General features: G+C 67.6%; 59 protein-coding genes and 1 riboswitch (2 of these 60 cut by a window edge). Of the genes, 21 read left to right on the top strand and 38 right to left on the bottom strand.

Translation table 11 applies throughout. From position 1 onward, the window contains the following. Both CAP40_RS18835 and CAP40_RS18830 read left to right on the top strand, forming a co-directional pair. Positions 1–289: the 3' portion of a hypothetical protein gene (locus CAP40_RS18835; RefSeq protein ID WP_144034436.1), read on the top strand. It extends 59 nt beyond the left edge of the window; only the last 289 of its 348 coding nucleotides appear in the window; its start codon lies off the left edge, out of view; it ends in the stop codon at positions 287–289. Between the two features lie 47 nt (positions 290–336). Then, positions 337–669 (top strand): PilZ domain-containing protein, encoded by a 333-nt coding sequence (locus tag CAP40_RS18830; protein WP_086131100.1) that lies wholly within the window; start codon positions 337–339, stop codon positions 667–669. Positions 670–679: 10 nt separating this feature from the next. On the opposite strand, the gene CAP40_RS18825 is transcribed toward CAP40_RS18830, so the two are convergent. From CAP40_RS18825 to CAP40_RS18810, 4 genes are all read right to left on the bottom strand, one after another. Next, positions 680–1681 (bottom strand): pectinesterase family protein, encoded by a 1002-nt coding sequence (locus tag CAP40_RS18825; RefSeq protein ID WP_179188369.1) that lies wholly within the window; start codon positions 1679–1681, stop codon positions 680–682. Then, the gene (locus tag CAP40_RS18820; protein WP_144034435.1) at positions 1678–2253 is read right to left on the bottom strand and encodes a hypothetical protein; all 576 of its coding nucleotides are present in this window, start codon (positions 2251–2253) and stop codon (positions 1678–1680) included. Before CAP40_RS18820 ends, CAP40_RS18825 begins: the two co-directional genes overlap by 4 nt. A 95-nt stretch (positions 2254–2348) precedes the next feature. Next, a complete protein-coding gene (locus tag CAP40_RS18815; RefSeq protein ID WP_086131097.1) occupies positions 2349–2951 on the bottom strand; it encodes a TIGR02466 family protein in 603 nt (200 codons plus the stop codon). 63 nt (positions 2952–3014) lie between these two features. After that, positions 3015–4547: an aminoacyl--tRNA ligase-related protein gene (locus CAP40_RS18810; RefSeq protein WP_086131096.1), complete on the bottom strand. Its 1533-nt coding sequence runs from the start codon at positions 4545–4547 to the stop codon at positions 3015–3017. Positions 4548–4614: 67 nt separating this feature from the next. On the opposite strand from CAP40_RS18810, the gene CAP40_RS18805 reads away from it, so the two are divergent. Together CAP40_RS18805 and CAP40_RS18800 are read left to right on the top strand one after the other, a co-directional pair. Further along, on the top strand, positions 4615–5280 hold the full coding sequence (locus tag CAP40_RS18805) for a hypothetical protein (protein WP_144034434.1): 666 nt from the start codon (positions 4615–4617) through the stop codon (positions 5278–5280). Positions 5281–5349: 69 nt separating this feature from the next. Next, on the top strand, positions 5350–6228 hold the full coding sequence (locus CAP40_RS18800) for a DMT family transporter (RefSeq protein ID WP_373384962.1): 879 nt from the start codon (positions 5350–5352) through the stop codon (positions 6226–6228). A gap of 35 nt (positions 6229–6263) precedes the next feature. Here the strand turns inward: CAP40_RS18800 and CAP40_RS18795 are convergent, their stop codons facing one another. Together CAP40_RS18795 and CAP40_RS18790 are read right to left on the bottom strand one after the other, a co-directional pair. Then, on the bottom strand, positions 6264–6845 hold the full coding sequence (locus CAP40_RS18795) for a DUF938 domain-containing protein (protein WP_086131094.1): 582 nt from the start codon (positions 6843–6845) through the stop codon (positions 6264–6266). After that, positions 6842–7360 carry a CcdC protein domain-containing protein gene (locus CAP40_RS18790; RefSeq protein WP_086131093.1) on the bottom strand — a complete coding sequence of 173 codons (519 nt, stop codon included), beginning with the start codon at positions 7358–7360 and terminating at the stop codon, positions 6842–6844. Before CAP40_RS18790 ends, CAP40_RS18795 begins: the two co-directional genes overlap by 4 nt. Before the next feature lie 132 nt (positions 7361–7492). Here CAP40_RS18790 and CAP40_RS18785 point away from each other — a divergent pair, with 132 nt between their 5' ends. After that, positions 7493–7966, top strand: coding sequence for an isoprenylcysteine carboxylmethyltransferase family protein (locus CAP40_RS18785; protein WP_086131092.1), 474 nt, complete (start codon positions 7493–7495; stop codon positions 7964–7966). A gap of 12 nt (positions 7967–7978) precedes the next feature. On the opposite strand, the gene CAP40_RS18780 is transcribed toward CAP40_RS18785, so the two are convergent. The 8 genes from CAP40_RS18780 to CAP40_RS18745 form a co-directional block, all read right to left on the bottom strand. Beyond that, complete coding sequence (locus CAP40_RS18780) at positions 7979–8305, bottom strand: phage tail protein (RefSeq protein WP_086131186.1); 327 nt, start codon at positions 8303–8305, stop codon at positions 7979–7981. A gap of 175 nt (positions 8306–8480) precedes the next feature. Next, positions 8481–10055, bottom strand: a complete 1575-nt coding sequence (gene gcvPB / locus CAP40_RS18775) for an aminomethyl-transferring glycine dehydrogenase subunit GcvPB (RefSeq protein ID WP_086131091.1) — start codon at positions 10053–10055, stop codon at positions 8481–8483. Continuing rightward, entirely contained in the window at positions 10052–11410 is a 1359-nt protein-coding gene (gene gcvPA / locus CAP40_RS18770; protein WP_086131090.1) for an aminomethyl-transferring glycine dehydrogenase subunit GcvPA, read from the bottom strand. Before gcvPA ends, gcvPB begins: the two co-directional genes overlap by 4 nt. A 10-nt stretch (positions 11411–11420) precedes the next feature. Then, positions 11421–11906 carry a hypothetical protein gene (locus tag CAP40_RS18765; protein ID WP_086131089.1) on the bottom strand — a complete coding sequence of 162 codons (486 nt, stop codon included), beginning with the start codon at positions 11904–11906 and terminating at the stop codon, positions 11421–11423. Next, positions 11903–12334: a hypothetical protein gene (locus CAP40_RS18760; protein WP_086131088.1), complete on the bottom strand. Its 432-nt coding sequence runs from the start codon at positions 12332–12334 to the stop codon at positions 11903–11905. Before CAP40_RS18760 ends, CAP40_RS18765 begins: the two co-directional genes overlap by 4 nt. A 5-nt stretch (positions 12335–12339) precedes the next feature. Beyond that, positions 12340–12711 carry a glycine cleavage system protein GcvH gene (gene gcvH, locus CAP40_RS18755; protein ID WP_086131087.1) on the bottom strand — a complete coding sequence of 124 codons (372 nt, stop codon included), beginning with the start codon at positions 12709–12711 and terminating at the stop codon, positions 12340–12342. Next, a complete protein-coding gene (gene gcvT, locus CAP40_RS18750) occupies positions 12711–13847 on the bottom strand; it encodes a glycine cleavage system aminomethyltransferase GcvT (RefSeq protein WP_256924390.1) in 1137 nt (378 codons plus the stop codon). The genes gcvH and gcvT overlap by 1 nt, the downstream gene beginning before the upstream one ends. Positions 13848–14033: 186 nt before the next feature. Then, a riboswitch (glycine riboswitch) is annotated at positions 14034–14122 on the bottom strand. 193 nt (positions 14123–14315) lie between these two features. Then, a complete protein-coding gene (locus CAP40_RS18745) occupies positions 14316–14963 on the bottom strand; it encodes a hypothetical protein (RefSeq protein WP_179188368.1) in 648 nt (215 codons plus the stop codon). 108 nt (positions 14964–15071) lie between these two features. Here CAP40_RS18745 and ispH point away from each other — a divergent pair, with 108 nt between their 5' ends. The 3 genes from ispH to rnhA all read left to right on the top strand — a co-directional run bounded on the left by ispH (position 15072) and on the right by rnhA (position 17518). Further along, complete coding sequence (gene ispH / locus CAP40_RS18740; RefSeq protein WP_086131085.1) at positions 15072–16025, top strand: 4-hydroxy-3-methylbut-2-enyl diphosphate reductase; 954 nt, start codon at positions 15072–15074, stop codon at positions 16023–16025. An 87-nt stretch (positions 16026–16112) separates the two neighbouring features. After that, positions 16113–17081, top strand: a complete 969-nt coding sequence (thrB, locus tag CAP40_RS18735; RefSeq protein WP_086131084.1) for a homoserine kinase — start codon at positions 16113–16115, stop codon at positions 17079–17081. After that, complete coding sequence (gene rnhA, locus CAP40_RS18730; protein ID WP_086131083.1) at positions 17081–17518, top strand: ribonuclease HI; 438 nt, start codon at positions 17081–17083, stop codon at positions 17516–17518. Before thrB ends, rnhA begins: the two co-directional genes overlap by 1 nt. Before the next feature lie 161 nt (positions 17519–17679). Here rnhA and CAP40_RS18725 read toward each other — a convergent pair whose 3' ends face one another. The 13 genes from CAP40_RS18725 to CAP40_RS18665 form a co-directional block, all read right to left on the bottom strand. Beyond that, the gene (locus tag CAP40_RS18725) at positions 17680–20715 is read right to left on the bottom strand and encodes a TonB-dependent siderophore receptor (RefSeq protein ID WP_086131082.1); all 3036 of its coding nucleotides are present in this window, start codon (positions 20713–20715) and stop codon (positions 17680–17682) included. Positions 20716–20945: 230 nt separating this feature from the next. Then, on the bottom strand, positions 20946–22157 hold the full coding sequence (locus CAP40_RS18720) for a serine hydrolase (protein WP_086131081.1): 1212 nt from the start codon (positions 22155–22157) through the stop codon (positions 20946–20948). A 10-nt stretch (positions 22158–22167) separates the two neighbouring features. After that, entirely contained in the window at positions 22168–23319 is a 1152-nt protein-coding gene (locus CAP40_RS18715; RefSeq protein ID WP_179188367.1) for a serine hydrolase, read from the bottom strand. Further along, positions 23319–23873: a GNAT family N-acetyltransferase gene (locus CAP40_RS18710; protein WP_256924373.1), complete on the bottom strand. Its 555-nt coding sequence runs from the start codon at positions 23871–23873 to the stop codon at positions 23319–23321. The genes CAP40_RS18715 and CAP40_RS18710 overlap by 1 nt, the downstream gene beginning before the upstream one ends. Beyond that, a complete protein-coding gene (locus CAP40_RS18705) occupies positions 23870–24871 on the bottom strand; it encodes a polysaccharide deacetylase family protein (RefSeq protein WP_179188366.1) in 1002 nt (333 codons plus the stop codon). The genes CAP40_RS18710 and CAP40_RS18705 overlap by 4 nt, the downstream gene beginning before the upstream one ends. Before the next feature lie 101 nt (positions 24872–24972). Next, positions 24973–25644, bottom strand: coding sequence for a hypothetical protein (locus CAP40_RS18700; RefSeq protein ID WP_086131077.1), 672 nt, complete (start codon positions 25642–25644; stop codon positions 24973–24975). A gap of 22 nt (positions 25645–25666) precedes the next feature. After that, positions 25667–26125, bottom strand: a complete 459-nt coding sequence (locus tag CAP40_RS18695; RefSeq protein ID WP_086131076.1) for a hypothetical protein — start codon at positions 26123–26125, stop codon at positions 25667–25669. An 84-nt stretch (positions 26126–26209) separates the two neighbouring features. Continuing rightward, the gene (locus tag CAP40_RS18690) at positions 26210–26593 is read right to left on the bottom strand and encodes a hypothetical protein (RefSeq protein WP_086131075.1); all 384 of its coding nucleotides are present in this window, start codon (positions 26591–26593) and stop codon (positions 26210–26212) included. 56 nt (positions 26594–26649) lie between these two features. Beyond that, a complete protein-coding gene (locus tag CAP40_RS18685; protein ID WP_086131074.1) occupies positions 26650–27987 on the bottom strand; it encodes a HAMP domain-containing sensor histidine kinase in 1338 nt (445 codons plus the stop codon). Continuing rightward, positions 27984–28658 carry a response regulator transcription factor gene (locus tag CAP40_RS18680; RefSeq protein ID WP_086131073.1) on the bottom strand — a complete coding sequence of 225 codons (675 nt, stop codon included), beginning with the start codon at positions 28656–28658 and terminating at the stop codon, positions 27984–27986. Before CAP40_RS18680 ends, CAP40_RS18685 begins: the two co-directional genes overlap by 4 nt. A 164-nt stretch (positions 28659–28822) precedes the next feature. Further along, entirely contained in the window at positions 28823–29431 is a 609-nt protein-coding gene (locus CAP40_RS18675) for an outer membrane protein (protein WP_086131072.1), read from the bottom strand. A 116-nt stretch (positions 29432–29547) separates the two neighbouring features. Further along, positions 29548–30246, bottom strand: coding sequence for a response regulator transcription factor (locus CAP40_RS18670; protein WP_218822178.1), 699 nt, complete (start codon positions 30244–30246; stop codon positions 29548–29550). A gap of 419 nt (positions 30247–30665) precedes the next feature. Further along, positions 30666–31118 (bottom strand): MarR family winged helix-turn-helix transcriptional regulator, encoded by a 453-nt coding sequence (locus CAP40_RS18665; protein ID WP_256924371.1) that lies wholly within the window; start codon positions 31116–31118, stop codon positions 30666–30668. Positions 31119–31260: 142 nt separating this feature from the next. On the opposite strand from CAP40_RS18665, the gene CAP40_RS18660 reads away from it, so the two are divergent. After that, positions 31261–32031 carry an alpha/beta hydrolase gene (locus CAP40_RS18660; protein ID WP_086131071.1) on the top strand — a complete coding sequence of 257 codons (771 nt, stop codon included), beginning with the start codon at positions 31261–31263 and terminating at the stop codon, positions 32029–32031. A 61-nt stretch (positions 32032–32092) separates the two neighbouring features. Here CAP40_RS18660 and CAP40_RS18655 read toward each other — a convergent pair whose 3' ends face one another. Then, positions 32093–32446, bottom strand: a complete 354-nt coding sequence (locus CAP40_RS18655) for a hypothetical protein (protein WP_086131070.1) — start codon at positions 32444–32446, stop codon at positions 32093–32095. 40 nt (positions 32447–32486) lie between these two features. Then, positions 32487–32897, bottom strand: a complete 411-nt coding sequence (locus CAP40_RS18650; protein ID WP_086131069.1) for a thioesterase family protein — start codon at positions 32895–32897, stop codon at positions 32487–32489. Between the two features lie 217 nt (positions 32898–33114). Between CAP40_RS18650 and CAP40_RS18645 the strand changes: the two genes are divergently transcribed. Beyond that, positions 33115–34290, top strand: coding sequence for a glycoside hydrolase family 105 protein (locus CAP40_RS18645; RefSeq protein WP_086131068.1), 1176 nt, complete (start codon positions 33115–33117; stop codon positions 34288–34290). 9 nt (positions 34291–34299) lie between these two features. Further along, positions 34300–35241 (top strand): DUF4861 family protein, encoded by a 942-nt coding sequence (locus tag CAP40_RS18640; protein ID WP_086131067.1) that lies wholly within the window; start codon positions 34300–34302, stop codon positions 35239–35241. Between the two features lie 382 nt (positions 35242–35623). Here the strand turns inward: CAP40_RS18640 and CAP40_RS18635 are convergent, their stop codons facing one another. The 4 genes from CAP40_RS18635 to CAP40_RS18620 form a co-directional block, all read right to left on the bottom strand. Continuing rightward, the gene (locus CAP40_RS18635) at positions 35624–36739 is read right to left on the bottom strand and encodes an alginate lyase family protein (RefSeq protein WP_179188365.1); all 1116 of its coding nucleotides are present in this window, start codon (positions 36737–36739) and stop codon (positions 35624–35626) included. 182 nt (positions 36740–36921) lie between these two features. Further along, positions 36922–39828, bottom strand: coding sequence for a TonB-dependent receptor (locus tag CAP40_RS18630; protein ID WP_086131065.1), 2907 nt, complete (start codon positions 39826–39828; stop codon positions 36922–36924). Positions 39829–39944: 116 nt separating this feature from the next. Beyond that, complete coding sequence (locus CAP40_RS18625) at positions 39945–41822, bottom strand: hypothetical protein (RefSeq protein WP_218822177.1); 1878 nt, start codon at positions 41820–41822, stop codon at positions 39945–39947. Positions 41823–42033: 211 nt separating this feature from the next. Next, positions 42034–42804, bottom strand: coding sequence for a FadR/GntR family transcriptional regulator (locus CAP40_RS18620; protein ID WP_086131063.1), 771 nt, complete (start codon positions 42802–42804; stop codon positions 42034–42036). An 88-nt stretch (positions 42805–42892) separates the two neighbouring features. Between CAP40_RS18620 and manD the strand changes: the two genes are divergently transcribed. Then, positions 42893–44104, top strand: coding sequence for a D-mannonate dehydratase ManD (gene manD / locus CAP40_RS18615; RefSeq protein WP_086131062.1), 1212 nt, complete (start codon positions 42893–42895; stop codon positions 44102–44104). A gap of 133 nt (positions 44105–44237) precedes the next feature. Here manD and CAP40_RS18610 read toward each other — a convergent pair whose 3' ends face one another. From CAP40_RS18610 to CAP40_RS18600, 3 genes are read right to left on the bottom strand one after another with little or no spacing between them, the layout of a single operon-like run. Further along, positions 44238–44411, bottom strand: a complete 174-nt coding sequence (locus tag CAP40_RS18610; protein WP_086131061.1) for a DUF1508 domain-containing protein — start codon at positions 44409–44411, stop codon at positions 44238–44240. Positions 44412–44445: 34 nt separating this feature from the next. Then, complete coding sequence (locus tag CAP40_RS18605; RefSeq protein WP_086131060.1) at positions 44446–45525, bottom strand: FAD-binding oxidoreductase; 1080 nt, start codon at positions 45523–45525, stop codon at positions 44446–44448. After that, entirely contained in the window at positions 45525–46469 is a 945-nt protein-coding gene (locus tag CAP40_RS18600; RefSeq protein WP_086131059.1) for an alpha/beta fold hydrolase, read from the bottom strand. Before CAP40_RS18600 ends, CAP40_RS18605 begins: the two co-directional genes overlap by 1 nt. 49 nt (positions 46470–46518) lie before the next feature. Here CAP40_RS18600 and CAP40_RS18595 point away from each other — a divergent pair, with 49 nt between their 5' ends. The 9 genes from CAP40_RS18595 (at position 46519) to CAP40_RS18555 (ending at position 54931) form a co-directional block, all read left to right on the top strand. Next, positions 46519–46992, top strand: coding sequence for a prepilin peptidase (locus tag CAP40_RS18595; RefSeq protein WP_086131058.1), 474 nt, complete (start codon positions 46519–46521; stop codon positions 46990–46992). A 60-nt stretch (positions 46993–47052) separates the two neighbouring features. Continuing rightward, positions 47053–48084 (top strand): Flp pilus assembly protein CpaB, encoded by a 1032-nt coding sequence (gene cpaB, locus CAP40_RS18590; protein ID WP_086131057.1) that lies wholly within the window; start codon positions 47053–47055, stop codon positions 48082–48084. Between the two features lies 1 nt (position 48085). Then, complete coding sequence (locus tag CAP40_RS18585; protein WP_086131056.1) at positions 48086–49810, top strand: type II and III secretion system protein family protein; 1725 nt, start codon at positions 48086–48088, stop codon at positions 49808–49810. A gap of 28 nt (positions 49811–49838) precedes the next feature. Next, on the top strand, positions 49839–50462 hold the full coding sequence (locus CAP40_RS18580) for a CpaD family pilus assembly lipoprotein (RefSeq protein WP_256924368.1): 624 nt from the start codon (positions 49839–49841) through the stop codon (positions 50460–50462). Beyond that, complete coding sequence (locus tag CAP40_RS18575; RefSeq protein WP_086131054.1) at positions 50459–51751, top strand: pilus assembly protein CpaE; 1293 nt, start codon at positions 50459–50461, stop codon at positions 51749–51751. Before CAP40_RS18580 ends, CAP40_RS18575 begins: the two co-directional genes overlap by 4 nt. 51 nt (positions 51752–51802) lie before the next feature. Further along, positions 51803–52783, top strand: a complete 981-nt coding sequence (locus CAP40_RS18570) for a type II secretion system F family protein (protein WP_086131053.1) — start codon at positions 51803–51805, stop codon at positions 52781–52783. A 4-nt stretch (positions 52784–52787) separates the two neighbouring features. Beyond that, on the top strand, positions 52788–53792 hold the full coding sequence (locus CAP40_RS18565) for a type II secretion system F family protein (RefSeq protein WP_086131052.1): 1005 nt from the start codon (positions 52788–52790) through the stop codon (positions 53790–53792). A 66-nt stretch (positions 53793–53858) separates the two neighbouring features. Then, positions 53859–54404, top strand: coding sequence for a hypothetical protein (locus CAP40_RS18560; protein WP_086131051.1), 546 nt, complete (start codon positions 53859–53861; stop codon positions 54402–54404). A gap of 11 nt (positions 54405–54415) precedes the next feature. Further along, positions 54416–54931 carry a hypothetical protein gene (locus CAP40_RS18555; RefSeq protein ID WP_086131050.1) on the top strand — a complete coding sequence of 172 codons (516 nt, stop codon included), beginning with the start codon at positions 54416–54418 and terminating at the stop codon, positions 54929–54931. Here the strand turns inward: CAP40_RS18555 and CAP40_RS18550 are convergent. Then, positions 54928–55437, bottom strand: a complete 510-nt coding sequence (locus tag CAP40_RS18550; RefSeq protein WP_086131049.1) for a hypothetical protein — start codon at positions 55435–55437, stop codon at positions 54928–54930. The two genes, CAP40_RS18555 and CAP40_RS18550, sit on opposite strands and share 4 nt — an antisense overlap. Continuing rightward, on the bottom strand, positions 55437–55639 hold the end of the coding sequence (gene ppdK / locus CAP40_RS18545) for a pyruvate, phosphate dikinase (RefSeq protein ID WP_086131048.1). The gene runs 2461 nt beyond the window's last position; only the last 203 of its 2664 coding nucleotides appear in the window; the start codon falls outside the window, past its right edge; the stop codon is at positions 55437–55439. The genes CAP40_RS18550 and ppdK overlap by 1 nt, the downstream gene beginning before the upstream one ends.

The raw sequence follows: 55639 nt of genomic DNA, 5'->3' as shown, positions 1-55639 counted from the left end.
CGTTCATGGCCGGCTGTTCGCCTCGAACGGCAATCCGGCGGCGCGCATCTGGGTGGTGGGCACGAAGCGCATTCTCGGCATCGACGCCGACGAGGATCTGTCGCTCGACCAATTGCCGGCCAATGTCCGCAGGCTCTGGTTGCCGACCGGCAATCTGTTCAACGCCAGCGTCTATGGCGACTTCCGGGTCTGCGCCCGGAAGCCGCAACGGCCCGGCGTGATGCAAAGAGTGATCGTCACCCGCGCCAGCCGCCTCCACCTCGGGCGCTACGACGTAGGACGGCCTTAAGTGCTTGTTAAACCGTCCGCGGCAGGGTTGCGCCGGGGCGGAGAGAGATGGCGACCAAATTCTCGCAATATCGGACCGTGACACCCGCGCTCGTCGAACAGCGTGCGGCGACGCGTCACCGTATCCTCGTCACCCGCGCCACCGTGACGAAGCGCGGCAACAAGCCGGTCGAGGCGATGCTCCACGATCTCTCGGTCTATGGCTGCCGCCTCGCCTGCGCGGCCCCGCATGGCGCGGGCGACAAGGTATGGCTCAGCCTGCGCGACGATCTGCCCGTGCCTGCGACCATCGTCTGGAACGACGGGGCCCATATCGGCTGCCGGTTCGACGATCCGATCGAGCGGAGCCTGGTGCGGCAGCTGACCCTGGTGATCCGCTGATCCTGCGTGGCTAGAACCCGATCACATTGGCCCGGGTGAAGCGCTTCGCCGCTTCCGCCGTCAGCAAGCGGCGATCAGTTCCGGCCGGCCCCGCGCCCGGCCCGGCATTCCCGAATTCGCATAGCCGCGCCTCGGGCGGGGTCAGGCGGCGCTGCTCGCCATCGGGGCCCTTGTACCCCATCCAGGTCCAGCCTTCGCGGCGGATATGGGCGTCCATCCAGCATTGGAGGAACGCCGCCTGGCCAGTGAGCGCCATGTCGCCGCCGGCGCGCCAGGGGCGGCCGAGCCAGGTCGAGCCATCCGGCACGCCGGCCTCGCGGCGCAGGCGGCAGCGCGAGAAGACCAGGCCGAATTCCTGCGCGGCGGGCGTGCTGGGTGCCGCGACATAGCCGAAGCCATCGGCGTTCGGGACGTAGCGCGTGACGATCTCGCAGCGCTCGAACCAGGCCGCCGCGCCGCCGAAGATGAAGTCCACCCCGCCGACGATACGGGTATCGGTGATCAGGCTGCGGGCCTGGAGGTAGAAGCTGTCCTGATAGCCGAGCAGCACGCAGCGATCGACGATCATGTGGTCCGCCTCCCGGCGCACCGCCAGCGCCACTGCCTGCGCACCATTGCCGGCGCCGTCCCGGCGCGCGCCGATATAGTCGAAGCTGTTGCGGATGGTGAGGCCGCGCAGCGTCACGTTCGGCGCGGCGATGGTGAGTGTCCCCGATCCGCCGGTGCCCCAGCTGCCGCCACCAGGCTTCGCCGTGCCTGCCGCGGTGCCATATTGGAGGACCGTGCCGGGGCTGCCCTGAAGGGTGATGCCGGGCGCGCGCACCGTCAGCTTCTCGGTGAAAATGCCGGGCCGGAGCAGGATGCGGAAAGGGCGCCCCGCCCTCTCCGCCTGCGCCAGCGCGGCACCGAGCGTGCCGGTGACGGGATCGACCACCGCATCCCATTGTTCGTCGGCCCGGGCCGAAAACGGCAGCGTCAACGCACTGGCGAGCAGGGTGCGCCGCGCGATCATCCGCCGTGGATTCTCCGCGCATCCTTGTGCCCAGCCGGAACCGGGCATCCCGTGGCACCGGCCAGCGGCCGGATGCTGTCGAAAAGCCGGGCAAGGGCCATCGGATATTGGCTGCGCCGTCGATCGCTCTGATAGAAGCTCAAATAGGCTGCGAAGGGTTGCCCCCGAAATACGAAGAACCGCGCGATGGTCTGCTCGCCCGGCTCGTTGGCGTTGTCGGTCCACCGCGCCTCGACGGCCCTGGTGATGCCCGTAGCCGATGCATGGGCAACGCTACGCGTCGAGGAAAATGCGTTGGCCCGGCGCCGCAGTTCCATCAACGCCTCGATCGATTTGGCCTCGCCGGATCGCCGGCCGATCGCGAGAATCGCAAATCCCCTTGGCAGGGTCTGCAGCGAACGCGCGCGTTCTCCAGGCGGCGCGGAAATGAGCAAGGGAATGGGATTGCCCGCCACAAGCTTCCATCCCGCCGGCACCTGGAAGCTGTAGCAGCTGTCCTTGTCGACGAGCTTGCCGGTTGCCGAGACATCATAGCCCTGCGCCGAGGCGGTGGCCCCGAACAGGCTCAGCACGATAGCGAGAAGTTCCATGACTGCGCTCCCGGAAACGCCCCGTTCAGCGCTCCGGAATATACCCGCGGCTGCCCCGCGTCACCAGCGGACGGCGGTCATCCCCAGCGATAATTGAAGCTGATGCTGATCCGCTGCGCCTTGCCCGATCCGGGCGGGACCTCGTGGCGCAGCCAGCTTTCCCAGAGCAGCACCGTGCCGGGCTCGGGCACGATCTCGACAAAGCCCCGCAATGCCTCGGGCGCGTCTTCGAGGCGCGGGGGCGCGGCCATCATCATGGCGTGGCGCGGATCCTCCAGCTTCAGGCCCCGCGCGCCCGGGGGCAGCGCCACGTAGAGCGTGCCCGAGACGGCGCTGTGCGGATGGATGTGCGCGCCATGCCCGCCCTTGCCGTCGAGCACGTTCACCCAGAGGCTGTCGAGCTTGAGCTTCCGGCCCCCGAGGTCGAAGGCGCAGGCCTTGGCGAACTTCGCGACATGCTTGTCGAGCAGGCGCTTGAGATCGGCGAAATTGGGGTCGCGGATCGGCAGGTCGTCAAGCGAGGCGTAGCTGGTGTAGCCGCGATACTCATGCTCGCGGCACCAGCGGCGGCCGGCCATGTCGTCCTCGGCGAGCTGGAGGCAGGATTCCTCCAGCGCGGCCAGGAGATCGGGGTCGCCGAGCGGCTGCTCGTACAGCAAGGTGGAGAAAAGCGTGCGCATGCCCCCTACTGCGTCACCCCGCCACAAGGCCCGGCAGCGGAATTCGGCCAGACGTGACGGAGCTCAGTACGCACGCGCCACCAGGATGCGCTCGACCGCCGGCGCGCCGGTGAAGATGCAGGTGCCCGTGGCGGGCGCCGCATCGTTCGGCACGTTGCGGAAGGTGAGCTTCAGCGCCTTCAGCCGTTCGACCACCTTGTCGAGCTCGGCGCCGCTCGGTCGGGCCCATTCGACCTCGACCCAGCCGGGGAACTTGCCCGCGCCCTCGAAATAGCGCTCCAGCCCGGCAAAGTCGGCGACGTCGCGGACGATGTTCGCATCGGTGCGCGCCTTGGCTTCTTCGTACAGCGCCTTCTGCACCGCCTCGAGCCGGCCGACGGCCTCGGCGAGGAACGCGTCGCGCGCGACAATGGCCGAATTGAGCTTGCCGTCCTCCTTGTACAGGTCGGTGCGGACGGTGACCGAGACGTTGCCGCCGGCCATGTCGCGCCCGCCCACCTCGACGACCAGCGGCGCGCCCTTCTTGATCCAGCCCCAGCGCTTGGTGACCGCCTTGGCGGCGCGCAGGTCGAGCAGCGCGCGGACGGGCTCGCCGAACGCATATTGCCTGGCCAGTTCCTGCTGGATGGCCTTGCAATAGTCGACCAGCGCGGCGTCTTCGTCATTGTCGCGCAGCATCGGCACGATCACCACCTGCCAGGGCGCGACGCGGGGCGGCACGCGCAGGCCGTCATCGTCGCCATGCGTCATGATCAGGCCACCGATCATGCGGGTCGACATGCCCCAGCTCGTCGTCTGGGCCAGCTCGAGCTGGCCCTCCGAATTCTGGAACTTGATGTCCTGCGCGCTCGAGAAGGTGGTGCCGAGGAAGTGCGAGGTGCCCGCCTGGAGCGCCTTGCCGTCCTGCATCATCGCCTCGATCGAATAGGTCGAGACCGCGCCGGGGAAGCGCTCATTCTCGGGCTTCTCGCCGGCGATCACCGGCATCGCCACGCATTCCTCGGCGAAGCTGCGATAGACTTCGAGCATCTTCATCGTCTCTTCGCGCGCTTCCGCCACGCTGGCATGGGCGGTGTGCCCTTCCTGCCAGAGGAACTCGGCGGTGCGCAGGAACATGCGGGTGCGCATCTCCCAGCGGACGACGTTCGCCCATTGGTTGATCAGCACGGGCAGGTCGCGCCACGACTGGACCCAGCGGCTGAACGCGGCGCCGATCACCGTCTCCGACGTGGGGCGCACGACCAGCGGCTCCTCCAGCTTCGCCTCGGGATCGGGGATCATCTTGCCGTCCTTGTGGATCAGCCGGTGATGGGTGACGACCGCCATCTCCTTGGCGAAGCCGTCGACATGCTCGGCCTCCTTCTCGAAATAGGAGAGCGGGATGAACAGCGGGAAATAGCAATTCTCGTGGCCGGTGGCCTTGATGCGATCGTCGAGCAGGCGCTGGATCCGCTCCCAGATGCCATAGCCCCACGGCCGGATGACCATGCAGCCCCGCACGCCGCTCTCCTCGGCCATGTCGGCCTCGGTGATGACGGTCTGGTACCATTCGGCGAAATTGGCTTCGCGGGTGACGTTGAGCGCATGCTTGATCATGCCGGGCGGATAGCGACAAAGCTTGCATCGGCAAAGAGGAGTCGCGCGTGATTGTGGGGAGCAGGTGGTGAGCGGACGGTGGCGGACCCTGGCACTGGTGCTGGTGACACTCGGCGTGCTGGCCTGGGCGCTCACGCAGTTCCGCCCGGCCGGGCCGCAGAACCCGCTGACCAACCCGGCATCGGTCGAGCGCGAGCTGCTCGCCGACGCGCCGGGCGGGGCGCTGAGCCGGACGATCAAACGGAGCTTCCCCGAGGATTTCGACGCGCTGAAGGCTGCGGTGGTCGCCCGCGCCCGCGACGGCGGCGGGCCCGCCGAGGTGCAGGAGACAGCGGGTGCGTTCCTAAGCGCGGCGACGCGCAGGCACAGCGCAGGACTCATCCAGGCGCCGGCACCGGCACTGCGCGCCTATCTCACCGCCGAGATCGCGCTGGTCGAGCAACTCGCGGCGACGTCGCCGGAGCGCTGCGCCGCCTATTTCAACGATCGCCCCGACGAAGCCAGCTGGTATGCCCCGGATCTGCGCGCGCTGTACCTCCGACAGAATATCGCACTGTGGGAAGCCGCCGCAGCGGCCCGCGATCATCCCGCGGGGCGGACGCTCGCAGTGGTCGAGCCCAATCCCAACCCGCTTTCCTGCCGCGATGGCCTGGCCGCGCTCCAATCGACCGCGGCAATGCCCGACGCCGCATTCGAGCAAACCTATCCGCTGATGCTCAGCATCGTTCGCTGACGCTTGCCCCCACCGCCCCGCTGCCGCAAAGGCCATGGGGTGCAGGGCGATCGGATTTTGAAGGGCATCTTGCTGCGATTGTTCGCGGTCGCCTGCCTTGCCACCATGTCGGCGCTGATCAAGCTGGCCGAGATGCGCGGCGCCGGGCTGGTCGAGACGATGTTCCATCGCCAGCTCTGGGCGGTGCCGCTGGTGACCACCTGGGTGGCGGCGGGCCCCGGCCTGGGATCGATCCGGACGCAACGCTTCGGCGCGCACGTCTCGCGCACCGCCGTGGGGCTGACCGGCATGGTCTTCACCTTCGGCGCGGTGCTGCTGCTGCCGCTGGCCGAGGCAGTGACTTTCCAGTTCACCGTGCCGATCTTCGCGACGATCCTGGGTGCGCTGCTGCTCAAGGAGCCGACCGGCTGGCATCGCTGGGGCGCGGTGATCGCGGGATTCGTCGGCGTGCTGATCGTCGCGCAGCCGGGAAGCGCCCACATCCCGGCGTTCGGGGCGATGGTGGGGCTGCTCGCCGCGCTGTTCGTGGCGATCGTGGCGATCCTGCTGCGCCAGATCGGCAAGACCGAAGCGACGGGGACGACGGTGTTCTGGTTCTCGGTCCTCTCCGTGCCGGTGCTGGCGATCCCCTACGCCTTCTCGTTCAAGGCGCATGATCCGGTAACCTGGGCGATGCTGGTGGGGATCGGGCTGATCGGCGGCGTCGGCCAGCTCGCGCTGACCGGATCGGTGAAACATGCCCCGGTGAGCGCGGTGGTGCCGATGGACTATTCGAGCCTGATCTGGGGCACGCTCTATGGCTGGGCGATCTTCGGCATGTGGCCCAGCCCCTGGACCTGGCTCGGCGCGCCGGTGATCATCGCCAGCGGGCTCTACATCGTGTGGCGGGAGCGGCGGCGCGGGATCCCGGATCCGGCCGTGACCAGCGCGGAAATGGAGCCGGTTTGATCCTGCCGCTCCCCTCCCTGGAAGGGAGGGGAGTCTCAGGCTCGCCGATACACCAGCATCAGATTGTTCGCCGGCATCTCGACCAGCCGCTCCAGCGACAGGCCGTGCGGCACGGCCGCCGCGGTCACGGCTTCCACGAAGCGCAGTCCGAAGCGGGAATCCCTGTCCTTCAGCCACAGCTCGAACTGTTCGTTCGACGGCGCCGTCTCCACCCCTTCGCGACGATAGGGGCCGTAGAGGATCAGCGGCGCTCCCGGGGCCAGCGCGGCGCCCGCCCCTGCGATCAGCCCGAGCGTCGCTTCCCAGGGGCTGATATGGACCATGTTGACGCACAGGATGGCGTCCGCCGCCGGGAAAGCGCCCGTCGCCGCATCGATCTCCAGCGGCGCACGGACATTGGCCAGCCCGGCGCACCAGTCCGCGATCGAGGCCAGCGCATCGGCATCGGGATCGCTCGGCTGCCAGACCAGGCCGGGAAAGCGCCCGGCGAAGAAGGCGCAATGCTCGCCGCTGCCGCTCGCGATCTCGAGCACATGGCCGCGCGCGGGCAGTTCCTCCGCCAGCACCGCGGCGATCGGATCGCGGTTCCGCTCGGTGGCCGGGGCGTGGCGCCTCACCCGCCGCGCGCCTGCTCGAGCAGGCGGCGGGCGCGCAGGAACATTTCCACCCGCTGCACCGTCAGCATGCCGAGCGCGAAGGCGATCAGCACGTCGGTCATCGCCATCACGTCGAAATGCATGCCCGGGATGCCGAGCGACTCGGCGTTGCGGGCAAGCGAGCGGACGAGGACCAGCGCAAGGATGAACGCCATCGCGGCGAGCGAGCCCCTTTGCGAAATCTCGTGCGTCTCGGGATTCACCTGGATGTGCATCATCCGGCCGCGCTGCCAGCCGAGCGCGGCCCCGGCGAGGAGGGCGGCAGCCGCCGCGGCCCAGGTCATCGGCGCCGGCGGGATGTTCCAGAAGGTGAAAGCGGTGATCGCCAGATAGAGCGCGGGCACGATCCACAGCCGCTCGATGCGCAACGGCCGCTCGCGCGTGAGCCGGCGGAAGCGCAGCGCGAGCACGACGAGGATGATCGCGATCGGAATGAGCTGGTAGAGCGGATTGGGATGGAAGGGCTGCGTGTGCATCGATCGAGACCCCCGTAAACTTGCAAGTGATCTATATAAGTAATACAGTTCCTATGCCAGCCGAACTGGCTGGCAAAGGCAAGAGGATTGCGCATGCGGCCACGCCGGTCCATCAGGGCGCCCGGAGGGTTCATGGACGTCGATCACGATAGCGCGGGGGTGAAGTTCGCACCGCCGGCCGCTTTCCTTGGCACGCTGGTGGTGGGGCTGGCACTGGGCAAGCTTCTGGGCAGCCCCGACCTGCCGCTCGCCCATTCGACCGAGCGCGGCCTGGGCTCGCTGGCGACCCTGCTCGGCGTGGGAATCATGCTTTCCGCCCTGGGGCTGTTCCGCGCCGCGGGCACCGATCCCAAGCCATGGAAGCGCTCGACCGCGCTCGTCACCGACGGCGTCTATCGCTGGTCGCGCAACCCGATGTATTTCGGCATGGCGCTGGCCTATGCCGGCGTGGCGATCTGGATGGACAGCCTGGTCGCCCTGCTGCTGCTCATCCCGCTGGTCATCGTGATCCAGCGCGAAGTGATCGAGCGCGAGGAAAGCTATCTCGCGCGCAAGTTCGGCGAGCGCTATCTCAGCTACAAGTCCGCGGTGCGCCGCTGGATTTGAGCGCCCCGACGCTCAGGGGTGCCGGGGATAGTCGCCGCGCATCGCGATGCAGTAGCGCAGCTGCTTCTGCTGGTCGGTCGCCGCGGCGGGGATCGCCTTGCGCAGATCGGGCAGGGCGAAGTTCGTCTTGCCGTCGCCACCATAGCTGTTGCCGAGCAGCGTGTAGAGCACGTCATAGCCGCGAATGGGCAGGAGCCGGCCATCGGCTTCGACCCAGTCCTCGGGGCAGTAGCGGGCGGAGAAGAGCATGATCTCGCCGACAAAGGGGTCGTTGCCCGCATAGGCCGGCATCGGCGCGGCAAGTGTGGCGATGGCAGCGGCGAGCAGCGCGGTCTTCATGTCGGTTTCCCCCTTGTCCGTTTCGGCGCACGCTGCCCCGGCGGTATGCGACAAGGCAAACCGCATTTGCACGGTTCCGGGGCTATTGCGCTGTGACATAAAGAAAAAGGCCGGGGCATCGCGCCCCGGCCTTTCGCTATCCGGCCCTTCCCCCCGGGCAAGAGGATGCCGGGGACTATTCCGCCGCTTCGGCCGCAGCAGGCGCCTTCCACGCCAGCACCGGCTTGCGCGCGGCGAGCGTCTCGTCGAGCCGGCGGCGCGGCGCGAAGTGCGGCGCGGTACGGATCGTCGGGTCGCCGTTCTTGGCGCGGGCGGCCACGCTGCGGAAGGCGCCGATGAACTGGTCGAGCGTCGCCTTCGATTCGGTCTCGGTCGGTTCCACCAGCATCGCGCCGTGGACGACGAGCGGGAAATAGACCGTCATCGGGTGATAGCCTTCGTCGATCAGACCCTTGGCGATATCGATGGTCGACAGGCCCTCGGGCAGCCCCCTGTCGCTGAAGATCGCCTCGTGCATGCACGGACCGTATTTGGCGAAGGGCGCGTCGAGCACGTCCTCCATCGAGCGCAGGACATAGTTCGCGTTGAGCACCGAATCCTCGGCGACCTGGCGCAGGCCGTCCGCGCCGTGGCTGAGGATATAGGTGAGCGCACGCGTGAACATGCCCATCTGGCCGTTGAACGCGGTCATGCGGCCGAAGGTACCGGCATGATGCTCGCCCGCGGTCTCTTCCTCGACGAGGTGGAACCTGTCCCCATCCTTCTCGACGAAGGGCAAAGGCGCATAGGGCGCCAGCGCCGCCGACAGCACGACCGGGCCCGAGCCCGGGCCGCCGCCGCCATGCGGGGTCGAGAAGGTCTTGTGCAGGTTGATGTGCATCGCATCGACGCCGAGGTCGCCCGGACGGACCCGGCCGACGATCGCGTTGAAATTGGCGCCGTCGCAATAGACATAGCCGCCCGCCGCATGCACCGCGTCCGAGATCGCCTTCATGTCGCGCTCGAACAGGCCGCAGGTGTTGGGGTTGGTGATCATCACGCCGGCGATGTCCGGCCCCAGCCGCGCCTTGAGCGCTTCGAGGTCGACGCGGCCGTCCTCGGTGGCGGGAATATCCTCGACCGAGAAGCCAGCGAACGCCGCCGTCGCCGGGTTGGTGCCGTGCGCGCTGGTCGGCACGAGCAGGATCTTGCGGTCCTGCTGGCCCTGCGCGTCGAGCGCCGAGCGGATCGCGAGGATGCCGCACAGCTCGCCATGCGCGCCGGCCTTGGGGCTCATCGCCACCGCCTGCATGCCGGTGAGCGTGATCAGCCAGTGCGCGAGCTGGTCGATGACCTCGAGCGCGCCCTGCACCGTGTCGACCGGCGCGAGCGGATGGATGTCGGCGAAGCCCGGCAGGCGCGCCATGCGCTCGTTGAGGCGCGGATTGTGCTTCATCGTGCACGAACCGAGCGGGAACAGGCCCAGGTCGATAGCGTAATTCTGGCGGCTGAGGCGGGTATAGTGGCGCACCGTCTCGGGCTCGGACAGGCCGGGCAGGCCGATAGATGCCGAACGCTCGAGACCGCCGAGGCGCGACTTCGCCTGGGGCAGTTCGCCGAAGTCGACGCCGGTGGTCTCGGACGAGCCGATCTCGAAGATCAGCGCTTCCTCGAGCATCAGCGCGCGATTGCCGGTGAAGGTCGAAAGATCGCTGGCCTCGCCCGCCTGCGGCGTGGTGGGGCGCCAGCCGGACTGGTTGATCGTGCTCATGCCAGCACCTCCTGGAGCGCGGAGGCAAGCGTCTCGACGTCCTCCTGGGTGGTAGTTTCGGTGACGGCAACGATCAGGCCGTCGGCCAGATCCCCGGCGCCCGGATAAAGGCGGCCGAGCGAGACGCCGGCGAGGATGCCCCGGTCCGCGAGCGTGCGGACGACCGGGCGCGCTTCCTTGGAAAGCTTCAGCGTGAACTCGTTGAAGAAGGTCGGGGTGACCAGCTCGACGCCCGGCACCCGGGCCAGGCGGTCGGCGGCGGCCGAAGCGCCGGCATGGTTGATCGCGGCAAGCTGGCGCAGGCCCTTCTCGCCGAGCAGGGTCATGTGCACCGACATGGCGAGCGCGCACAGCACCGAGCTGGTGCAGATGTTCGACGTCGCCTTCTCGCGGCGGATATGCTGCTCGCGGGTGCTGAGCGTCAGCACGTAGCCGCGCTTGCCCTCGGCATCCACGGTCTCGCCGCAGAGCCGGCCCGGCATCTGGCGGACCAGCTTCTCCGAACAGGCGAACAGGCCGACATAGGGGCCGCCGAACTGCAGGCCGACGCCGAGCGACTGGCCCTCGCCCACCACGATGTCCGCGCCCATTTCGCCCGGCGCCTTGATCGCGCCCAGCGCGACCGGCTCGGTGACGACAGCGACGAGCAACGCCTTCTTCGCATGCGCGGCTTCGGCGAGCTTCGACAGATCGGCGATGCGGCCGAGGATGTCGGGATATTGGACCACGACGCAGCTGGTATCGTCGTCGATCCGGGCGATCAGGTCATCGGTGTCGGGCGTGGCCGACAGGGTGGGCAGCGACGTGACCAGCTGGTCGCCGGTGAACTTGGCCATGGTCTCGGCGACCGAGACATAATGCGGATGCAGGCCGCCCGAGAGGATTGCCTTGCCGCGCTTCGTCACGCGGCGGGCCATGGTGATGGCTTCCCAGCACGCGGTCGAGCCGTCGTACATCGAGGCATTCGCCACGTCGCAGCCGAGCAGCCGCGCGACCTGCGACTGGAACTCGAACATCATCTGCAGCGTGCCCTGCGCGATTTCCGGCTGATAGGGCGTGTAGGCGGTGAGGAACTCGCCGCGCTGGATGAGGTGGTCGACGCTGGCCGGGACGTGGTGGCGATAGGCGCCGGCGCCGAGGAAGAAGGGCGCGGCCCCCGCCGCCAGGTTCTTGGCGGCCAGCTTCGTCATGTGACGTTCGACCGCGAGTTCGCTGGCATGCATCGGCAGGCCCGCGATCGGGCCGTCGAGCACGGCGGCGGCGGGAACGTCGGCAAAGAGATCGTCGATCGACTTGGCGCCGATGACACCGAGCATCGCCTCGCGATCGGGCTGGGTAAGGGGCAGGTAGCGCATCAGAGCCTTCTCAATTGGTGTTCGCGGGCGCGCCTTCGGACGAGGTCCAGGCGCGGATATGGGAGGGGTCGATGCCCCAGCCACGGTCCAGACTGCCCTCGCCGGTGCAGCTGTCCTTGGCTACGACACCGGTGAGGACGACATAGCTGTTCTGGAAAGGCGCGGCCCTGCGGTCGAACGCCTGGTCGCCACCGATCCCGATCGAGCGCGGCGCAATGCCGAGCCTGTCGAGCGCAGCCTTGTGCGCTGCCTTGTCCTCGATACGGGTCGTGCGTGCTAGGCCGGCGAAATAGTCGAAATAGGCCCGCGCACGCGCCTTGTCGGCATAGAGCGCGCAGTCATATCCCGAGCAATTGCCGAGATAGCCCGCAACCCGCACCTGCCCCCCTCTGAGCGCCTCGCATTGCGCGAGATAGCGATCGACCGTCAGCAGCTGCGGCTCCCCGCAGCTGCCGAGCATTGCCGTGGCGGCGAGCAGGGCGGGTCCGCGGATCACGAAGCCGGCAGGATCGCGTCGGGGGTCAGCACGGTCAGCGCCATGCATTTCGGCTTGCCGACCATGAGACAGGCCTTCTGGATGCGGCCGCTCACGACCACGTCCTTCTGAACCATGCTCGACCCGGTGACCAGGCCGGCGCGATTGTCGATCTCGATGCTCGGAACCTTCGGCGCCTCCTTGCCGGCGAGCTGCGCCTTCAGCACGGGACCGAGCTGCTTGAGCGCCGCCTTGTCGGCAAGCAACGAGCAGCCCTCCTCGAAACAGGCATAGAGCCAGCCCTTCACCCGAACCCGCTGCCCGTCCAGCTGGGCAAGCTTCGATGCCACCTCGGCAACCGTCTGCACCGGCATCGGCGACCCGACTTCCTTGGGCACGGGCTGCTGCTGCCCGCACGCGGCGAGCAGCAGGGCGCCGAGAAGGGCCAAGGGCCTCACAGCTTGCTCACATATTCCTGATAGGCGCTGTCGTTCATCAGGCTTTCCAGCTCGCCCGGATCGGCGAGGGTGAGCTTGAAGAACCAGCCTTCGCCCTCGGGGTCTTCGTTGACCAGCGCGGGGTTGTCGGCCAGCTCGGCATTGCCCTCGATCACCGTGCCGGAGACCGGCGCGTAGACGTCGGACGCGGCCTTGACCGACTCCACCACGGCGGCATCGTCGCCCTTCGACACCTGCTTGCCCTCGTCCGGCACTTCGACGAACACGATGTCGCCGAGCTGGCTCTGGGCATATTCGGTGATGCCGACGGTCGCGGTGTCGCCGTCGACGTCGACCCACTCATGATCCTCGGTGAAATAGCGGCTCATCAGGCTCCCTTTCTGACGTAACGATGGGGGACGAAGGGCATCTTCACGACCTCCGCCGAATGGATCTTGCCGCGCTGGGCAAGGGTGATCTTCGTGCCCGGCTCGGCGCTGGCGGCCGGCACATAGGCCATGGCGATCGGCTGCTGCAGCGTCGGCGCGAAGCCGCCCGAAGTGACCTTGCCGACTTCGTTGCCATCGGCATCGAGGACGAGGCCACCCTCCCGGACCGGCTGGCGCCCCTCGACGACCAGGCCGACGCGCTTGAGGATCGGGCCGTTCTCCCGCTCCAGCATGATCCGGGCATGGCCGGGAAAGCCGCCTTCCTCGCGGCGGCGCTTCTTGAGCGCGAAGCCCAGGGCGGCCGCCACCGGCGTGGTCTCGGTATCCAGATCATGGCCGTAGAGCGGCAGATCGGCTTCCAGGCGCAGCGAATCGCGCGCGCCGAGGCCGATCGGCTTCACTTCCGGCTGGGCGGTGATCGCATCGGCCAGCGCCTCGGCACCTTCGACGGGAACCGAGATCTCGAACCCGTCCTCGCCGGTATAGCCCGAGCGGCTGATCCACAGGTCGTGGTCCTGCCAGGCGAAGGGCGCGCCCTGCATGAAGACGAGCGCGGAGACTCCGGGGATCACGCGCTCCAGCGCGGCGGCCGCTTCGGGCCCCTGGAGCGCGAGCAGGGCATGATCCTCCATGTGGTTCATGCCGATTTCGTCGGGCAGGAACTCGCGGAAATGGGCGATGTCGTCCCATTTGCAGGCACCGTTGACGACCATGTAGACTTCGCCGTCCTTCAGGCGAGTCAGCATCAGGTCGTCCAGGATCCCGCCATTCTCCGCCATCAACAGCGAATAGACCGGGTGGGAGAGCTTCGCGGCCTGGATGTCCGCGGGCATCAGCGCCTCGAGCGCGGCCTCGACGCCTTCGCCGGTGAAGGTCAGCTGGCCCATATGGCTGACGTCGAACAGCCCGGCATGCGCGCGCACCCAGAGATGCTCGGCCATGATGCCTTCATATTGGACGGGCATCTCATAGCCGGCGAAGGGAACCATGCGCCCGCCCCGGGCGCGGTGCCACCGGTCGAGCGGAAGCAGGAGAAGCTCTTCGGTGCCGTCCCCGCCTTCGGGATCGCCGCTCATGGGCTGGTCCTGGACTTGCTGGCTCATCGCGGCACTCCGGATTCGAGAGGAATTCGACGAAGCGGCGCGGAATCCTCGCGCACCGTTCCATCGCCCCCTCTGTCACGGAACCTGAGAGCTTTCGCCAGTCGCCTGGCTTACCCCTTCGGTGGGACGTGGCCGGGCCGCGTCCGCTTTCCAGAGTGTCGTGCCCGCGCGGTCCCTGGTGCCTGAGAGATTCCGGGGCGGTTGCTCCTTCGGCGGTGGGTTGCCCCACACTCTCCCGCGCGTGCCTGTCGACGAAGCGCAGCCTTGGCCGTGAGGGTGATTCGAGTCAACGATCAAAACGTCCCGGAACTCCCCTCGCTGGAAGGGAGGAGCAGGGGGTGGGTGGAATGCTCGCAACACGGAAAGGCCCGGCGATACGACGCCGTATCACCAGGCCCCTACCCACTCCTCGATCCCCTCCCTTCCAGGGAGGGGAGGAAGTCATCGCGTGACGTTGTACTTCAGCTGGTCCTCGGTCAGCTGGAAGCCGACCAGCGCCTCGAACGTGGCCGAGAGCACTGCGCCGCGGATCGAGGGATCGGCCAGCGGATCCATCGCCGCCGCCTGCTCGCCGGCCTTGCGCTTCTCGGTCAGGCGCTTGCGGACCTCGTCCGGCAGCGTCGCCGCGGTGCGGTCGACATAAGTGGTGGCGGTGCCGCTGGTCTGGGCACGCAACTGGCCCGGCTCGAAATGCACGGTGACGCGGTTGATCCGCTTGGCGACCACCGAAGTGCCGCCGCGCACCACCGTCACGAAATACGGGAAGCTCACGTCGCGCGGGCCATCGGCGCTCTGGCGGCGGGCCAGCACGTCGAAATTGACCGTGGTGACGACCTGCGGGCCGGCATCGTCGCAAGTCGAAGTGACGTTGGTCATCACCGCGTTGACGTCGATCGCGCTCGACTCGCGGCTGGTCGCCGGGTTGAAGATGGTCATGTCGCCGGTGCCGGCCGGAATCGCGACGTGCGGGCAGGCCGAGCGCACCGCCGTGACGCCGGCACCCCCGCCATTGGCATCGATTTCGCCGGTACGGCTGCATGCGCCGAGCGCGAGCGGGATCAGAGCGAAAACGGCGAGGTTGCGGACCAAGACGGAAACCCTTTCAAACACACGGGACCAGATGGGGTCCAAAACGGCGCGCAGCATAGGAACCGCGTTGAGCCCGCGCAAGCAATCGCGTAGGTGCGAGGCGGAACTATGGCAGACCCTGTAAAACCCGTCCTCGAGCTGCTGATCGCAGCGCCCCGCGGCTTCTGCGCCGGCGTCGACCGTGCCATTCGCATCGTCGAGCTGGCGATCGAGAAATATGGCGCGCCCGTCTATGTGCGCCACGAGATCGTGCACAACAAATATGTGGTCGACAGCCTGAAGGCGAAGGGCGCGATCTTCGTCGAGGAGCTCGACCAGGTGCCCGACGACGTGCCGGTGGTCTTCTCCGCGCACGGCGTGCCCAAGGCGGTGCCGGCCAAGGCGGAGGAGCGCGGCCTCGAATATCTCGACGCCACCTGCCCGCTCGTCTCCAAGGTCCATCGCCAGGCCGAGCGGCTGGTCGCCGCCGGGCGGCACATCTTGTTCATCGGCCATGCCGGCCACCCGGAAGTGATCGGCACCTTCGGCCAGGTGCCCGCGGGATCGATGACGCTGGTGGAGACGCCGGCCGATGCCGAGGCCGTGCGGGTCTCCGACCCCGCCAACCTCGCCTTCCTCACCCAGACCACGCTTTCGGTGGACGATACGGCGGCGACGCTGGCGGTGCTCCAGCGCCGCTTCCCGGACATCCTCGCCCCCGGTCCGAACGACATCTGCTACGCGACCACCAACCGTCAGGGCGCGGTGAAGGCGATCGCCTCGTCGGTCGACCTGGTGCTGATCATCGGCGGCCGGAACTCGTCCAACTCGCTCCGCCTCGTCGAGGTCGCCGAGCGGCAGGGCACCACCGCCCATCTGATCCAGCGCGCGGAGGACGTGGACTGGGAATGGTTCGCCGGGGTGGGCACGGTCGGCGTGAGTGCGGGCGCCTCGGCCCCCGAGCTGCTGGTCCGCGAGCTGGTCGACAAGCTGTCCGAGCGCTTCGAGGTGAGCGAGCGCGAAGTGGAAACGGTACCCGAGAACGTCACCTTCAAGCTGCCGCGCGGACTGGAAGCGGCTTGATGCACGCCCCAAGCACAACTGCGGTTGTGCGCGGGGCGCCGGCAGGAGATGGGTCGCCCCGTCCGCGGGGATGACGAGGGGGGAAATGTGGCAGTCTATACGCAGGTTTCGGCGGAGGCGCTGAGCGCGTTCCTCGACAGGTTCGACGTCGGCGAACTCGTCTCGGCCAAGGGCATCGCCGAGGGCGTGGAGAATTCCAACTATCTGGTGGACACGACGAAGAGCCGCTTCATCCTGACGCTCTACGAGAAGCGCGTCGCCGCCGGCGACCTGCCCTATTTCATGGCGCTGCTCGATCATCTGGCGGGCAAGGGCCTGCCGGTGCCGCCCGCGGTGCCCGATCGCGAGGGCACGCTGATCCACGAACTGGAGGGCCGGCCGGCCTGCCTGATCCAGTTCCTGTCCGGCGTCTCCGTGTCGCACCCGACACCGGCCCAGGCACACGCCGCCGCCGAGGCGATGGGCAGGATGCACGCAGCCGCGGCCGACTTCCCGCTCGACCGGCCGAACTCGATGGGCTTCGACACCTGGCTGCCGCTGTTCGAGCGCTGCGGCCGCAGCCTCGACGAGATCGCGCCCGGCCTCTACGACGATATCGGCTTCGCCCTCGACGACGTCCGCTCCGCATGGTCCGGCGACCATATGGACCGCTGCGCGATCCATGCCGATCTTTTCCCCGACAATGTGCTGATGCTCGGCAATCGAGTGACCGGCCTGATCGACTTCTATTTTGCCTGTACCGATGTCCGCGTCTACGATCTCGCCGTGATGCACGCCGCCTGGTCGTTCGACGCCAGCGGCCGCGCGCACGACAAGCCGGTCGGCGAGGCGCTGATCCAGGGCTATTCGCAAAGCTTTCCGCTCAGCGACCTGGAACAGGTGGAATTCCCGGTGCTGGCGACCGGCGCCTGCATCCGCTTCACCCTGTCGCGGGCCTGGGACTGGCTCAATACGCCCGTGGACGCGCTGGTGACGCGCAAGGATCCGCTCGCTTTCTGGCGGCGCGTGAAAACCTATGACAGCGACCTCGGGAGCCGTCTAAGGACGCTTGCCTGATGGAATTGCAACATGTCGAGATCGCCACCGATGGCGCGTGCAAGGGCAACCCGGGCAAGGGCGGCTGGGGCGTGGTGCTGCGCATGGGCGGCGTCGAGAAGGAACTCTCGGGCGGCGAGAAGCACACCACCAACAACCGCATGGAGCTGATGGCGGCGATCCAGGGGCTGGGCGCGCTCAAGCGCCCCTGCCGCGTCACCCTGTCGACCGACAGCCGCTATGTGATGGACGGCCTGACCAAGTGGATCCATGGCTGGCTGAAGAATGGCTGGAAGACCGCCGACAGGAAGCCGGTGAAGAACGCCGACCTGTGGCAGGAACTGCTCGCCGCCGCCAAGCCGCACCGGGTGGAATGGGTGTGGGTGAAGGGCCATGCCGGCCATCCCGACAATGAGCGTGCCGACAAGCTGGCGAGCGACGCGGCGATCGCGGCCTGACGCCCTGGCGGCGCAGCCCGCGACGTGCCGTGATCGACCAGGCTCCAGCGCCTCTCACGGGACCGGCAGGCGAAAAAGCAGGCGGCCCCGTAGGGCCGCCCGAAGTGATGAGACACTGCGAAGTTGCAATCGACCAGCGCCTCGGGGCCTGGCTGATCGGATCAGAAATCGATCTTCGCCCCGACGCGGAAATAGCGGCCCATGATGTTGGGGCCGGCCCAGGCCGGGTTGTAGCCGAAGAGGCTATAGGCAGCGTTCGGATCGAAGGGCGGCTTGGTGTCGAGCAGGTTGAGGACGTTCAGCGACAGCGAGAAATTGTCGTTGATCCTGTGCTGGAGCGTCAGGTCGACGTTCCAGATGCCCTTCGAGCGGCACTGCACCGGCGTGCCATCGCCATAGGTCACGGCGCCATGCTCGACCGCGCTCGCGCAGTCGAAGGGCGTGGCGCCCATATCGACTTGCGACACGTGATAGCCGGCGGTGTAATAGGCCGTGGCCGTCACGCTGGTGCCGCCGAGCTGGAGCGTGTTCTGCCAGCTGGCGCGCCAGCGCGGCGAACCCGAGCATGAGGTGTTGTTGCACGGGCTGAGCGTGTCCTCGTAGCGCTGCGGGGGCTGCGCCACGCCGGTGATCGAGTCGACCAGCGTCAGATGGTTCTTGTCGAGGTACGAGACTTCGAGCGAGCTGATCCAGCGCAGGCCCTCGGCCAGCTTCAGATTCGCGTTGAAGCCGGCGTCGATGCCCTGGACGACCTGGTTGTTCGCATTGGCATAGGACGCCTGGATAGTGCCGATATGCGGCAGCGCATTGGGATTGGCCGCGTCCACCGGGCCGGGCCGGACGATAAAGCCCGGAATGTTCACCACGCCGTTGTTGCGATAATAGGCATCGAGCACCGGCGCCGTGTTGTTCACGCCGACGATCTGGTCCTTCACCTTGATCCGCCAGAAATCGACCGTGAAGCTCAGGCCGCGGATCGGCTCGAAGATCAGGCCGGCGGTGAGGCTTTCCGACTTCTCCGGACGCAGCGCCGGATTGCCGACATTGGTGAGCCCCAGAGAGAATTGCTGAGTCGCATAGGCGTTGTTGCCATGCGCCGCGCAGAAGCTCGCATAGGTCTGGCAGAAGGTGCCGCCGCCACGGGTCACGAAGCCGGTGGTCGGCAGGCCGAAGGCTTCGTTGAAGCTGGGGATGCGGAAGCCCTTCGACCAGGTGCCGCGTATCGCCAGGGCGCGGATCGGCGTGAACTTGGCGCCGACCTTGGGCGAGAAGTTCTTCTGTCCGGTCGAATAGCTGTCGTAACGGCCCGAGAGGTTCAGCTCGATCTTCTCCAGCGCGGTCGCCTGGATTTCGCCAAAGGCGGAGAAGACCTTGCGGCTGCCCGAGGTGCCGACCGCGTTGATGTCGTAATAGCGCTCCCAGGGATGCGCGTCGTTGCCCGGATTGGCGCTCGGCGCTTCGATCGATTCATAGCGATAGGAGATGCCGCCCGCCGCATCCACGCCGCCGCCCGGCAGGTCGAACACGTGCCGCGACAGGTTCGCGGTCGCCTGCCACAGGTCCGAACTCGAAATGGTGCTCGCCTTCGGCATGATATAGTCCCAGACGCTCTGCGGGTTCGCGGACGGGTTCACGAAGTTGAAGGTGCCGCGCGCCAGCACGTCCATGATGCGCTGGGGGATGAGATAGTTGGTCTGGGTGCGGGTGAGCTTCGAATTGGCGGCGACGAAGTTCGCCGAATAGTCGAAGCCCGCGATCTGGCCCGACAGGCCGATCGTGCCGCGCAGCGTGCGCGAAACCGTGTCGTCCGAGCGCTCGCGATCCGAGCGGAACAGGACCTGCGCGGTCTGGCCGGCCGCCGCGAAGGGATTCTGCGGGTTGAGCACGCCGTTGGTGGCGTTGCAGCCCGTGTTCAGCCCGTTGGGCGTGCCCACGCCGCTCGCGCAGACATAGACCGGCAGGATCGCATAATAGGTGCCCACGGTGGTGGGGTCCGGCATGAAATAGTTGAACTGCCTCGGCACGGACGTCGCGTGCGTCGAGGTCTTGTAATAGTTGGCCTGCGCGTAGAACTGATGCGAATCGCCGATATTGGCGGTGAACCGGCTGGACACGCCGAAGCGCTCCGTCTCCGGCAGCAGCATCGCATAATCCGTCGGGTTGCCTTCGCATATGATGCCGTTTGCGGGGGCAGAGCCCAGCTTTGCGATCTGGGCGGCGGTGAGCTGGCGCCGCGCGGCGCGCCCGCAGTCGATCGAGGCGTTGAGATAGGAGAAACGCCCCGCGCCGACCGCCGCGCCCGGAGTCGTCACCGGACGCACCAGCGCGACATTGGGAGTGGCGAACATGCCGTTCACCGAGCCGTCGACATTGATGCCGTTCCAGTTGCCGTTCTTCATGCAGGCGCCGCCGGCGTTGCAGATGCGGCTCCAGTCCGTCGTGTTGAACGGATAGCCACGGTCCCGCGCCCAGAGCGGGTCCTGCTTCATATATTCGCCGCTGATATAGAAATTGAAGCCCTGGTCGTTCAGGTCGCCATAGCCCCAGGTCAGGTCGGCACGCCGCTCGCCCGCATCGCCGCGCTGCGAGATGCCGGCCGAGACGTTGGCGTGCAGGCCCTTGATCTCCTTCTTGGTGATGACGTTGATCACGCCGGCCACCGCGTCGGCGCCATAGGTCGACGAGGCGCCGTCCTTCAGCACGTCGATGCGCTCGATGATCGCGCTGGGAATGGTGTTCAGGTCGACGAAGTTGCGCTGGCCGTCGTCCGCCAGCGGATAGGGCGCCATGCGCAGGCCGTCGAACAACGTCAGCGTGGCCTGCACGGTGAGGCCGCGCAGCGAGATCGCGCTGGCGCCCGCCGCGAAATTGCCGCTCGCATTCCAGCCCTGGGTGATCGTGCCGGCATTGCCGGCCGACAGGCGCTGCAACGCTTCGGTGACGGTGTTCAGGCCGCGCTGCTCGAGCGTCTCGGCCGAAAGCACGGTTACCGGCGACGGCGTTTCCGTGTCGGTGCGCCGGATCAGCGAGCCGGTGACGACGATCTGGTCGCCGGTATCCACCGTCGGCGCTTCGCCGGGATTGGCCTGGGTGCCGGGCTGGGCCCGGTCCTGCGCCAGGGCGGCCGGCGCCTGGACGGTAGCGAGCACAAGCGCCGAAAGCGCGGCAGTGGCGCGCAATGTGTTCCTGAAGTGCACGAAGTTACCCCTTTTTCAAGTCCGCGGCCCTTTTGGGCCTGCCGATGGGCAACTATGGCTTACGATCCGTCCGCTGTGCGTAAGCACTTCGAAAGCAAAGCGTAAATTTTCTGAAAAGACATTGGCCGACGACGACTTCGCACGGGCGCGCGACATCGCCCTTCACCTCGTCCGCATGCCGACGAGATGGCGCGACGGGTTTCGGGAACGCGCCCTATCCGACGCCGATGTCAGCCGGGCGAACTTCGGCCGGCACCCGCCTTGCGGGGCAAGGCTTCGAGGCGCCGGTGCAGCAGCTTCTCGACCAGTCCGCGATAATAGCCGGCGAGTTCCGGCTCGTCGCCGATGATCTCGAGGGCGCGGACGATCGGCACCCATCCGTTCGCGCCGTTGACGAAGATCGCCGCGCCCGTGCGCCGATCGGGCGAGAAATAGACGAGATCGGTTTCGCCCTCGTCATTGCCCGTATGCTGGAGCACGGTATGGCGGCCATAGCGCTGCACCTGCCACCCAAAGGCATAGCCGTAGCGATCCGGGCAGCGCCGGGTGAAGCGGGGTTCGCAGCCATAGCGCGCGTCGCCGGCAAGCGGAGTCACGATCTTCTCGCGGATATCGCGCACCGCCGATCCCGGCCGCGATGCGGCGATCAGGCGCTCGAGGAACGCGCCATAGGCGCCGGTCGTCGCGATCAGGTCATAGGCGGCCCCCAGCCCCGTCCCTTCCCGAAGCCCCGGATACAGCGATGCGAGGTCGAGGAACCGGCCGTTCGCGCCCATGGGCAGCGCCAGGCGCCCCGCGGTCCAGTCCGGCAGCTCGCCCACCGCCATGTGCGCGATGCCCCAGGGGCGCAGCACGGTTTCCGCAGCGAGCGCCCGCAAGGTCATCCCGGTCCTCGCCTGGGCATAGCGGGCGGCGAGTTCGATCCCGGCACCCGAATAGCGATAGCGCGTGCCTGGCGCCCAGTCGAAGGCGAGCCTGCCGTCGGGATAGTCGTCGGCCCAGTTGCGCAGGCCCGAGCGATGCGAGAGCAGGATGCGCGTGGTGAGCAGCTTGTAGCGCGGGTCGCCGGCGAGATCCGGCGAAGGGACATAGGCGGCGATCGGTTCGTCCAGATCGATCCGCCGCGCCGCCGCCAGCGCGAGCAACGTCTCCGCCGTCACCGTCTTCGCGATAGACGCGGTGTTGAACGCCGTGTCCGCGCTGGTCGGCACGCCCGGCGCCTGCTCGCCATAATGGCCCGACCAGATCAGGCGGCCGTCGCGGATCACCGCGATGCCGATGCCCCCGATCTTCTCCGCCCGCACGATTCCCGGCATCCACCGCTCCATCGCGGCATCGAGCCTGGCCGCAGCCGGGGTCACGTCCCTTGCCGCCACGGGCTGGACGGCAAGACCGGCAATAACGAGAGCGGGGACCATCCGCCCGGCCATCCAATGCTTCATATGCTGCGCCTCATCTTCCGGAATAGGAGCCGGACCGTGTGGCCGGCGGCGGCGCCTGCATCGCGGTCATCATTGTCAGGCACAGGTCGAACATCCGCTCGCCGGCTGCTTCCGTGGCGATGTTGCTCATCGCCACCACGGCCCGGCCGGTCCCCGGCTCGACCATCATCCCGGTCGTGAACCCCACATCCTGCCCCATGTGAAAAGCGATCGCCCGCCCCTCCACCCGCAGCAGGAACCATCCAAGGCCGATCGCCGGCCGCCATTGCGCCCGGTCCGGACGATCGACGGCGGCGCTGGGCTTCAGCATCGCGGCGATGCCGGCATCGGAGAGCAGCCGCGCCTTCGCGCGCCCCGGACGCGCCGCCCAATAGCGCGCCCAGCGCAGCATGTCGGTCGCGTCTGCATAGAGCGTCGAGCTGCCCGCGTGCACACGGTTATAGGGGAAGACCGCGCTCACCCGCACCTGCCCGCCTTCCGGCATGTGCGGCGCAGCGAGGTGGCTGCGATCGACCTCGGCGAGCAGCAGCGAGCTGTGCCGCATGCCGAGCGGCGCCAGCAGGTGCCGGCGCACATAGGATTCGAACGGCATGCCGCTCGCCTTGGCGATCACATCGCCGAGCACGTCATAAGCGAGGTTGCTGTAATGCACCGCCGCTCCGGGATCGCTCACCAGCTTCAGCCCGGCCAGGCCGCGCACCCAGCGCTCGAGCGCCGCGTCGGAGGTCTGCGGGTGCTCCCATTCATAATCCTCGACATCGGGCAGCCCCGAAGTGTGATTGAGCATCTGCCGGATCGTGACCTGCGCGAAGCGGGGATCGGCCAAGCGGAAATAGGGCAGATAGCGGGTTGGCGACGCGTCCAGGTCGAGGCGTCCCTGCTCGGCGAGCTGCAGGATCGCCGCGGCGACCAGCGGCTTGGTCACAGAGGCCATGTGGAAGATCGTGCGCCGATCGACCGGCACGCCGGTGGCAAGGCTGGCGGTGCCCGCCGTGGCGATCTGCGGATGGCCATCGCCCGCGCTCCAGCCGATCACCACGCCCGGCGCGCCGGTGGCATGCAGATAGGCCGCGGCGGCGTCGCCGCGAGGCGACAGGGAGGTGGCGGTCGCGGTGCAGCCGGTCGCCAGCAGCAGCAATCCGGACAGCAGCATGCGGAGCATCAGGCCAGCCGCTGCGCCACGAAGAATGCGTCGCGTTCCAGCAGCAGATCGACGCTGTCGCACCATTCCGCGCCGACCAGCAGGCTCCGCTCGCGCCTGCCGGTCTCGCGGAATCCGAGCCGGTCCAGCAAGCGCAGGCACGCGGCGTTGCGCGGATCGACATCGGCCGTCACGGCCGGCAGTCCGTGGACCTCGAATCCGCGCGCGAGCACCGCGCCAAGCGCCTCCGTCGCGAAACCGCGGCCCCAGCTTCGCGGATGCAGGATCAGCCCGATCTCGGGAAAGCAGTAGAAGCCGGCCTTGCCGATCACCGCCCCTTCATGCTCGACGATGAAGTCCTCGCCTTCGCCGGCCTGGATGGCGAGCATGGCCGCCAGCCATTCCTCCGACTCGCCGATGCGGGAATGGGGCGGATGCGACCAATAGGCCGTCGCCACGGGATCGCTCAGTATCGCGTGCAGCGCGGCCAGGTCGTCGGTGCGCGCCGGCCGCAGCGTCAGCCGGGCGGTATGGAGCGAACCGGCCCCGTCGAGTCGCACATTCCTGCCCGTCACTTGCCCTCCGCGTAGCGCGCCACCCATTCGGGCGGCTCCTGCTCCTTGCTCCCATCCACCTTGACCTGGCGCTCCTTCGCCCAGCGATACCCCCACATCGGGCCATATTTCGTCGCGATCCGCGGCGACTCCCGATAAGCGGGGTCCGACTGCGCCTCGTCCAGCGAAACGAAACGATAGTCCTGCTGGCGGATCAGGCGCAACAGCCGGTCCATGGTCGCCGCGTTCAGCCGGTTGAGATGCAGCAGCAGGATCGCGGGCGGCTCATATCCCAGCACGGTGCGATCGAGCGTTGCATAATAAGCGATCTGCGTCCGGCTGTGCGCGAGATAGGCTTCCTCGATCCGCCGGCGCATCCAGTCGTCCGCGCCCTTGAGCGCGCGCTCATAGGCCTGGTCGAACACATAGTCGGACGTGTCGATCGTCGCAGCCGCCAGCCGGTAGCCATGCCGGGCCAGCAGCGCTTCCGCGGCCTGCCGCTTCTCCACCGTGTCGCCGACATGATTATAGGGGAATCGGAAGAAGCGGAGCTTGCGGCCCGCCGCCTCGACCATCGGCCGGATCGTCGCCTCGCCGTCGATCACTTCGCGGCCGATGCCGTCGATGTCCAGGCCGTTGCTGTCGGCGTGGCGCGCACCGTGGTTGCCGAGCTCCAGCAGCCCCTGGTTCCACTCGCGAAGCAATGCGGGGCCCGCATCGCCCAGCGCGCGCACGTGCTGCTCCGTGACGAAGCCCGTCGCGGGCACGCGCTGCCGCTTCAGCGCCGCGACGATGGCGCGATTGGCATCGGCCGCCACGCGAGCCCCGCCTGCCTCCCCCCGTGCCGACGCATGGACATAGGGCAGGTCGTCGAAAGTGATCGCCACCCGGCGCTCGGCGGCCGGCGGCGCGGCTTCCGCCTGCGCCTGGGCCAGCGCCGGATGCGCCGCCACCAGCAGCAGCATTGCCGCCATCACGCCGCTTCCCCGGCGCGGCAGGTACCACAGGCCCGTCTTCATCGATGCACCCCCTTCATCGTCATCCGTCCCTGCGCGCGCACCGGCCGACGCCGCCGTCCGGAACCAGGATTGCGTGAACATTGCGCCGGCGTCGTCGCGGTTCAATTCAGGAAGCGAACCGTGGACCGCTCGACCGTCTTGCCCTTCTCCTCGGCCTCGGTGCGCATCACCCCGAGCCCGGGCACGAAGAACTCCACCAGCTCGTACCGCATCGGGATCGCGATGCCGATGACGCGGAAGGACACGTTGAGCGTCGAGCGAATGACGAACGCCTGCTTGCGCCCCTGCGGCGTGTCGACCGCCTCCACCGCATGCACCCGGCGATCCGAGAGGCTGAACCTGACCTTCATGGCCTTGCCCTTGGTCTCTCCGTCCAGATCGAAGTCCATACGCGATTCAAGCGCGTCGCCCACCCGCATGCCGCCGGGATAGCGGAGCAGGACGGGGCGGCGCGACGACAGGGTGTCCTTCTGGCTGGGCAGGCTGCCGGTGAGGTCGAGCAGCAGATCGCCATTCTCGCAGCGCGCCTCGCTGGTGGTGGCGGGCTCGCGGGTGTCGAGGCTGCGGGTCGTGAGCAGCGCCGTGGCCGAGCGCGGCCCGACCTGCCCCGCGCGCACGGTCATCAGCTTGCGGTTCTTGACCGATCCCCGCGCATCCAGGGTCACCGTCTCGATCCTGCGGCCATCGGCAAAGTAATAATAGCCGGCGCAATCCACGGGCGCGCCCGGGCCGGAGGCCGCGCTCAGCGCCGCCGCCAGAAGCAGGAAGGACATCGCAGCCTCCGTCTCGTCGGGATTAGGTGCAGGGGTAGCTGCGGCCGTCGCGGTCGCGATACGTGTCGCTGCGCTCGTCGTAATTGCCGTAGCGTTCGATGCAGTAGCGCTCGCGCTCGCGCGCCTTCTTCTTTTTCTTGCTGTCGCTGGCGAGCGCGACGATCAGTCCGCCGACCAGCGCGGTGCCGATGACGCCGGCGGCCACGCCCTTAGCCCGGTCATCGTCGCGCCGCTTGCGATCCGCTTCGCGCCGCCAGCGATCCTCGCGCTCGCGCTCCCAGCGCCCCTGATCCCGTTCGCACCGGATCCGGTCGCGACCCTCGCGCCAGTCGCAACGCGGCCGGTCCCAGCCGCCATCGCCGTGCCAGTCGCCGCGGCGCTCGTCCTGCACAACTGCCGGCAGCCCGGCGGCGGGCATGGCAGCCGCCAGATAGGCGGCCGCGCCAAACATCAGGGCCGTTCGGCCAAGTTTCGCCACCATGCCATTCACTCCTCGACACGCACCCTTGCCGGGCGCGGGCAGAGTAAAGCCGATCGACATTGCGTCAGTCTGGCGCGGGCCGGGTCAGCAGCCGAGCTCGGGGTCGAGATAGCTGTCGATCCGCCAGCCTCGCGAGGTCCGGTTGGCATAGAAGGTATAGAAGCAGCGCTTCTGCTGGGTGGTCGTCGGCGTGTATTCGGTGCGCCGCCGCCCCCTCTCGTACGTGGTCGTCTCACTGCCGCCGCTGGTGGTCGTCTCTACTTCCATCCACTGATAGGCGCGGCGCCCGTCGGGAAGATCGCGCACGTCCACCGGTGGGCCATAGCGCGCCATCACCGCCTCCGGCGGCCGGCCGATATAGCCGCGCATGATGTCCGCCGAGCACCCCTGCAGCGCCACCGCCAACGCCATCAAGCCGGCCCCATGCGCGGCCTGGCGCGGGGCAGGAACGAAGAAACGAAACGGCATGCGCACTCTCCGGAAGCTCGATCACTCGCATCCGGGTCTTTCGTCCGAAGCTTGCGTCAACCTTGCGCGCTCTCGACAAATTCGAGCCGCATGATCGTTCCGCCGGCCGGCGCCTCCAGCGCATAGGCCGCGCCGCCGTGCAGCGTCATGACCTGGCGGATGAGATTGAGCCCCAGGCCGGAGCCGGTCTCGCGCGCGCGCAGCCTGTGGAACGGGTCGAACACCCGGTCGCGCTCCTCCACGGGAATGCCGGGGCCATCGTCCTCGACTTCGATGGCCTCCCCCTCGACGCGCACGATCACGTTCCGCCCGCCATGATCGACCGCGTTCTGGATGAGATTCGCCAGCATGCGCTCGATGGCGGCGGGATCCCCCCGCACCGGCCTGCCGCCCAGATCGGTGACCTCCAGATCGCCGCCCCCGGTGATCACCAGCGGCGCGATATCGGCGGCGACACCGCGCGCGATCTGGCCGAGGTCCACGCCCTCGCGGAGAGGAGCGAAGCGCTCCAGCCTTTGCAGATCGAGCAGTTGCTCGGCCAGCGTCGCCAGGCGGGCGACGTCGCGCTGCAGCCGCGATACCAGGGGGACATCGGCCGAAGCCTCGATCTTGGCCTGCAATATCGCAATGGGCGTGCGCAGTTCATGCGCCGCATCGACGATGAAGCGCTGCTGCCGGTCATAGCCTTCGTCGAGCCGGCAGAGCGCGCCGTTCATGGACTCGATCAACGGCACGACTTCCGCCGGAAGCCCTTCCGGCGACAGCCTGGTGCCGCGCCGGTCAATGTCTATCCGCCCCGCTTGCCGGGCGGCAATGGAAAGCCGGCGAAAGGCGCGCCGGATGATCAGCGGCGTGACGACGATCGTGATCACCGCCAACAGGCTGAGCACCGGGATCATCATCAGGTTCGACAGGAAGAGCACGACGAAGGTCATGCTGAACAGCCCGCCCTTGCCGAGCACGGTGAATGCGCCGGCGGGCCCGGACGCGCGACGCACCACGGCGATGTCGCGAAACGGCGGCGAGGTGTCCCGGATATCGGCGAAGGTGATGCGATCGAGATTGTGCGCGATCGGCAGGTAGAGCGAAGGCATCTTGCCGAACGCGATCAGTTCGCCGCGATCGCTCCGCGCCACGAACCACATGTCCGGCGTGCTCGCTCGCAAGGCCTCGAGGTCCCGTGTCTTGACCAGGCGAAGCTGGCCGTCGGCGTCGCGCCGGATCGCGCGCACCGCCACTTCGGCGAAGTTGGAGTCGATCAGCGCACCGCCGTCGTCGGCGCGGATGAGATAGGCGACGAACGCCGCACTGAAGACCAGCAGGATCGAGATCTGGAAGGCGAGCAGGCGGACGACCAGCTGACGTTTGAGCGGCACCGGCCGCGACGCGCTCATGGGCAATGGCGCAGCAGATAGCCGACGCCGCGAATGGTATGGATCTGAACCTCCGCATCAGCTTCCGCAAGCCGCCTGCGCAGGCGCGAGATGTGCGAATCGAGCGTGTTCGACTGGATCTCGTCGTCGAAGCCGTAGACGGCGTCCTCAAGCGCGGTGCGCAGCACCGTTCGCCCCCGCCGCCGCATCAGCGCTGCGAGCACCCGCAATTCACGGCGCGGCAGGTCGAGCCGCACGCCGCGCACCAGCGCCTCGTCATGCGCCATGTCATAGACCAGTTCGCCCACCTGCACTTCGTTGAGCGGCAACGCGGCCGGCCGCCGCCGGATCGCGCGGATGCGGGCGAGGAGTTCCTCCATCGCGAACGGCTTGGCAAGATAATCGTCGGCGCCGAGATCCAGGCCCGAGACGCGATCCTCGACCTCGGCGCGAGCGGTGATCACGATCACCGGAACGCCGGGGATCCATTGCCTGAGTTCCGCGATCGCCTCGACGCCGTCCCCGTCGGGCAACGCGCGATCGAGCAGGACGACATCGCTGTTGGCGAGACGCGCCGCCTCGCGCAGATCGGCGAGGCCGGCGACATGATCGACGACATAGCCTTCGCGTTCCAGGACCGTCCGCATCGCGCCCGCCAACTCGGCTTCGTCCTCGACCAGCAATATACGCACTACGCCTCTTCCTGCCGCTGCCTGGTCCGCCGACGATGTGCCGGGTTTGCCATCGAAGCCCCCGGGCGCCAAGCGCCAGACGGGGTGAGGACGGACGGCCGACAAGACCGCCCGTCCTCGGGTTGAGAACAGACGGTCTCTCCTCCGTCCGCCCTCGGGGCAAGTTAGAAGCCGACCGATAGACCCAGTCGGACATTCGAGGCCGTCAGCCCATCCCGATAATTCGCACGGTTATATTCCGCGCGTGCATACACTCCCGGCGTGACCCCGGCTTCGATGCCGGCACCCCAAAGAAAGCCCTTCTCGGTCCCGCTGGTGCGGAGATCCTTGAGATTGGTCGCGCGGAAATCGGTCGTTTCCCGCACGCGCAGCCAGCTATAGCCGGCTCGGCCGTACAGCAGGACGTTCGGGGCGGGCAGGATGCCCGCGCGGCCGGAGGCGTCCCAGGTCCAGCCCGGCTTCAACGCATAGTCGCCCGTGGGGCTTTCGGCGGTCAGGGTCTTGCCGCCCTTGCCGATCCCGGCCTCGGCACCGACCACCAGCAGATCGCCGAGTTGCGCATCATAGCCGACATGGCCGCGAAAGCCGATGCCACCCTTGCTCTGGTCGATGCGCGAAGCGATCCGCGGCAGGGAATAGTCGCCGTCATTCCAGCGATAGTCGATCGAAACGCCGGCCTTGACGCCGCTAAACGTCGCATCGCCTCCCGATTGCGCGAAGGCGGTCCCGGGAATTGCCGCCAAGACGCCGATCAGTACACAGATACGCTTCATCGAATTTTCCCTCCGGTCTCACAGGAACCGCCTCTTCCGGCGGCTCGGCATTCGGTTGGGCGGGGAACCTTGCATCAGCATTGCGCCGCGGAATCCGGCGGCAGCGACCGCCGACGCTATCCCTCCAGCCGCAGCCGATATCCCACGCCCCGAACCGTCTCGATGCCGATGTTGCGGCCGGTCGCGCGATCGAGCTTCAATCGCAGGTTGCTCATATGAACGTCGATGCTCCGGTCATAAGGGTGGCGGGAACGCCCCAGCGCCGCGAGGCACAGCGCATCCCTGGTGGAGACCGTGTCGCCGCCGTGCATCAGCAATTCGAGCAGATTGAATTCGGTCACGGTCAGGGCGACCTGCTGGTCGCCCCACAGCGTGGTGCGGCGCGCCTTGTCGAGGCGCAGACGGCCGGCCGAGATCATGGGCTGGGCCGGCACGTCGCGGGTGCGGCGCAACACGGCGCGAAGCCGGGCGAGGAGTTCGCGCGGGAAACAGGGCTTCGCCAGATAGTCGTCGGCGCCCAGCTCGAGGCCGATGACCCGCTCGACATCGTCATCGCCGCGCGCGGTCAGCATCACGACGGCCACGGCGCTGCGGGCCCGGACGCGGCGGAGCACTTCGATGCCGTCGATCCCGGGCAGCATCACGTCGAGGAGCACCAGGGCGAACCGGCCGGACAAGGCGAGATCGACGCCCTCCTCCCCCGTCGCGCTGGCCGTCACCCGAAAGCCCTGCGGAAGCAGATAGTCGCCCATCAGGGCGCCCAGCTGAACATCGTCGTCGATGAGCAATATCTCGATCAGATCGGCACGGCACATATTGGGAGCCCCTCGCAAGGAAGGGTCAGGCAGCCGCGAAGCGCGAGATCGGAGCGACGGCGCCGGGCGCCGGGGAGTCAGCAAGACGCAACTTCATACATGGATCACCATCCGCCGGATCGACCGAACGGATTGCCGGGAAAGGTTGCGCCAACCTTGCGGAGCCGGCTGTCGGAAAGGCTCCTAGGATGGATCGACATTCAGGCTAAGGGGTGTGGCTTGGCGGGCCGGAACACTTCGAACCAACCTCCACCGTCACCCTGAACTTGTTTCAGGATCCAAGATGCCACCGGCGATATCGCTGGTGGAGAATTGGATGCTGAAACAAGTTCGGCATGACGGAAGGGAGAGCGCTCGACATTGACCTCCCGTCCCTCGCCGCCGGGAACGGAAGGGACAGAGCTGAATGTCGATTGGCCCTAGCCCGCGTTGCCCCCCGTCAGCGCCGCGCGCAGCTGCACCACCTGATCGTTGAGCGCGACCATCTGGGGCACGCTCAGCCCGGAATTGGCGAGCAAGGCATCGGTGAGGCACGAAGCGCGGCTCCGCAGCGCCTTGCCCGGGGCGTTCAGGAACACCCGCACCTGGCGCTCGTCCTTCGGGTTGCGCCGGCGCGCGACGAAGCCCGCAGCCTCCAGCCGCTTCATGAGCGGGGTTATCGTGCTCGGATCGAGCGCCAGCCGGTCGGCGATCGCCGAGATGGTCTGGCCGTCGCGCTCCCACAGCGTGCTCAGCACCAGATATTGCGGATAGGTCACGCCCAGCGAATCGAGCATCGGCTTGTAGAGCCGGTTGATCGCGATCGACGTGGAATAGAGCGAGAAGCAGAGCTGCGCATCGAGCGGCAATGGCTCGCCAGGGGTCTTGGCCACAAAATTCCTCGCTTCCGAATCATGCACTTACGACGAAAATGCATATCGTGATAAATTTCTTCTGGACAAGAGGGTCGAACGGGTCCAATTAATGTTTATCGCGATAAACAATGTCGCGGAAACTTTTGAAAGGAGACCTCAGATGACCAAGTCCAAGATGCTGCTCGCCGTCGCTGCCACCCTCGCCCTCGGCACGGCCCCCGCCTCGGCCCAGGAAAAGGCCGCCGCCCCCGCCAAGTCGGTCGTGCTCGTGCATGGCGGGTTCGTCGACGGCTCCGGCTGGATGGACGTCTACAAGATCCTGAAGAAGGACGGCTATGACGTCACCATCGTCCAGAACCCGACCAACTCGCTCGCCGACGACGTCGCGGTGACCAAGCGCGCGATCGCCGCGGCCAAGGGCCGGGTGATCCTGGTCGGCCACAGCTATGGCGGCGTGGTCGTCTCCGAAGCGGGCACCGATCCCAAGGTCGCCGGCGTGGTCTACATCGCCGCCTTCGCGCCGGACAAGGGCGAGTCGGTCTCGTCGCTGATCGCCAATCCCGCCCCCGGCGCCCCGGTGCCGCCGATCCTGCCGCCTCAGGATGGCTATCTGTTCCTCGACAAGGCGAAGTTCGCTGCCGCCTTCGCCGCCGATGTGAAGCCCGATGTCGCCCGGTTCATGGCGGACTCGCAGGTCCCCTGGGGCGTGGATGCCCTGGGCGGTGCCGTCACCAGCCCGGCCTGGCGCGTGAAGCCGAGCTGGTACCTGGTCGCCAGCGACGACCATATGATCCCGCCGGCGGCGCAGCGCCAGATGGCCGCGCGGGCCGGGGCCCATGTCAGCGAAGTCGCGGGCAGCCATGCGGTGTACGTCTCGAAGCCGGCCGCGGTCGCCGCGGTGATCGAGGAAGCGGCGAAGGGCGCGAAATAGGCCCCTCTCCCCTCCACTCCCCCCGGCGCCGGGCTTCCTCGGAAGTCCGGCGTTCGGCGTATCAGCGGCGCAGCAGCCAGGTGAGCGCGCCCTCGGCCCGCTCGAAGATGCGCAGATAGGGCTGGGTCATCTCGCGGCGCACCTGCATCCGCGCGATCGCGCTCTCGGTAACGACCGCGATGCGGCTCGCCTGGGGAAAGCCGGCAAAGTGGCGGCGAAACGCGCGCACCGCCTCCTGCGCCTGCACCCCGCTGCGGCGCATGTCCATGCGCAGGAGATAGCCGGGCACGAAACCCTCGGCGTCGAACTCGTCACGCAACTTGCGGGCATAGTCACCAACCCGATCGGGCTCGAACATAGCGAGCCACTCGATATCGAGCAGATTCAAATCCTTGCGAAACCTCACGCGGTACATCCGGCTCCTCTCGCAGCGAGAGGTTAACGGATTCTCGCCGTCAATCCTCGGCCTTGACGAAGAAGCGGTCGATCACTTCGCGCGCCAGCCGCGCGGGACGGAGCGTCTCGGCATCGAGGCAGCACCAGCTCGACTTGACCTCGGCCAGCACTTCGCCGCCGCGGCGGATCACCGTCTCGTAAAAGGCTCGCGCGCCCTGCACCTTCTCGAGCAGCACGGTCGCGACGACATCGTCCTCGAGGAATGCGGGCTTGCGATAGGTGATCTCGTGCTTGAGCGCGACCCAGAGATGCTCGGCCACCGCCTCGACCGGCGCCAGCGCCTGCCAGTGGCTGATCACCGCCTCCTGCACCCACTTCAGATAGGAAGCGTTGTTCACATGCCCCATGAAGTCGATATCGTCCTGCGCGACGTCGATCGGAAACTCATAGGGAAGCGCGGTGCCGGACATATTCCCGCATCATAGGGCGAATCGGGTTTCGAAGCGACTAAAATCCCTGGAATCCGAGGACTTCGGGGAACCGACGGATGCCGTAGCGTCATCCCGGCACGACGTGGCAAAGCCGCCCGGTCCGCGCGACGGATTGGCCTTACCACTTGACTTGGACACCTCGGGCAAACATCGTCCGGGCATATCGCGGTGACAGCGGTAGCAGAGAGGAGACAAGATGAAACTGAAGCTCGCCGCCCTCCTTGCCGGAGCCGCGCTCGCCGCCAGCCCGAGCGGCATGGCCCGCCCCGTGGCGCCGGCCGCCGCGACCGCCCCCGCTTTGCCGAGCCGCATGCAGGTGATGGCGTCGATGGAGCGCGTCGCCGACTGGCAGCTGACGCATCTCGACGACCTGAGCTACATGCCCGCCGCCCGCCCGAGCACGAAGCGCGCGCGCGACTGGCAGCAGGCGACCTTCTGGGTGGCGCTCACCCACCTCGCCGACCGTTCGGGCAGCGTGCGCTACAAGGACGCGATCTTCTCCAAGGGCCGCGAGGAGGGCTGGAAGCTCGGCGACCGGCTCTACCATGCCGACGACCACATCATCGGCGCCGCCTGGATCTGGGCCGCCCGCAAGGGCGCCGGCGCTGCCGCGCTGGCCCCGATGCGCGCGAGCTTCGACCAGATCCTCGCCGCCCCCAAGGCCAACGACCTCAAGTTCATCGCGCCCGAGCCCGGCGCAGGCGACCCGGGCTGCACCACGCGCTGGTGCTGGTGCGACGCGCTGTTCATGGCGCCGCCGACGCTCTGGGCGCTGAGCAAGGACACCAGGGACGGCCGCTACGCCAGCTTCGCCGACAAGGAATATCGCGCGACCACCGATTATCTGTTCGACAAGGGCGCGCATCTCTATTTCCGCGACAGCCGCTTCTTCGACCAGCGCGGCGCGCATGGCGAGAAGCTGTTCTGGAGCCGCGGCAATGGCTGGGTGTTCTCCGGCCTCGCCCGGATGATCCCCGAAATCCCGGCCAAGGATCCGCGCCGCCCCTATTATATCAAGCTGTTCAAGGAGATGGCGGCGAAGCTGGTGACGCTCCAGCGCGGCAACGGCTATTGGCCGCCCTCGCTGCTCGCCGATCCCGATCGTTCCCAGGACGAATCGAGCGGCACCGGCTTCTACGTCCATGGCATGGCCTGGGGCATCAAGGCCGGCCTGCTCGACCGCAAGACCTATCTTCCTGCAGTGACCAGGGGCTGGGCCGCGCTCGAGCATGCCGTTCAGCCGAGCGGCATGCTGGGCTGGGTACAGCAGGTGAGCGACCGGCCCGATGTGGTGAAGGCCGAGGACGCGCAATTCTACGGCACCGGCGCCTATCTGCTCGCCGGCGCCGCGGTCTATGATCTGACGAGGTAAGGAAGAAGCATGAAGCACGCCCTCTGGCTCCTCGCCGCCCCTCTGCTGATCGCGGCCGGGCAGGACAGCGCTCCGCCCGCGCCGCTGGCGACGCTCAACGTCCGCCAGGCCGATGGCAGCTACAAGCTGGTCGACCGGATCGACGTGCCCGCGGACCACAAGATCCATGACGGGCTGATCGCGATGGAGGGCCCGGGCTGGGAAAGCGACAGGATCGCCTATCGCCTGTATCTCGACGAGCGCAACGTGCCCGACATCTACGGCAAGAAGCTGCCCGGAAACATCCTGCCCAAGATCGGCATGGGCAAGGACGACTATCATTCGATGGCGCCCTGGGGGCAGGACATCTTCCAGGTCGACCAGTCGCTGGGCATGGGCGGGATCGGCGTGCTGCGCGGCGGCGCGGCGACCCAGCTCGGCAAGGCGAAGATCAGCGCGCGCGTGTTCAACACCGATCGCGCGGCGACGGTGCTGGTGACCAACACCGGCTTTCCGGGCGAAGGCGGGCCGGCGGATCTCTCGACCACCTATCGGATCTTCGCGGGCTCGCGCCTCACCAATGTCGAGGCGCGGGTGAACGGCAATGTGCCGGCGATGGTCGCCGGGCTGACGCTGCATGACGGGGTGACGAAAATCGAGAGCCCGAAGCGCGGCAAGTGGCGCTATTTCGCCACCTGGGGCCAGCAGAGCCTGGCCAAGGACGATCTGGGCATCGCCCTGTTCTATCCGGCAGACGAGGCAGCGGCGACGGGAAGCGACGGCAAGTCGCTCTATGTGCAGTTCTGCGATCCGCGGAACCTGCGCTATGCGTTCGGCGCAGCATGGGTGGAAGAGCCTGGCGCACCCAAGACCGAGCGCGAGTTCCGGAAATGGCTGGACGATACCGCGGCCGAGCTGGCGCGCCAGCCGTTCGTGGTGAGCACGGCCCAGAAGACCTGCCCGGCGAAATAGGGGGTTCCCCGCAGCGATAGCGCTTTTCTCCCTCTCCCCGGCCCTCCCCTCGCAAACGGGGAGAGGGAAAAGGCGGAAGCGCTGCCGGCCCGGCGCGGGGCGACGGCTTGATTAACCTATACGGCTCTCCATGCCGGACCATTTGTGCCAAAACTCGCGTCACCCTGAACTTGTTTCAGGGTCCAACTTTCCACGCGCGATATCGCCTGAGGGGGGTTGGATGCTGAAACAAGTTCAGCATGACGGTGAAATTGAGACATACCGCTGAGATCCCCGCCTGCGCGGGGATGACGATAGACGGGGCAGGTATGACGGTGGAGGGGATGGCAATGCGGCGAGCGCAAGATGGCGCCCCTCCCCGCAAATCGAGGGAAGCGGCCGCTCAGCCCGGATTCTTCCCCTCGCCCACCGCCGGCGCCGCACCGAAATAGCGCTTCAGCTCGGTCTCCGGCGCGAGCGGATAGCCATCCCCCCAGGCCCCGCGCGCGCGCCGCATCAACTCGTCGAGCTCGCCGGCATCGGGGCGCAGCTCGGGCATCGGCCAGGCATCGACCTTGCGATAATAGGGCTTCAGGAAATCGGTGGCGCCCTTCAGGCTCCTGGTGCCGTCGGCATAGTTCCACACGTCCACCCCCACGCATTTGGCCATGTCGGCCACGTCATAGGCGGCGAACAGCGCGTAGATCGAGTAATGGAGGCTGCGCGTGCGGGCGAGCTCGAGGGGCATCTTGCCCTCGGCCGTGATCTGCGGCGAGATGCGCTTCTTGCCAAAGGCCTCGGCCACCGCCCTGGTCATCTCGGGCCGCCGCGCGAACAGGGCGAACTGCGAGGTCTGCGCGTCGAACCACATGCCGTGATTGTTCTTGGCGGCATTCTCCGCCTTGCCGTTCTTGCTCGTCTGCATCCAGTCGAGATAGTCGGAGAACCACTTCTCCAGGCCCTTCTGCTCCTCGGCGGTGAGCCTGGCCGACGGGCCGATCAGCCCGATGCCGTCGACCACCCGCTCGAGCCGCGAGGTATCGAGCACGCCCTCGGCGCGGCCCTCCTCGCGCCCGGGCACGGCCTGGGCATAGTTCATATTGGGGTTCATCCGCGTTTCCGGGTTGAGGAACCAGGTGCGCACCAGGCTCGCGGCGCGCCCGGCATAGCGCGGATTGTCGGAGAAATAATAAGCCAGGCTCAGCGTCTCGACGTCCGAGCTCATGCCCTCCAGATCGGTGACGTCGAACTTGTCGGTGTTGCGGTCCGGATTGATCTCGCCGTCCTTGCGCATATAGGGCACGCCGCCCGGCTTGCTGGGGTCCGGCCACCAATAGGGCGCGAGGCTGATATAGTCGTGCCGATCGCGCGAGGGCGGGATCGTGCGCTTGTCGACCACGGTGTAGAGCGGCCGCTTCATCGCCGCCTCGGCCCGCGCGATCAGCGCGTCATAGGCCGCCTTCACCGCCGGATCGGTCTGGATCGCGGCCTTGAGCCGCATCATCGCGTCCGGCGCCAAGAAAAAGGTCCTGCGTCCGCCGAATGACGCGGAATATCCTTCCGCGCCGGCGCAGACCGGCTGCTGGGTATTTAGGCCAGGGGAGGCGATCCCGGCATGGGAGGCAGCCTGCGGCGCGAGCGCCGCAGCCAGGACAAGGAGAAGAGAGGAGCTGCGGCGCATCGGAGGTTCCTTTCGCGGGCTCAGTAGCGGATCCGGACGCCGAAATAATATTGCGGCCCGCTCTCGCTCACTTCGGCGATCGAATCGTAGCCGCCCTTGTAGAACACGTCCTTGGTGTTGGTGACGTTGAGCGCCTGCAGCTTGAGCTGGACGTTCTTGGTCACGTCATACTGGGCCGAAAGGTTCAGATAGCCCGCATCCTGCACGCCGCGGTTCGTGCCGCCGTTCGGCTTGTAGTAGTGCGAACGGTAGCGATACATCGCGCGCAGCGAGAAGCCCTTGCGCTCCCAATAGACCGTGCCGTTGGCGACATATTTGGAGAGGCCGATCAGGTTCTCGGGATCGAGATAGGTCGCCAGCGCCGAGGTATCCGGATATTGGAAGTTCGCCACGGCGATGTTGACCGAGCCGTTGATGCCGAAGCCGCTGAGGATGCCGGGCAGCCAGGTGAAGGCATGGCTGCCGGTGAACTCGAAGCCGTAGAGACGGCGCATATCGGGATCGTTGGCGGGCGCGATCAGGTTGACATTGTAGGTCTGCTGGGTCGGCGCGCCATTATCCACCTGGGTGGTGACCGAGATCGTCGTCGGGATGCCCGCCGAACGCGAGATCACCGATCCGCGCAGCCATTTGTAATAGCCGGCGATCGAGAAGAGCGTGTCGCGGCTGGGATAGAATTCCAGGCTCAGATCCGCGTTCCAGGCACGCATCGGCTTCAGGTTCGGGTTGCCGCTGGTCGGGTTGAACGTGACGCTCGACGCCCCGCCCGAGCCCGAAGTGGGATTGAGGTTGATGCCCGCGCCGAAGCTCTCGATCGGCGAGCGCGACAGGGCGCGATAGCCGGCCGCGCGCAGCTTGATCTTGCTCGACAGGTCGAAGGCCAGGTTCAGGCTGGGCAGCCAATATTCATAGTCGCCCTTGAGCGTGTCGGTCTGGATCGTGCCGTTGGGGTCGGCGGCGACGGTGTAATTGTCCGACGCGGTGTCGATCGTCACCTTGAACGGCAGGCGGAAGCCGACCGAGGTGATGCTGGTCTTCACATAGCGCAGGCCGATATTGCCGCTGAACGGCAGGCTGCCCAGGTCCCCGCCGAAGCTCGCCATCGCATAGGCGGCCCGGATCTTCTCGGTGACGTCGATGTCGCTGGGGTCGCGGCTGTCGGCCGGCAGCGCCAGCGAATCCTGGCCGGTGAAGGTCTTGAACAGGCACTGGTTGTCGAAAGTCGCCCAGCTCGAGAGATTGGTGTTGGTCGTCGGGAAATATTCGCTGGTCGGGAAGCCGCGGCGGCAATTGGCGTTGGCGTTGCCGATGATCTGCGCCACGGACATGCCGCCATAGGGCACGATCGTGTTCAGATCGGTGTTGCGGTTGTTGTCCAGCGTGCGCTGGTGCTCCGAATAGCGGCCGCCCGCCTTGATCGACTTGATGAAGCCGTCATTGGCGAACCGGTATTCGGCATCGAGCCGGCCGGCCCAGATATCGTCCTTGCGATCGGTGACGAAGCGCTGGCGGGCATAGACCGAGGTCGCGGTGTTGGCGGCGAAGCTCGCCGGATTGTTCACGTCGAAATTGAAGAAGGTGACGCGCGGGACGATCGGGCTCTCCGAATAGTCCAGCTCATAGCCGACGCGCGTGGTGGAGCGCATGCGGGTCGCCTTCTGCGTCTCGGTGCGATGCGAGTCCGAGAAGCTGCCATCGGCGGTGATGATGAAATTGCCCGGCTTCCAGGTGACGGTGGCCCCGCCGCCCTTGTAGGTCTCGTCGCGCTCGCGCAGCTCGAGCTGGTTCTCGATGTTCGAATTGCCGCTGTACTTGATCAGCGCGCCCTTGCTGAACCCATTGGTGCCGTCGCCGATGATGATCGGCTTGATGCCGCGCAGCGCCTCCGCAATCGACAGGATGTTGCGGTTCTCGGTCGATTCGCGCTTCGACCATTGGCCGTCGAGCGAAATGTCGAGATTGGGGGCCGGGCGCCACTGCAGCGCGCCGATCACGGCGTTGCGCAGCTCGCGCGTGGTCTGCTGGCGGAAGTTGCGCGACTGGGTGGCGTAATAGGTGGTGCCGATCGTCTCGCCGGTGCGTGGCGTGCTGCCGACCTGGCAGTTGACCGTGGCGCCGGCACCCGTGAGCACGGTGCCGTTGTTCGCCGAGGTGTTGCACGGCACGAAGTTCGAATTGCCGTTATAATAGTCTTCCGGCGCGGCGACGTCCTGGCGCTGATAGCCGATCGCGATGCCGATCTCGCCGATGCCGGTGCGGAACTGCTTCACCAGGCTGGCATTGGCGCGATAGCCCAGGCCGTCGCGGCCGATGATCTTGTCGTCCTTGGGCAGGTACGAGCCGCGGATCTCCGCCTGGAAGCGCGACTTGCCATAGTCGAGCGGGCGCATCGAGCGCAGCTCGATCACGCCGCCGATGCCGCCTTCGAGGAAGTCGGCGCGCTGGGTCTTGTAGACGATGACGCCGTTGACCAGCTCCGAGGGGAATTGCTGGAAGGCGACCGAACGATCCGCGCCCGCGGTCGAGACTTCGCGGCCGTTGAAGGTCGAGAAGCTCAGCGTCGGGCCGAGGCCGCGCACCGAAAGCTCGTTGGCGTTGCCCTTGAAGCGATCGGCCGAGACGCCGGTGATGCGCTCCAGCGTGTCGCCCACGCTGTTGTCAGGCAGGGCGCCGATCTCGTCATTGACGATGCCGTCGAGCACGACATCGGCATTGCGCTTCACGTCGATCGAGCTGCGCTGCTCGGCGCGTGCGCCGGTGACGATGATGGCCTGCTCCGCATCCTGGGGCGCCGCGCTGTCCGCCGGAGCGGGATCGGGCGCGGCCTCGGTGGTCTGCGCATAGGCGGGCATCACCATGCAGGCGGATGCCAGCAACGCCAGGCGCAGCGAGTTGCGTCCGAAAGCGGAAAAAACAGTCCCAGGCATGGAATCTCCCCGTCAATTATTGCGCCCGTTTTCGGGTCTGATGGTGTGGTAAGGCCAATTTGGCACCGGTGTCAACCCAATTGGCCAGCGCAAGCAATCCCGGATCGTAACGCCCGTCACTTGTAGCTGAGCGACCAGCGCAGCGTGAGCGGTGCGGCAAGGCGCCTGCCCGCCAGCGTGCAGCGGACGAGCGAGGCGAAGGCGCCGGTGGGTGCGCGATATTCCTTGCCGCTGGCCGGGCCGACCGTGCAGCCGTCATAGCCGGTGGCGGAGAAGCCGGTCACCTCGCCAGCCCCGAACGTCACGACGCCCGGCCCGGAACTGCGCGGATCGCCCGAGAAACTGGCGAATTCGAGCGCGACTTCGGAAAGATCGACGGGCACGGCCGCGCGATAGACATCGGTGCGCGTGATCCGGCCCGGTGCGAATTCATAGCGGGTGCGCACGGTGATCCGCTTGTCGGCGGCGGGCGCGTTGCCGCCCATCCGGTCCATCGCATCCTGCCGCCAGCTGACGATCGTGCGATCGCCCCGGCGCTGCCAGGTCACACCGCGGAACCAGGCCAGCGGCATCAGCATGCTGCCGTCGGTAAGCGCGAAGCGCGGAGTGAGCTGGGGGAAGCTCGCGTCCGCCGATCCCTGGAGCATCCCGCCCGCGAACGGGATCGGGAAATAGGGATTGTGCATGTGCTGGCTCTCGGCGCCGTTGATGATCGGCAGGCCGATGACATGGCCGCGGTCGCGCAGCGTGAGCAGCGCCCGGTCATGCGCGCCGCGCGCGAACCAGGTGAAGCGGGCGGCGGGCAGCGTCTCCAGCCAGGCCGCATAGCCGGGCGACGGCGCGGCGCGCTTGTAGCCCAGCGCGTTCCACAGCGCGTTGGTGTAGATATACTGGCGCGCCAGGCTCAGATTCTCGCCCAGGATCCGATGCTTGCCGCGATAGCCGTCGGTACGCCGGCCATCGTCCCACAGGTTCACCGAGCCGGTGGCGGGGTTCAGCCAGAAATCGGCATAGCGTGCGGCGATCCGGCTGGAGAGCGCATAGGCCATGTCGCGCTCGCGCGGCGCGAGCACGCCCAGCTTCGCGGCGGCAGTGAGCACTTCGAGGAACGCCGTCTCGCCATAGGTGCCGATGCTGCGGCCATATTCCCAGCCTTCGCCGGTGAGCGTCGCGCGCGCCAGCATCAGCTCGGCGGACTTGCGCAGCCAGGCCTTCACTTCCGGCGTGGGCGCCATGCCCGTCTCGATGAAGCGCTGGGCGATCTCGCCGATCAGCAGCACCGAATAGCGGTCGAAGCGGCCCTGCCCGTCGGTCTCGTCGGCAAAGCCATATCTGCCCGAATAGGTGCGGTAATGCGCCAGCATCCGCTCGAGCAGCGCCCTGGACGCGGTCTCGTCCTCCCAGCCGAGCAGGTAGCGCAGCCGCGCGACGCTGAACGCGACGCCGTAATAATTGTTCGGCAACCCGTGCAGCAGCTCGAGCGAGCGCGCATCGACGAAGCTGCGCCAGTCGAGGCGCTGGCGGAGGCGCGCCAGCGTCTCGGGGCGCACCGCCTCCTCCAGCAGCCCGGCCTGCTTCAGGGCGTGGAGCGCGGAGACATAGTAATAGATGCCCCAGGTATCGTTCGGGTCGGCGACGGTCAGGTCGGCGATCTCGCGATAGCCGGCGAGATATCCGGCGAGGCGCGGGTCGCCGCGCGGGGTATCGAGCAGGAGATAGTGCAGGCCCGAGGCGATCTTGCCGGGCAGGAACTTGTCGCCGCTGTCGAACACCGGCACGCCGTCCAGCCGCATGTCGCGCTTCTCGCGCAGCAACTGGTGGAGCAGGCTCTCCAGCTGCGGCATCAGCCGCTCCTCGATCGTCGCGTCCATCGGCGGCGCCGTGACATAGACCGGGCCATGTGGCGCAGGCGCGGCCTGCTGCGCAACCGCGGCCGGGCTTGCGAGCGACGCGAGACAGGCGGCACCGAGCAGCGCACGCGAGTGATTCTTCAATTGGCCTCTCCTTTTGGTCAGGCCAATTTCCATGCCATGGTAATCGGTGTCAAGCCACTGTGTTACGGTAAAGCATTGCCCTGTTTTCCGTCACCCCCGCACGGCCGGGGAGCCAGGGCAAGGGAGCAGACCCTCGCGACTCAGGATCCCCGCCCGCACGGGGATGACGAGAAAGGACGGCGATGACGAGAAGAGGACGAAGGCGCGAACCTCAGGCCGATCCGATCTTGAGCCGCTGGGCGACGCTGTTCCGGCGCGCGTCGATCTCGCTGCGGGCGCGCTCCATCGCTTCGAGCTCGGTGGCCTCGAGCAGGTCGTCGACCACGCCGCGCAGATGGCGGCGCATCGCGTTGCGCGCGGCATGCGGATCGCGCGCCTTGAGCGAATCGAGGATCGGGCGATGCTCCTCCACCCGCGGCGTGATGCCGCCGCGCTTGGCGCGCGCGAACATGTTGGCGGCCAGCGGCGACTTGGTGCGCAACTCCCACAGATACTCGACCACGCTGCGGATCGCGGCATTGCCGGTGGCGGTGGCAATGGCGAGGTGGAAACGGTGATCGGCATCCATCACGGCGGGCTCGTCCGAATCGTCCGCTCCCATGTCGTGCAATATGGCTTCGAGTTCCTCGATCTGCTCGTCGGTGATCGAGACCGCGGCAAGCGCCACCGCCTCGCCCTCGAACAGGATGCGCGCCTCGGTCAGGTCGAAGGCGCCGACATCGAAATTGAGCGCATCGGCACGCTCGCCGCTGCCATGGTCGCGGCGCGTGACATAGAGGCCCGAGCCGTGCCGCGCCTCGATCCAGCCCTTCATCTCGAGCGCGATCATCGCCTCGCGGATCGTCGGCCGGCTGACCTTGTATTCCTCGGCCAGGTCGCGCTCGCCCGGCAGCCGGCTGCCCGGCGACCATCGACCGGCCTCGATCGCCTCGGTGATCGAAGCGGCCACCCGCTGATAGAGCTTGTTGCCGGTAATCTTCATCGCACCCTCATTGTTACACTACCTCGTAGGTTGACACGATAGGTCATACAAGTGGATATTGGCCTGACCACTTCCAGGGGGTTTCGTTTTGCCACGTATCACTGCCGCCCGCGTCATCGTGACGCGCCCCGGCCGCAACTTCGTCACGCTGAAGATCGAGACCGACGAGGGCGTCTACGGCCTTGGCGACGCGACGCTGAACGGGCGCGAGCTGGCAGTGGCGAGCTACCTTACCGACCATGTGATTCCGTGCCTTATCGGCCGAGATGCCCACAGCATCGAAGACATCTGGCAGTATCTCTACAAGGGCGCCTATTGGCGCCGCGGCCCGGTGACGATGACCGCGATCGCGGCGGTCGACATGGCCTTGTGGGACATCAAGGGCAAGCTGGCGGGCATGCCGGTCTACCAGCTGCTGGGCGGCGCCGCCCGCGAAGGGTGCATGGTTTATGGCCATGCCAATGGTAGCGATATCGCGGAGACGATCGAGCGCGCGCAGGAATATCTGGAGCAAGGCTATCGCGCCGTGCGCCTCCAGTCCGGCGTGCCGGGCATGGCGACGACCTATGGCGTGTCGGGCGAGCGCTTCTATTACGAACCGGCCAAGGGATCGCTGCCCGAGGAATCGCAGTGGAGCACGGCGAAATACATGCGCTTCGTGCCCGAGCTGTTCCAGAAGGCACGCGACGCGCTGGGCTGGGACATCCACCTGCTGCACGACGTCCACCACCGCCTCACGCCGATCGAGGCCGGGCGGCTGGGCAGGGACCTGGAGCCGTATCGCCTGTTCTGGCTGGAGGACGCGACGCCGGCCGAGAACCAGGCGGCCTTCCGGCTGATCCGCCAGCACACCACCACGCCGCTGGCGGTGGGCGAGATCTTCAATTCGATCTGGGACGCCAAGCAGCTGATCGAGGAACAGCTGATCGACTATATCCGCGCGACCGTGGTGCATGCCGGCGGCATCACCCATCTGCGCCGGGTGGCGGCGCTCGCCGATCTCTATCAGGTGCGCACCGGCTGCCATGGCGCCACCGACCTGTCGCCGGTGTGCATGGCGGCGGCACTGCATTTCGGCCTGTCGATCCCCAATTTCGGCATCCAGGAATATATGCGCCATTCGGAAGAGACAGACGCGGTATTCCCCCATGCCTACAGCTTCGAGCGGGGCCTGATGCATCCGGGCGACAAGCCGGGCCTGGGCGTGGACATCGACGAGGTCCTCGCCGCGAAATACGAGTATAAGCGCGCCTACCTGCCGGTGAACCGGCTCGAGGACGGGACGATGTTCAACTGGTGAGCCGCTGCGGGCGCGCCAGGCGCGTCAAGCATGCGAGATCCTATGTTGGAAGAGGCGACGGGGCCAGCCACCTCCCCCGTCACCCCGGGTCAAGCCCGGGGTGACAGGTCGGAGGAGATGCTCTTCGAGCCCCTCAGCCTTCTTCGACCGGCGCGCCCGGACCGTTCTTCAGGATCGATTCTATGGCGTTCCGCGCGTTCGCCTTGCTGGAATAGCCTTCGGTCCAGAAGATGATCTCGCTGTTGTACTTGAACTTCGCGACATACTCGCCGGCCTTGTTCTGCTCGATCACGAACTTGTGTGCCATTGGCTTTCTCCCGAACTAGAACGGCTAACCCAGGTTAGCTGCCGAAACGTGCAGGCGAATAGGGGTCCGGGTCAATAGCCGCGACCAGAGGATCGGGTGCGCCGCCGAGCAGCAGCGCCGAAGCGAGCCTGGCGGCGGCCGGCGCGGTCTGGATGCCGAAGCCGCCCTGGCCGGCGCACCAGAAAAAGCCCGGCACCGCCGCGTCGAAGCCATAGACCGGCAGGCGATCGGGAGCGAAGGTCCTGAGGCCGGCCCATTTGTGCTCGAGCTTCTCCACCTGCCAGTCGACGACATGCTCGAACCGGTCGATCGCCGTGGCGACGTCGATATCCTCCGGCTGGGCGTCGCAGGGCGGCGTCGCGATCTCGTCGTGCGGGCTCAGCCAGATGCGGCCGCCCGCCTCCGGCTTCCAATAGAAGCTGCCGCCGATATGCGCGACCATCGGGCTGCCGGGCACGGGCGCGGGATCGGTCTTCAGCTGCATGATCGTGCGGCGATAGGGCCGGATGCCGAGCGGCCTTGCCCCGGCCATCTCCGCCACCGGATCGGCCCAGGCGCCGGCGGCATCGACGAGAATGGCAGCCTCGAAGGTGCCGGCCCGGGTATCGAGCTTCCACGTGCCGCCCTCGCGCCGCGCGGAGAGGAGCCCGGCAAGCGTCCGCAATTCCGCTCCCGCCCGCTTCGCCGCGGCGAGCATGGCGCCGTGCAGGCCGCCGACATCGATATATTCGCAGCTCGGCTCGAACACGCCGAGCGTCCATTCGGGGCGCAGGCCCGGGATCATCGCCCGCGGATCGACCGAACGCAGTTCCACCCCCGTGCCCTCGAACTCGGCGAGGAACGCCGCGATCGCCCCGGCCTCGTCCGCCCGACCGACATGGACCGAGCCCATCGGCTCCAGATATTTCGCGAGCATCGGGCCCGAGGCAGTGGTGAGCGGCTGGACGGCGGGCCCGCCATAGCTTTCGGACCAGAAGGCGGCCGAGCGACCGGTGGCGTGATAACCGGCGCGCTCCTCGGCCTCGAGCAGCAGCACGCGCGCATGCGGCGCGAGCTCGGCCGCGAGGCTGGCACCGGCAATGCCGGCACCCACGATCGCTATGTCATGGGCCATCAGCGCCGCTGGGCGCGGGCGGCGAGGAAAAGGTCGATCTCGCCGATCGCGCGGTTGCGGACCCTGTCTTCCTCGCGCAGGATCTCGTGTGCGCTTTCCTTGCCGAAGCTGACGATGCGGGCGTCGGGGAGCTTCGGCACGATCCGGAGCGCAGCCTTCGCATCGACCAGCCCGTCCGCCTTGGCGACCAGGGCGAGCACGGGCACCGGCATCTTCCGAAGCTTCGGATTGCCCGCCAGTTCGCGCATCGACTTGAATGCCTGGATCAGCCAGCGCCAGCTCGGCGGGCCGGTGACGATCGCGGGATCGTGCTGCTGCCACCAGATCTCGTCGGCATAGCGATCGGGATCATGGGTGAGCAGGTTGGCGCGAGTCTCGGTGGTATAGGGCTTCTCGTTGCTCTTCCAGGCGGGCCGGGTGCTGTCGCCCACGCCGCCCAGGATGCGCGCAGCCCGCTCGGCAAAGGGGCCCAGCGCGCTCTTCACGCCGAGCATCGGCGCGACGATCACCGCGGCATCGGGGCGGATCGCGCCGTCGACCAGCCCGCGCAGCACCAGGTGGCCGCCCATCGAATGGCCCATCACCACATGCGGGCCGGGCGTCGCCGCCTCCCAGTCCGCGTAAAAGGCGCGCAGGTCGGCGATGAAGCTGTCGAAGCTGTCGATGTCGCCGCAATCGGCCGCGGCGGTCAGCCGGCCCGAGCCGCCCTGGCCCCGCCAGTCGAACGACGTGATCGTCCAGCCCTGGTCGTGCCAATGGTGGAAGGCCTCGAGATACTTCTCGAAGATGTCGCCCCGGCCGCCCTGGAACAGGATCGATCCGCGCGGCGTGGAGGTCTCGGCGGGCCAGGCGAAGGCGCGCAGCTGCCAGCCGTCGGGGGCCGTCCAGTGATGGACCTTGGCTCCAACGGGGATGGTGCGGCGGATATCCGGGTTTTCACGCATGGGGCTTGGTTACGTTTTGATAAGCCGTCCCGTCTAGGACTTTGGCGACATGGGGGATGTGTTCGTCACTTTGCTGCTCGTAGCACTTGCGCTGCTGCTCGTCTCGGCGGGCATCCAGGATGCGCGCACACGCGAGATCGCCAACTGGAAGAATGCCGCCATCGCATTGCTGGCACCGCTCTGGTGGTGGGCGAACGGCCTGGCGCTGTGGCCGGACGTGGCGATGCAGGCCGGCGTCGCCGCGCTCGTCTTCGCCTTCTTCCTCGGCGCCTTCGCGCTGGGGCAGATGGGCGGCGGCGACGTGAAGATGATCGGGGCGCTCGCGCTGTGGCTGCCGGTGCAGCCGCTGGTGTGGATGCTCGTGCTCATGTCGCTGATCGGCGGCGGGCTCACGCTCCTGATGGTGATCGAGAAGCGGCTGCGCCGCGACGCGGGGGGGCCCCTGGAGATCCCCTATGGCGTCGCCATCGCGATCGCCGCGCTGCTGGTTCTTCGCGAACCGATTTTTAACCAGTTCGGGTGATGTTTAACGCTGGCGCAACCACATACGCCGGCGCTTTTGAGAAGGCTTGGGAATAGCGAAATGGATGCACGCAAGCTGATCCTGCTCGTCGGCGCGCTCGTCGTGGCGGCCATCACCGCGTTCATGGCGCGCAACCTGATGAGCGGCGCGCCCGCGCCCCAGGCCGGTGCCGTGCCCGCGGCCGTCCAGCCGCAGAACACCACCGAGGTGCTCGTCGCCAAGCGCGAGTTGCCGGTGGGCACCATCCTCGATGCCCAGTCGCTCGAATTCCGGCCCTGGCCCAAGGAACTGGTCGAGGGCGCCTATTATGTGCGCAGCGAATCGGATCCGGCCAAGCTGGTCGGCACCGTTGTGCGCTTCCCGATTCCCGCCGGCCAGCCGGTGACCCAGGGCGCGCTGGTGAAGCCCGGCGACCGCGGCTTCCTCGCCGCCGCGCTCGGCGCCGGCATGCGCGCGGTGACCGTGCCCGTCTCGACCCAGAGCGCGGTCGCGGGCTTCGTCTTCCCGGGCGACCGCATCGACCTGATCCTCACCCAGTCGGTGAGCGGCGGCGGCGACGGCCCGGCGCTCAAGGCCTCGGAGACGGTGCTGCGCAACCTGCGCGTGCTCGCCACCGACCAGAAGACCGACAAGCAGACCGACGACAAGGGCAACACGATCGTCAACACCTATTCGACCGTCACGGTCGAGGCGACGCCCAAGATCGCCGAGAAGATCGCGGTGGCGCAGACCATCGGCACGCTCTCGCTCTCGCTGCGCTCGATCGCCGACAACCAGGGCGAGCTCGAGGACGCGATCGCGAACGGCGATGTCGAAGTGCCGAGCGATCCGAAGAAGGAAAAGGAAATGATCGCCAAGGTGGCGCGCGCGCCGCAGGACGGCGCGACCACCTTCGCCACCGGCGCCGACGTGTCGCGCTTCCAGCGCAGCACCGTGCCGACCAAGGCGCACGACATGGGCACGGCTGCTGCGCCCGGCGCCACGCCCACGCCCGGCCAAAGCTTTCCCGGCGCCGCGACTCCGCGCGGCCCGGTCGTGACCGTCGTTCGCGGCAATGCCGAGACCGCCGTTGCTCTGGGGGGCAAGAACTGAAATGACTCGCAAGCTTCTCCTGAAGCGCTCGCTCGCCGCGATCGTGTCGACCGCGCTGGTCGGTACGCCGGCGACCGGCTTCGCCCAGGCTGCCAAGTCCAAGCGGCCCCACCCGGCCCGCACCAATGCGCCGGCCCGCGCCAATGTGGGCGTCGCCAACCTGCCGCCGGGCACGCAGCGGCCGAGCGGCGAGATCCTGCTCTCGACCGGCCAGGGCGAGTTGATCACCCTTCCCGCCACCGTCGCCAACGTCTGGACTTCCAATCCTTCCGTCGCCGACATCTATGTGAACAATCCGCGCCAGATCCATCTGTTCGGCAAGGAGTTCGGCGAGGCGACGGTGTTCGCGACCAGCGCCTCGGGCGCGGTGGTCTTCTCCACCAATGTCCGCGTGGCGCAGAACATCACGTCGATCGACCGCATGGTGAAGGTCGCCATGCCCGATGCGGACGTCCAGGTGACCACGGTCGGCCAGATCGCGGTGCTCAACGGCACGGTGAAGTCGCCGCAGGACAGCGAGCAGGCGCAGCGCCTGGTGACCGGGCTGCTCAATCCGGGCGTCAACGTCAACGACCCCAATGCGCAGGTGAAGATCGCGGTGATCAACCGCCTGCGGACCGCCACGCCGCTGCAGGTGCAGCTGCAGGTGAAGTTCGCCGAGGTGAGCCGCAGCTTCGTCAAGAACATCGGCGTTAATTTTTCCACCAAGGACTCGACCGGGGGCTTCCAGTTCGGCCTGGCCCAGGGCCGCAGCCCGGGCTCGTTCTCGGCGGCCGACCTCGCCAAATATCCGACCGCGACGATGACGCAGAACGGCGTCACCATCACCGGCGCCTACGACCCCTCGACGGGCCGGTTCGTCAATCCGCGCGCCACCGGCCTGGCCGACATCACCCGCGGCTCGGACAACGCCACCATGGGCCTGGCCGGCAAGCTGTTCGGCCTCGACGTGCTCTCGGCGATCGACCTCGGCGAAACGATCGGCCAGGTTACCACGCTCGCCAATCCAAACCTCACCGCGCTTTCGGGCGAGACCGCGAACTTCCTCGCCGGCGGCGAGATCCCGATCCCGGTCGCGCAGGGCCTGGGCACCACCACGGTGGAATACAAGCAGTATGGCATCAGCCTGGCCTTCACGCCGACGGTGCTGGCCGATGGCCGCATTTCGCTGCGCGTGCGCCCCGAAGTGTCGCAGCTGACTTCGGCCGGCGCGGTGCAGTTGAACGGCGTCACCATCCCCGCGCTCAGCACGCGCCGCAGCGAGACCACCGTCGAGCTCGGCTCGGGCGAAAGCATGGTGGTGGGCGGGCTGCTGCAGAATTCGCAGAACAACACGATCACCAAGACGCCGGGCCTGGGCGACGTGCCGATCCTGGGCGCGCTGTTCCGCTCGAACGGTTTCCAGCGCAACGAGACCGAGCTGGTGATCGTGATCACCCCCTATCTGGTGAAGCCGGTCAACGCCAACCAGATCGTCCTGCCGACCGACGGCTACAAGGCGCCGAACGATTTCGACCGCGTCTTCATGGGCGCCCTTTCCAGCCGCGACAAGAATGGCGAGCGCCCCAAGCCGAGCATGGCGCCGGCGGACGGCCAGCCTTCGGTGGGCGCCTATTCGCCTGCCCCGGCCGGCCAGGCGACCGCGCCGGTCCAGATGGCGCCCGCCCCGCAACCCAACCGCAAGCAGAAGAAGGGCGGCTCCGCGGCCCCCGGCTTCGGCTTCTGACCCGATGCGACTGACGAGGAGATCGCCCGTGCTTCCGCGCTTCACTCCCCTGCTCGTCCCGGCGCTGCTGCTCGCCGGCTGCGGCACCTATAATGGCGGCGTGGAATCGATCCATCAGCCGATCGTCCAGCGCAGCGACTATGTGCTCGACCTGCAGACGACCGGCTATTCGCTGGCGCCGGGCGAGAGCCAGCGCCTGGCCGGCTGGATGTCGGCGATGAACCTTCGCTACGGCGACCGTGTCGCGATCGACGACGGCGCCGCCGGCACCACCGGCCGCACGGAAATCGCCGCCGAGGCCGGCCGCTACGGCCTGATCCTTGCCGATCGCGCACCCGTCACCACCGGCCAGATCGCGCCGGGCACGATCCGCGTGGTCGTCACCCGGATGGCCGCCAATGTGCCGGGCTGCCCCGACAATTCGCGCCCCGCGGAATATACGTTCGAGGCGAGCACCAGCTCCAACTTTGGCTGTGCGAGCAACAGCAATCTCGCCGCGATGATCGCGGATCCGGCCGATCTCGTCCGCGGCGCCGCGGGCTCGCCCACGGCCGATCCGATCACCGCGTCCAAGGCCATCGGCGCGCTGCGCGCGGCGGTGCCTTCGGGCAGCGGCGGCAAGGTCGACGCCGGTTCGGGGAGCCCCAAGTGAACGCGCCTTTCAATCCCGCCCGCACCGGGCATCGCGATCCGTTCGTTGCGTTCGTCTGCGACGAGACGACGGCGGAGATCCTGCGCCCGATCGCCGTCGAGCTCGGCTGGTCGCCGGAGAAGGTCAACAAGGGCGGCCTGCGCAACGCGGTGCAGACCCTGTCGGTCTCGGCGAGCCCGAACATCCTGTTCGTCGACCTCTCCGAGAGCGGCGATCCGCTCAACGACATCAACGCGCTCGCCGAGGTCTGCGAGCCGGGCACGATCGTTATCGCGTCGGGCCAGGTGAACGACGTGCGCCTGTATCGCGACCTCGTCGCGAGCGGCATCCACGACTATCTGCTCAAGCCGCTGAACCCGGATGCGCTGCGCGACGCCTTCGCCCAGGCGCAGGCCGCGCTCAACGCGCCCAAGCTGGCCGAGACCGGCACCGATCGGCCGCATTGCGCGGTGGCGGTGATCGGCACGCGCGGCGGCGCCGGCGCCTCCACGCTCGCTACCTCGCTCGCCTGGCTGATGGGCGAGCGGCTGGGCCGCAGCACGGCGCTGCTCGACCTCGACGTGCATTTCGGCACCGGCGCCCTCGCGCTCGACCTCGAGCCCGGCCGCGGCCTGACCGACGCGATCGAGAATCCGAGCCGCATCGACGGGCTGTTCATCGAACGCGCGATGGTCCGCGCTTCGGACCGCCTGGCCGTGCTCAGTGCCGAAGCGCCGATCCACTCGCCGATCATGACCGACGGCGCGGCCTTCTATCAGCTGCAGGAAGAGATCCGCACCGCATTCGAGTGCACGATCGTCGACTTGCCGCGCTCGATGCTGGTCAACCATCCGCACCTGATCACCGATGTGCAGGTGGCCGTGCTGGCGACCGAGCTGACGCTGGCGTCCGCGCGCGATGCGATCCGCATCCTGAGCTGGTTCAAGTCGAACGCGCCACAGACCCAGGTGATCGTGGTCGCCAACAAGATCCAGCAGGCGGCGGTGCTCGAGATCAGCCGCAAGGACTTCGAGGGCTCGATCGAGCGCAAGATCGATTTCATGCTGCCCTTCGATGCCAAGCTCGCCTCGCAATCGGCCAAGCTGGGCAAGCCGCTCGCCGAAGTGGGCAAGGGCAACAAGGGCATCGCCCCGCTCGCCGACCTCGCCCAGCGCATCGCCGGCATCGCCGATTCGGGCGCGGACGAAGCCGCCCCGGGCAAGGCGAAGGGCAAGGGCGACAAGCCCAAGGGCGGCGGCTCGCTGCTCGACAAGTTCAAGGCGAAGATGCCGGCAAAGGCAAAGAAGTAACCATTGCGCGGCTAGGCTGCGCAAGGGTTACGCAAGCGGAGTTGGTGCGGCGTGGACATGCTGCCGGTATTGATGCTCGCTGGAGGCACCTTCGTGGTGCTCGCGCTGATGGTGCTCGCCTTTTCGGGCCCCTCGGCCGAGCGAGCGGGCGCGCGCCGCGTCAAATCGATGCGCGAGCGCCATGTGGTGAGCGCCGTCGGCGCCAATGCGATGGAAGCGCAGATGCGCCGAGTCGCCGCCGCTCGCGCCACGCGCATGGACGTCACCGCCGCGCGCTTCCTTCCCAATCCGGCGCTGCTCCAGAAGCGACTCAGCATGACCGGCAAGCCCTGGACGCTCGGCCAGTACATGATGGTCAGCGCCGGGCTCACCCTGGTGCCCGCCGGGCTGATCATGCTCCAGGGCCTGCCGATCCTGCTGGGGCTGGGCGTCGGCCTGTTCCTGGGCGTCGGCCTGCCGCACTTCGTGGTCGGCTTCTTCATCAAGCGCCGCGTCGCCCGGTTCACCGCCAAGTTTCCCGATGCGATCGAACTGCTCGTGCGCGGCCTGCGCTCGGGCCTGCCGATCACCGAGACGATCGGCGTGGTCGGCCAGGAAGTCGACGGGCCGGTCGGCGAGGAGTTCCGCGCGGTGAGCGACAAGATGAAGATCGGCAAGTCGCTCGACACCGCGCTCCAGGAAACCGCGGACCGGCTCGGCACGCCCGAATTCCAGTTCTTCACCATCACCATCCAGATCCAGCGCGAGACCGGCGGCAACCTGGCCGAGACGCTGGCCAACCTGGCCGACGTGCTGCGCAAGCGCGCGCAGATGAAGCTGAAGATCAAGGCGATGTCGTCGGAATCCAAGGCATCGGCGCTGATCGTCGGCGCGCTGCCCTTCATCGTCTTCGCGCTCGTCTGGTTCATCAACAACAACTACATGGCCAATTTCTTCGCCGACCAGCGCCTGATGATCGCCGGCGGCGGCGGCCTGCTCTGGATGGGCATCGGCGCCTTCATCATGGCCAAGATGGTCAATTTCGAGATCTAGCGGCATGAACCCTCCTCCCTCCGGCCCCACGCTGCTCGGCGTCGACGTCATCTGGGTGGCGACGATCCTGTCGGCCGTCGCCGCCTTCGCGGTGCTGCTGGCGATCTATGCCGCCACCACCGTGCGCGACCCGATGGCGAAGCGCGTGAAGTCGCTGAACGAACGCCGCGAGCAGCTGAAGGCGGGCATCACCGCCTCCACGTCCAAGCGCCGCGCCAAGCTCGTCCAGAAGAACGAGACCACCGACCGCATCCGCTCGCTGCTCTCCTCGATGAAGGTGCTGCAGGACAGCCAGGTCAAGCAGGCGCAGACCAAGCTGCTCCAGGCCGGCATCCGCCGCAAGGAATTCGCGGTGGCGGTGATCTTCGGCCGCCTGGTGCTGCCGATCGTGATCGGCGGGCCGGTGCTCTATCTGGTCTATGGCACCACGATGTTCGCGGACTGGAGCCCGATCAAGGCCTATGGCCTGGTCGCCGGCAGCTTCATCCTCGCCTACAAGTTCCCGGATCTCTATCTCAAGAACAAGATCCAGAAGCGCAGCGCGGCGATCCGCAAGGGCCTGCCCGACGCGCTCGACCTGCTGGTGATCTGTGCCGAAGCGGGACTCACCGTCGACGCCGCCTTCCACCGCGTCGCCAAGGAACTGGGCAAGGCCTATCCCGAGCTGGGCGAGGAATTCCAGCTCACCGCGATCGAGCTGGGCTTCCTCACCGATCGGCGCCAGGCCTTCGAGAACCTCGCCGAGCGCATCGACCTGGATTCGATCCGCGGCGTGGTCACCACCATGATCCAGACCGAGAAATACGGCACGCCGCTCGCGTCGGCGCTGCGCGTGCTCTCGGCCGAGTTCCGCAACGAGCGCATGATGCGCGCCGAGGAAAAGGCCGCGCGCCTGCCCGCGATCATGACCGTGCCGCTGATCCTGTTCATCCTGCCGGTGCTGTTCGTCGTGATCCTCGGGCCCGCTGCCTGCTCGATCAACGACGCGCTGATCTCGAAGGGCCCCTAACCTTTCCGGTGGCGCGGCCTTCCCGGGCGGGATAGCTTCCCGCCGGACTAAGGGGAGGTCGACTCGATGCATGATTTGCCGTTCCAGACGATCACGCAGGTCGCGGGCTTGGGTCTTACGCTGATCGCCGGCTGGTTCCTGGGGCTCGCCAGCCACAGCGGCGGCCGCAAATGGCGCGAACGACTCGAGGAAGCGGAGACCGAGAATGCCGGCTATCGCGACCGCGCGGAGAGCGACCTGCGCGACGCCGCCCGCCGTATCCGCGATCTCGAGGCCGAGAATGCCCGGCTGAGGGCCGCCCCGCCCGCTCCCGTTGCCGCTCCCGCTCCCGCTCCGGCCCCCGTCGCCGAGCCCGAGGGCCATTCGACCGCCACCATGGCCGCGGCGGCGGCCGTCGGCGCGGTCGCCGGAGCTGCCGTCACCCATGCGGCGGAGGCACATGCCGAACCCGCGCCGGAGCCTGTGCCTGCCGAGACCGCGCCCGTGGAAGCGGCGCATGTCGAAGCCACTCCCGTCGAGGCGGCGGCTGCTGCGGACCTCGCCCCCGCAGAGCCGGCGCATGAGGTGCCGGCGGCGGAGGCCGAGCCCTCGCATCCCGAGCACGCGCACTAGGACCGCGGACGATGGCGCTTCCGTTCGAGACCGCGACTCAGTTCGCGGCACTGGGACTGACTCTGGTCGGCGGCTGGTTCCTCGGTCTTGCCAGCCGCTCCGGCGGCGCAAAGTGGCGCGAGCGCTACCAGGACGAGGAACTGGAGCACGCCCGCTATCGTGACGAGGCCGAGGAGCGCATCCGTGCGCTCCAGGCCGAACTGGGGGCGGCGCGCAAGCAGGCGCCGGCGCCCGCTCCCGTGGTGGAGGACGCGCCCGGCGCCGGCTGGCGCGGCTGGTTCGGCTGGGGCCGGGACAATCTCGCACGGATCAAGGGCATCGACGAAGCGCGCGAGAAGCGGCTCAACGAGCTGGGCATCAAGACCTATCGCGAGATCGAGAAGATGGCGCCCGATGACGAGGCCGCGCTGGAACAGCGGCTGGAGGTCGCGCCCGGCACGATCGCCGGGCAGGGCTGGCGCGAGCAGGCCGCCCTGCTGCGCGCCGGCAACGAGCGCGCGCATGCGGAGAAGTTCGGCTCCCCCTAGCGCCGCACGGGCAGGCCGAGCAGCGCGGGCGTGTAATTCTCGACCACCTCGGCCAGCGGCCGGCCCTGCCCGTCCAGCACGATCGCCCTTTGCCGCACGACATCGGGGGCGACCGATGCATCCTCGCGCCGGGTGGCTATACCGAGGGTGCGGCGGCTGGGCGCCAGCGGACGGATCACCGCGCCGAAGGGCGCGTCACCGGCCAGCGCGGCGTTCATTTCAGGGGTGAGCCGCGCGGGAACATACCAGTTCTCCGCGATCGACAGCGCCGCCGCGCCGCATCTCAGGACGACGCTGCGATAGGCGACGGGCTCGTCGGGACCGACCTCCAGATGCGCGCGCTGCTCGGCGGTGGGCGATTTCCGCTCCGCCCGATCCACCTCGGCGCGGATCGGAACGGCGCAACGGCGCTGGAGCACCGCGGTCGCGCTACCGGCGGCGAGCAGTTCCTGGCGGAGTGCTTCCGCCGGGTCTGCCTGCGCCAGCAGCAGCGCAACCGCGAGCATCAGGCCTTGCGCAGCGCCGCCTGCGCCGCCGCCAGCCGGGCGATCGGCACGCGATAGGGCGAGGCCGAGACGTAATCGAGCCGGGTCTCCTCGCAGAACGCGATGCTGGCCGGATCGCCGCCATGCTCGCCGCAGATGCCGAGCTTGATGTCCGGACGCGTGGCGCGGCCACGCTCGGCGGCGATCGCGATCAGCTCGCCCA

The sequence above is a fragment of the Sphingomonas sp. IBVSS2 genome, assembly GCF_002127225.1.
Classification (GTDB): Bacteria; Pseudomonadota; Alphaproteobacteria; order Sphingomonadales; family Sphingomonadaceae; genus Sphingomonas.
The sequence above is the reverse complement of the archived record's forward strand: the minus strand, read 5'-3'. Positions and strand labels throughout refer to the sequence as shown.

Coding starts and splice junctions, on each gene's coding strand:
- CAP40_RS18830 (WP_086131100.1), top strand. CDS start 337: ATGGCGACCAAATTCTCGCAATATCGGACCGTGACACCCGCGCTCGTC.
- CAP40_RS18825 (WP_179188369.1), bottom strand. CDS start 1,681: ATGATCGCGCGGCGCACCCTGCTCGCCAGTGCGTTGACGCTGCCGTTT.
- CAP40_RS18815 (WP_086131097.1), bottom strand. CDS start 2,951: ATGCGCACGCTTTTCTCCACCTTGCTGTACGAGCAGCCGCTCGGCGAC.
- CAP40_RS18810 (WP_086131096.1), bottom strand. CDS start 4,547: ATGATCAAGCATGCGCTCAACGTCACCCGCGAAGCCAATTTCGCCGAA.
- CAP40_RS18790 (WP_086131093.1), bottom strand. CDS start 7,360: ATGCACACGCAGCCCTTCCATCCCAATCCGCTCTACCAGCTCATTCCG.
- CAP40_RS18785 (WP_086131092.1), top strand. CDS start 7,493: ATGGACGTCGATCACGATAGCGCGGGGGTGAAGTTCGCACCGCCGGCC.
- CAP40_RS18780 (WP_086131186.1), bottom strand. CDS start 8,305: ATGAAGACCGCGCTGCTCGCCGCTGCCATCGCCACACTTGCCGCGCCG.
- gcvPB (WP_086131091.1), bottom strand. CDS start 10,055: ATGAGCACGATCAACCAGTCCGGCTGGCGCCCCACCACGCCGCAGGCG.
- gcvPA (WP_086131090.1), bottom strand. CDS start 11,410: ATGCGCTACCTGCCCCTTACCCAGCCCGATCGCGAGGCGATGCTCGGT.
- gcvH (WP_086131087.1), bottom strand. CDS start 12,711: ATGAGCCGCTATTTCACCGAGGATCATGAGTGGGTCGACGTCGACGGC.
- gcvT (WP_256924390.1), bottom strand. CDS start 13,847: ATGAGCGGCGATCCCGAAGGCGGGGACGGCACCGAAGAGCTTCTCCTG.
- ispH (WP_086131085.1), top strand. CDS start 15,072: ATGGCAGACCCTGTAAAACCCGTCCTCGAGCTGCTGATCGCAGCGCCC.
- rnhA (WP_086131083.1), top strand. CDS start 17,081: ATGGAATTGCAACATGTCGAGATCGCCACCGATGGCGCGTGCAAGGGC.
- CAP40_RS18720 (WP_086131081.1), bottom strand. CDS start 22,157: ATGAAGCATTGGATGGCCGGGCGGATGGTCCCCGCTCTCGTTATTGCC.
- CAP40_RS18715 (WP_179188367.1), bottom strand. CDS start 23,319: ATGCTCCGCATGCTGCTGTCCGGATTGCTGCTGCTGGCGACCGGCTGC.
- CAP40_RS18705 (WP_179188366.1), bottom strand. CDS start 24,871: ATGAAGACGGGCCTGTGGTACCTGCCGCGCCGGGGAAGCGGCGTGATG.
- CAP40_RS18700 (WP_086131077.1), bottom strand. CDS start 25,644: ATGTCCTTCCTGCTTCTGGCGGCGGCGCTGAGCGCGGCCTCCGGCCCG.
- CAP40_RS18695 (WP_086131076.1), bottom strand. CDS start 26,125: ATGGTGGCGAAACTTGGCCGAACGGCCCTGATGTTTGGCGCGGCCGCC.
- CAP40_RS18690 (WP_086131075.1), bottom strand. CDS start 26,593: ATGCCGTTTCGTTTCTTCGTTCCTGCCCCGCGCCAGGCCGCGCATGGG.
- CAP40_RS18685 (WP_086131074.1), bottom strand. CDS start 27,987: ATGAGCGCGTCGCGGCCGGTGCCGCTCAAACGTCAGCTGGTCGTCCGC.
- CAP40_RS18675 (WP_086131072.1), bottom strand. CDS start 29,431: ATGAAGCGTATCTGTGTACTGATCGGCGTCTTGGCGGCAATTCCCGGG.
- CAP40_RS18670 (WP_218822178.1), bottom strand. CDS start 30,246: ATGTGCCGTGCCGATCTGATCGAGATATTGCTCATCGACGACGATGTT.
- CAP40_RS18660 (WP_086131071.1), top strand. CDS start 31,261: ATGACCAAGTCCAAGATGCTGCTCGCCGTCGCTGCCACCCTCGCCCTC.
- CAP40_RS18655 (WP_086131070.1), bottom strand. CDS start 32,446: ATGTACCGCGTGAGGTTTCGCAAGGATTTGAATCTGCTCGATATCGAG.
- CAP40_RS18650 (WP_086131069.1), bottom strand. CDS start 32,897: ATGTCCGGCACCGCGCTTCCCTATGAGTTTCCGATCGACGTCGCGCAG.
- CAP40_RS18645 (WP_086131068.1), top strand. CDS start 33,115: ATGAAACTGAAGCTCGCCGCCCTCCTTGCCGGAGCCGCGCTCGCCGCC.
- CAP40_RS18640 (WP_086131067.1), top strand. CDS start 34,300: ATGAAGCACGCCCTCTGGCTCCTCGCCGCCCCTCTGCTGATCGCGGCC.
- CAP40_RS18630 (WP_086131065.1), bottom strand. CDS start 39,828: ATGCCTGGGACTGTTTTTTCCGCTTTCGGACGCAACTCGCTGCGCCTG.
- CAP40_RS18620 (WP_086131063.1), bottom strand. CDS start 42,804: ATGAAGATTACCGGCAACAAGCTCTATCAGCGGGTGGCCGCTTCGATC.
- CAP40_RS18610 (WP_086131061.1), bottom strand. CDS start 44,411: ATGGCACACAAGTTCGTGATCGAGCAGAACAAGGCCGGCGAGTATGTC.
- CAP40_RS18605 (WP_086131060.1), bottom strand. CDS start 45,525: ATGGCCCATGACATAGCGATCGTGGGTGCCGGCATTGCCGGTGCCAGC.
- CAP40_RS18600 (WP_086131059.1), bottom strand. CDS start 46,469: ATGCGTGAAAACCCGGATATCCGCCGCACCATCCCCGTTGGAGCCAAG.
- CAP40_RS18595 (WP_086131058.1), top strand. CDS start 46,519: ATGGGGGATGTGTTCGTCACTTTGCTGCTCGTAGCACTTGCGCTGCTG.
- cpaB (WP_086131057.1), top strand. CDS start 47,053: ATGGATGCACGCAAGCTGATCCTGCTCGTCGGCGCGCTCGTCGTGGCG.
- CAP40_RS18585 (WP_086131056.1), top strand. CDS start 48,086: ATGACTCGCAAGCTTCTCCTGAAGCGCTCGCTCGCCGCGATCGTGTCG.
- CAP40_RS18565 (WP_086131052.1), top strand. CDS start 52,788: ATGAACCCTCCTCCCTCCGGCCCCACGCTGCTCGGCGTCGACGTCATC.
- CAP40_RS18560 (WP_086131051.1), top strand. CDS start 53,859: ATGCATGATTTGCCGTTCCAGACGATCACGCAGGTCGCGGGCTTGGGT.
- CAP40_RS18555 (WP_086131050.1), top strand. CDS start 54,416: ATGGCGCTTCCGTTCGAGACCGCGACTCAGTTCGCGGCACTGGGACTG.
- CAP40_RS18550 (WP_086131049.1), bottom strand. CDS start 55,437: ATGCTCGCGGTTGCGCTGCTGCTGGCGCAGGCAGACCCGGCGGAAGCA.